The organism is Sediminimonas qiaohouensis DSM 21189 (assembly GCF_000423645.1).
GTDB classification, from domain to species: domain Bacteria; phylum Pseudomonadota; class Alphaproteobacteria; order Rhodobacterales; family Rhodobacteraceae; genus Sediminimonas; species Sediminimonas qiaohouensis.
This window is the reverse complement of sequence record NZ_AUIJ01000018.1, coordinates 1-52,131: the sequence shown is the minus strand read 5'-3', so window position 1 is coordinate 52,131 and position 52,131 is coordinate 1. Positions and strand designations below refer to the sequence as shown.

52 protein-coding genes and 1 riboswitch are annotated in these 52,131 nt (G+C 67.0%); of the genes, 33 read left to right on the top strand and 19 right to left on the bottom strand.

The features are described 5' to 3' along the window. Nucleotides 1-296 (bottom strand): IS5/IS1182 family transposase (locus tag G568_RS0113710; RefSeq protein WP_026758574.1); only part of this gene is annotated, 296 nt, incomplete at its 3' end. A gap of 255 nt (nt 297-551) precedes the next feature. Between G568_RS0113710 and G568_RS0113705 the strand changes: the two genes are divergently transcribed. The 3 genes from G568_RS0113705 (at nt 552) to G568_RS0113695 (ending at nt 4,114) form a co-directional block, all read left to right on the top strand. After that, nucleotides 552-839, top strand: a complete 288-nt coding sequence (locus G568_RS0113705; protein ID WP_026758573.1) for a sll1863 family stress response protein — start codon at nt 552-554, stop codon at nt 837-839. A gap of 578 nt (nt 840-1,417) precedes the next feature. Next, a complete protein-coding gene (locus G568_RS18875; RefSeq protein WP_051203008.1) occupies nt 1,418-3,118 on the top strand; it encodes a hypothetical protein in 1,701 nt (566 codons plus the stop codon). Between the two features lie 15 nt (nt 3,119-3,133). Then, on the top strand, nt 3,134-4,114 hold the full coding sequence (locus G568_RS0113695; RefSeq protein WP_037374176.1) for an SUMF1/EgtB/PvdO family nonheme iron enzyme: 981 nt from the start codon (nt 3,134-3,136) through the stop codon (nt 4,112-4,114). 39 nt (nt 4,115-4,153) lie between these two features. Here G568_RS0113695 and G568_RS19725 read toward each other — a convergent pair whose 3' ends face one another. Together G568_RS19725 and G568_RS0113685 are read right to left on the bottom strand one after the other, a co-directional pair. Beyond that, on the bottom strand, nt 4,154-5,698 hold the full coding sequence (locus G568_RS19725) for a hypothetical protein (RefSeq protein ID WP_051203006.1): 1,545 nt from the start codon (nt 5,696-5,698) through the stop codon (nt 4,154-4,156). A 121-nt stretch (nt 5,699-5,819) separates the two neighbouring features. After that, nucleotides 5,820-7,259 carry a UbiA family prenyltransferase gene (locus G568_RS0113685; RefSeq protein WP_245582949.1) on the bottom strand — a complete coding sequence of 480 codons (1,440 nt, stop codon included), beginning with the start codon at nt 7,257-7,259 and terminating at the stop codon, nt 5,820-5,822. A gap of 235 nt (nt 7,260-7,494) precedes the next feature. Here G568_RS0113685 and G568_RS19720 point away from each other — a divergent pair, with 235 nt between their 5' ends. Continuing rightward, nucleotides 7,495-8,574: a tetratricopeptide repeat protein gene (locus G568_RS19720; protein ID WP_051203005.1), complete on the top strand. Its 1,080-nt coding sequence runs from the start codon at nt 7,495-7,497 to the stop codon at nt 8,572-8,574. A 161-nt stretch (nt 8,575-8,735) separates the two neighbouring features. Here the strand turns inward: G568_RS19720 and metG are convergent, their stop codons facing one another. Both metG and G568_RS0113665 read right to left on the bottom strand, forming a co-directional pair. Then, nucleotides 8,736-10,460, bottom strand: a complete 1,725-nt coding sequence (metG, locus tag G568_RS0113670; RefSeq protein ID WP_026758570.1) for a methionine--tRNA ligase — start codon at nt 10,458-10,460, stop codon at nt 8,736-8,738. Between the two features lie 281 nt (nt 10,461-10,741). Then, nucleotides 10,742-11,965 (bottom strand): MFS transporter, encoded by a 1,224-nt coding sequence (locus G568_RS0113665; RefSeq protein WP_026758569.1) that lies wholly within the window; start codon nt 11,963-11,965, stop codon nt 10,742-10,744. Nucleotides 11,966-12,187: 222 nt separating this feature from the next. On the opposite strand from G568_RS0113665, the gene G568_RS0113660 reads away from it, so the two are divergent. The 3 genes from G568_RS0113660 to bcoG all read left to right on the top strand — a co-directional run bounded on the left by G568_RS0113660 (nt 12,188) and on the right by bcoG (nt 14,680). After that, nucleotides 12,188-12,613: a DsrE family protein gene (locus G568_RS0113660; protein WP_026758568.1), complete on the top strand. Its 426-nt coding sequence runs from the start codon at nt 12,188-12,190 to the stop codon at nt 12,611-12,613. A gap of 92 nt (nt 12,614-12,705) precedes the next feature. Continuing rightward, on the top strand, nt 12,706-13,752 hold the full coding sequence (locus tag G568_RS0113655) for an aldo/keto reductase (protein ID WP_026758567.1): 1,047 nt from the start codon (nt 12,706-12,708) through the stop codon (nt 13,750-13,752). A 19-nt stretch (nt 13,753-13,771) separates the two neighbouring features. Then, entirely contained in the window at nt 13,772-14,680 is a 909-nt protein-coding gene (bcoG, locus tag G568_RS0113650) for a 3-dehydrocarnitine:acetyl-CoA trimethylamine transferase BcoG (protein ID WP_026758566.1), read from the top strand. A gap of 51 nt (nt 14,681-14,731) precedes the next feature. Here bcoG and G568_RS0113645 read toward each other — a convergent pair whose 3' ends face one another. Continuing rightward, nucleotides 14,732-15,199 carry a DUF1203 domain-containing protein gene (locus G568_RS0113645; protein ID WP_026758565.1) on the bottom strand — a complete coding sequence of 156 codons (468 nt, stop codon included), beginning with the start codon at nt 15,197-15,199 and terminating at the stop codon, nt 14,732-14,734. Nucleotides 15,200-15,293: 94 nt separating this feature from the next. Here G568_RS0113645 and G568_RS0113640 point away from each other — a divergent pair, with 94 nt between their 5' ends. Beyond that, complete coding sequence (locus G568_RS0113640) at nt 15,294-16,781, top strand: carnitine 3-dehydrogenase (RefSeq protein WP_026758564.1); 1,488 nt, start codon at nt 15,294-15,296, stop codon at nt 16,779-16,781. Here the strand turns inward: G568_RS0113640 and G568_RS0113635 are convergent, their stop codons facing one another. Continuing rightward, on the bottom strand, nt 16,782-17,642 hold the full coding sequence (locus G568_RS0113635; protein ID WP_026758563.1) for a helix-turn-helix domain-containing protein: 861 nt from the start codon (nt 17,640-17,642) through the stop codon (nt 16,782-16,784). Between the two features lie 108 nt (nt 17,643-17,750). On the opposite strand from G568_RS0113635, the gene G568_RS0113630 reads away from it, so the two are divergent. From G568_RS0113630 to G568_RS0113620, 3 genes are read left to right on the top strand one after another with little or no spacing between them, the layout of a single operon-like run. Further along, entirely contained in the window at nt 17,751-17,957 is a 207-nt protein-coding gene (locus tag G568_RS0113630; RefSeq protein WP_026758562.1) for a DUF2061 domain-containing protein, read from the top strand. Continuing rightward, entirely contained in the window at nt 17,950-18,858 is a 909-nt protein-coding gene (locus G568_RS0113625) for a fatty acid desaturase (RefSeq protein ID WP_026758561.1), read from the top strand. Before G568_RS0113630 ends, G568_RS0113625 begins: the two co-directional genes overlap by 8 nt. Nucleotides 18,859-18,879: 21 nt before the next feature. After that, a complete protein-coding gene (locus G568_RS0113620; protein ID WP_037374172.1) occupies nt 18,880-19,773 on the top strand; it encodes a DMT family transporter in 894 nt (297 codons plus the stop codon). A 10-nt stretch (nt 19,774-19,783) separates the two neighbouring features. Here G568_RS0113620 and G568_RS0113615 read toward each other — a convergent pair whose 3' ends face one another. Then, nucleotides 19,784-20,479 carry an NUDIX hydrolase gene (locus G568_RS0113615; protein ID WP_026758559.1) on the bottom strand — a complete coding sequence of 232 codons (696 nt, stop codon included), beginning with the start codon at nt 20,477-20,479 and terminating at the stop codon, nt 19,784-19,786. A gap of 22 nt (nt 20,480-20,501) precedes the next feature. Beyond that, the gene (locus G568_RS0113610; RefSeq protein ID WP_026758558.1) at nt 20,502-20,891 is read right to left on the bottom strand and encodes a DUF983 domain-containing protein; all 390 of its coding nucleotides are present in this window, start codon (nt 20,889-20,891) and stop codon (nt 20,502-20,504) included. Nucleotides 20,892-21,141: 250 nt separating this feature from the next. On the opposite strand from G568_RS0113610, the gene G568_RS0113605 reads away from it, so the two are divergent. From G568_RS0113605 to G568_RS0113590, 4 genes are all read left to right on the top strand, one after another. Beyond that, nucleotides 21,142-21,666, top strand: coding sequence for an EF-hand domain-containing protein (locus G568_RS0113605; RefSeq protein WP_084627406.1), 525 nt, complete (start codon nt 21,142-21,144; stop codon nt 21,664-21,666). 97 nt (nt 21,667-21,763) lie between these two features. Then, a complete protein-coding gene (locus G568_RS0113600; RefSeq protein WP_026758556.1) occupies nt 21,764-22,351 on the top strand; it encodes an RNA polymerase sigma factor in 588 nt (195 codons plus the stop codon). Beyond that, nucleotides 22,344-22,745: a hypothetical protein gene (locus G568_RS18860; RefSeq protein ID WP_051203003.1), complete on the top strand. Its 402-nt coding sequence runs from the start codon at nt 22,344-22,346 to the stop codon at nt 22,743-22,745. Before G568_RS0113600 ends, G568_RS18860 begins: the two co-directional genes overlap by 8 nt. After that, complete coding sequence (locus G568_RS0113590; RefSeq protein WP_026758555.1) at nt 22,738-23,250, top strand: periplasmic heavy metal sensor; 513 nt, start codon at nt 22,738-22,740, stop codon at nt 23,248-23,250. The genes G568_RS18860 and G568_RS0113590 overlap by 8 nt, the downstream gene beginning before the upstream one ends. A gap of 28 nt (nt 23,251-23,278) precedes the next feature. Here G568_RS0113590 and G568_RS0113585 read toward each other — a convergent pair whose 3' ends face one another. After that, nucleotides 23,279-24,661, bottom strand: a complete 1,383-nt coding sequence (locus tag G568_RS0113585) for a diguanylate cyclase (RefSeq protein ID WP_026758554.1) — start codon at nt 24,659-24,661, stop codon at nt 23,279-23,281. 90 nt (nt 24,662-24,751) lie between these two features. Between G568_RS0113585 and G568_RS0113580 the strand changes: the two genes are divergently transcribed. Next, entirely contained in the window at nt 24,752-25,036 is a 285-nt protein-coding gene (locus tag G568_RS0113580; RefSeq protein ID WP_026758553.1) for a DUF3572 domain-containing protein, read from the top strand. A 15-nt stretch (nt 25,037-25,051) separates the two neighbouring features. Here the strand turns inward: G568_RS0113580 and G568_RS0113575 are convergent, their stop codons facing one another. Continuing rightward, complete coding sequence (locus G568_RS0113575; RefSeq protein WP_026758552.1) at nt 25,052-25,507, bottom strand: MarR family winged helix-turn-helix transcriptional regulator; 456 nt, start codon at nt 25,505-25,507, stop codon at nt 25,052-25,054. A gap of 114 nt (nt 25,508-25,621) precedes the next feature. On the opposite strand from G568_RS0113575, the gene G568_RS0113570 reads away from it, so the two are divergent. Next, nucleotides 25,622-26,311, top strand: a complete 690-nt coding sequence (locus G568_RS0113570) for an HAD family hydrolase (RefSeq protein WP_026758551.1) — start codon at nt 25,622-25,624, stop codon at nt 26,309-26,311. Between the two features lie 365 nt (nt 26,312-26,676). On the opposite strand, the gene G568_RS0113565 is transcribed toward G568_RS0113570, so the two are convergent. From G568_RS0113565 to G568_RS0113555, 3 genes are all read right to left on the bottom strand, one after another. Then, complete coding sequence (locus tag G568_RS0113565) at nt 26,677-26,883, bottom strand: cold-shock protein (RefSeq protein ID WP_026758550.1); 207 nt, start codon at nt 26,881-26,883, stop codon at nt 26,677-26,679. A 522-nt stretch (nt 26,884-27,405) separates the two neighbouring features. Further along, nucleotides 27,406-27,852: a DMT family transporter gene (locus G568_RS0113560; RefSeq protein ID WP_026758549.1), complete on the bottom strand. Its 447-nt coding sequence runs from the start codon at nt 27,850-27,852 to the stop codon at nt 27,406-27,408. Nucleotides 27,853-27,878: 26 nt separating this feature from the next. After that, entirely contained in the window at nt 27,879-28,301 is a 423-nt protein-coding gene (locus G568_RS0113555; protein ID WP_026758548.1) for a PaaI family thioesterase, read from the bottom strand. A 168-nt stretch (nt 28,302-28,469) separates the two neighbouring features. Between G568_RS0113555 and G568_RS0113550 the strand changes: the two genes are divergently transcribed. Both G568_RS0113550 and G568_RS0113545 read left to right on the top strand, forming a co-directional pair. After that, a complete protein-coding gene (locus G568_RS0113550; protein WP_051203001.1) occupies nt 28,470-28,910 on the top strand; it encodes a c-type cytochrome in 441 nt (146 codons plus the stop codon). Nucleotides 28,911-28,944: 34 nt separating this feature from the next. Further along, nucleotides 28,945-29,355, top strand: coding sequence for a c-type cytochrome (locus G568_RS0113545; protein WP_037374167.1), 411 nt, complete (start codon nt 28,945-28,947; stop codon nt 29,353-29,355). Here G568_RS0113545 and G568_RS18855 read toward each other — a convergent pair. Continuing rightward, the gene (locus G568_RS18855; RefSeq protein ID WP_051203000.1) at nt 29,291-30,490 is read right to left on the bottom strand and encodes an alpha-hydroxy acid oxidase; all 1,200 of its coding nucleotides are present in this window, start codon (nt 30,488-30,490) and stop codon (nt 29,291-29,293) included. The genes G568_RS0113545 and G568_RS18855 overlap by 65 nt on opposite strands. 341 nt (nt 30,491-30,831) lie before the next feature. Between G568_RS18855 and G568_RS0113535 the strand changes: the two genes are divergently transcribed. Next, nucleotides 30,832-33,177: an ATP-dependent helicase gene (locus G568_RS0113535; protein ID WP_026758545.1), complete on the top strand. Its 2,346-nt coding sequence runs from the start codon at nt 30,832-30,834 to the stop codon at nt 33,175-33,177. A gap of 66 nt (nt 33,178-33,243) precedes the next feature. Further along, nucleotides 33,244-33,468, top strand: a riboswitch (cobalamin riboswitch). Between the two features lie 121 nt (nt 33,469-33,589). Next, nucleotides 33,590-33,853 (top strand): hypothetical protein, encoded by a 264-nt coding sequence (locus G568_RS0113530; RefSeq protein WP_026758544.1) that lies wholly within the window; start codon nt 33,590-33,592, stop codon nt 33,851-33,853. A gap of 485 nt (nt 33,854-34,338) precedes the next feature. Here G568_RS0113530 and G568_RS0113525 read toward each other — a convergent pair whose 3' ends face one another. Continuing rightward, complete coding sequence (locus tag G568_RS0113525; RefSeq protein WP_026758543.1) at nt 34,339-34,563, bottom strand: DUF1127 domain-containing protein; 225 nt, start codon at nt 34,561-34,563, stop codon at nt 34,339-34,341. A gap of 242 nt (nt 34,564-34,805) precedes the next feature. Here G568_RS0113525 and G568_RS0113520 point away from each other — a divergent pair, with 242 nt between their 5' ends. Then, complete coding sequence (locus G568_RS0113520; protein ID WP_026758542.1) at nt 34,806-35,882, top strand: Mrp/NBP35 family ATP-binding protein; 1,077 nt, start codon at nt 34,806-34,808, stop codon at nt 35,880-35,882. Between the two features lie 4 nt (nt 35,883-35,886). Here the strand turns inward: G568_RS0113520 and G568_RS0113515 are convergent, their stop codons facing one another. Both G568_RS0113515 and G568_RS18850 read right to left on the bottom strand, forming a co-directional pair. Continuing rightward, on the bottom strand, nt 35,887-37,962 hold the full coding sequence (locus G568_RS0113515; RefSeq protein WP_026758541.1) for a DEAD/DEAH box helicase: 2,076 nt from the start codon (nt 37,960-37,962) through the stop codon (nt 35,887-35,889). A 429-nt stretch (nt 37,963-38,391) separates the two neighbouring features. Further along, the gene (locus G568_RS18850) at nt 38,392-39,030 is read right to left on the bottom strand and encodes an exopolysaccharide biosynthesis protein (RefSeq protein WP_169576962.1); all 639 of its coding nucleotides are present in this window, start codon (nt 39,028-39,030) and stop codon (nt 38,392-38,394) included. A 690-nt stretch (nt 39,031-39,720) separates the two neighbouring features. Between G568_RS18850 and mraZ the strand changes: the two genes are divergently transcribed. The 11 genes from mraZ (at nt 39,721) to G568_RS19715 (ending at nt 51,533) form a co-directional block, all read left to right on the top strand. Then, a complete protein-coding gene (gene mraZ / locus G568_RS0113505; protein WP_026758540.1) occupies nt 39,721-40,224 on the top strand; it encodes a division/cell wall cluster transcriptional repressor MraZ in 504 nt (167 codons plus the stop codon). A 12-nt stretch (nt 40,225-40,236) separates the two neighbouring features. Beyond that, on the top strand, nt 40,237-41,217 hold the full coding sequence (rsmH, locus tag G568_RS0113500) for a 16S rRNA (cytosine(1402)-N(4))-methyltransferase RsmH (RefSeq protein WP_026758539.1): 981 nt from the start codon (nt 40,237-40,239) through the stop codon (nt 41,215-41,217). Between the two features lie 3 nt (nt 41,218-41,220). After that, nucleotides 41,221-41,571, top strand: a complete 351-nt coding sequence (gene ftsL, locus G568_RS0113495) for a cell division protein FtsL (protein ID WP_026758538.1) — start codon at nt 41,221-41,223, stop codon at nt 41,569-41,571. Further along, complete coding sequence (locus G568_RS0113490) at nt 41,568-43,343, top strand: peptidoglycan D,D-transpeptidase FtsI family protein (RefSeq protein WP_026758537.1); 1,776 nt, start codon at nt 41,568-41,570, stop codon at nt 43,341-43,343. Before ftsL ends, G568_RS0113490 begins: the two co-directional genes overlap by 4 nt. Nucleotides 43,344-43,377: 34 nt before the next feature. Continuing rightward, complete coding sequence (locus G568_RS0113485) at nt 43,378-44,871, top strand: UDP-N-acetylmuramoyl-L-alanyl-D-glutamate--2,6-diaminopimelate ligase (RefSeq protein ID WP_026758536.1); 1,494 nt, start codon at nt 43,378-43,380, stop codon at nt 44,869-44,871. Continuing rightward, complete coding sequence (locus G568_RS0113480) at nt 44,868-46,313, top strand: UDP-N-acetylmuramoyl-tripeptide--D-alanyl-D-alanine ligase (RefSeq protein WP_026758535.1); 1,446 nt, start codon at nt 44,868-44,870, stop codon at nt 46,311-46,313. Before G568_RS0113485 ends, G568_RS0113480 begins: the two co-directional genes overlap by 4 nt. Then, entirely contained in the window at nt 46,314-47,396 is a 1,083-nt protein-coding gene (mraY, locus tag G568_RS0113475; RefSeq protein ID WP_026758534.1) for a phospho-N-acetylmuramoyl-pentapeptide-transferase, read from the top strand. A 182-nt stretch (nt 47,397-47,578) separates the two neighbouring features. Then, nucleotides 47,579-49,171 carry a histidine--tRNA ligase gene (hisS, locus tag G568_RS0113470; protein ID WP_026758533.1) on the top strand — a complete coding sequence of 531 codons (1,593 nt, stop codon included), beginning with the start codon at nt 47,579-47,581 and terminating at the stop codon, nt 49,169-49,171. After that, nucleotides 49,171-50,256: an ATP phosphoribosyltransferase regulatory subunit gene (locus G568_RS0113465; protein ID WP_026758532.1), complete on the top strand. Its 1,086-nt coding sequence runs from the start codon at nt 49,171-49,173 to the stop codon at nt 50,254-50,256. The genes hisS and G568_RS0113465 overlap by 1 nt, the downstream gene beginning before the upstream one ends. Then, on the top strand, nt 50,253-50,948 hold the full coding sequence (gene hisG, locus G568_RS0113460; RefSeq protein WP_026758531.1) for an ATP phosphoribosyltransferase: 696 nt from the start codon (nt 50,253-50,255) through the stop codon (nt 50,946-50,948). Before G568_RS0113465 ends, hisG begins: the two co-directional genes overlap by 4 nt. Before the next feature lie 27 nt (nt 50,949-50,975). Beyond that, entirely contained in the window at nt 50,976-51,533 is a 558-nt protein-coding gene (locus tag G568_RS19715; RefSeq protein WP_051202994.1) for a phosphatase PAP2 family protein, read from the top strand. A gap of 312 nt (nt 51,534-51,845) precedes the next feature. Here G568_RS19715 and G568_RS18840 read toward each other — a convergent pair. Then, the coding region (locus tag G568_RS18840) for a transposase (RefSeq protein WP_037374165.1) at nt 51,846-52,131 on the bottom strand (286 nt) is incomplete at its 5' end.

Here is a 52,131-nt window from a genome sequence, read left to right as displayed (position 1 = left end):
CGGCGCGACAGCGTGCTGAAGTCGGGCACCTGCCAGTCCAGGTCGACCAAATGCAGCAGGCTCTCGACGAAGCCTGTGGTCTGGCGTAGCGCCATGCCGAACAACACTTTCATCGTCAAGCATGTCTGGATAGCGGTGTCGCTGTAGGTCTGCTGCCGCCCGCGCTTCCCGGTCGGCGCAGCCTCCCAGATCATCTCCGGGTCAAACCAGACTGTCAGCGAGCCACGGCGCTTGAGCGCTTCGTTATAGGCCGGCCAGTTCCTGGTCTTGTAGGTTGGGGGTGTGGGTCTGCTCATGTCGCCCAGCTACCACACTGGATTCGCGACATGAATCCCTCACGCGCTTTGTGCAACAGAGCCACCCCAAATAAAAGACATTCAAAAACAGGTATTTGTGTCCACAGTTGTCAACTGGTTCGGAGAGGTTGTCAACTTTCGCTCCTGCAGTGATCTTCTGCGCGGTGCGCCGCCGACAGCCGTCTCGCCGTCCTTGTCATTCGGATTGCTGCCACCATATCGCACGAGAAGGTAGGAAAAGAGGAGGAGAGGACGATGAACGATCGCAGCGAATACGTAGAGAAGATGAAGGCGAAGCTGGACGAGTGGAACGCTGAAATCGACAAGTTGCAGGCCAAAGTCAAGGCTGCAGAGACCGATGCCAAGGCGGATTACGAAAAGCAGCTTGAGGACATGCGCAAACAGCGTGACCGGGCGCAGGAAAAGCTCAAGGAAGCGCAGGACGCCAGCGATGCTGCGTGGTCGGACATGCGCAAGGGGATGGAAAGCGCCTGGGAGAGTATTTCAAGCTCGTTCCAGAACGCCATCAAACGCTTCAGGTAACTTGATCCGGGCGATTCGATTGTTCGGGCTTGGCGCCTTGGCCACGCGCCGTTCGAGGCGTGCGGCGCCGTCTCGCGTGTCGATGACGCCTGCAAGAGCGACATGAGCCAACCCACCGATCGGGGCTGTGAAGACGGGTCGCCGTCTGCGCTGCCCGCAGGGCGAACGCCCTGTGTATCGAGCGGTCGGCCAGAAAACCCACACAACTTACTTGCTTTCGAAGCGGCGGCTTTCGGTGGGCCGCCCATAGCGCATGGTCCAGCAATCGTTTCGAGCGCGCGGTGCGCAAGAAATCGGCGCGGGAAAAGGGGGGCCGGGTGGACGCGCCCCCAAATCGGCGAAAAGCGATAGAGAATCGCATCGTTTCTGTGCGATACAAATGAGTTGGGGGGACTGCGCGCTGCCGCGTGTTCCTGTTCGGGTGCGTGTATTTCACGCGATGTCTGTTTGGACGGACCTGCGTCACATCCGCTGTGTCGTGCGCCGCGCCGTCCAACGCATGGAGGGGAACGTTGTATTTAGTATTCAGGACTTTTTTAGTTCATCTGCGCCGTCTGACAGGTGCGGGCATCATCGCAATGGCCACCGGGGCAGGGGCGCAGGCCACCGACGCGAGCGCCGATCGCGAGGCGCGGTTGGAGCGCCAGTGGGAGCAATACGAGGTGGACGCCGCCAAGTCGGTGATCGAGTTGCAGCCGTTCCGCAGCCAGCAGCGCGTGAACGGCCCCGATGGCCTGTCGGCCGAGTTGATCACGTTGAACCCGGCGGTGAACGCGTGGTTCGTCCTCAATGTCACCGCGCCGGGTGGGGGATTGCAGGGGCAGAGTTTTCATCTTGAGAACGCGGACCCCGACGCGTGGCAAATCACGCTTGGCGGCGGAGACGATCCCGCGCTGGTGTTCGAGGACGACGGCGCGCGGCACCTGTGCCGCCCATGGGACGGCGCGCAGCCCGAGTTACTGGAGGCGCAGCGCAGCGGATTGCCCTATGCGCCGATCTGTGAGCAGCGCGCCTATCTGCGCAACCGCGTGTCGGGCTCGCGTACCAACCGCGAGGCGGTGGCGGAGTTCCTGCGCGACAACGTGGTTTTCGGCGAAAGCATCGTGGGGATGATCAAGGGGGCATTCTACGAGGATGCCTTCATGCAATCGAGCGAGACCATTGAGGGTGGCGATTCAGGGCGGATCGCCGACAGCCTGGGCCGGGCGCGGGTGGCCAATGATCCGGTCATGCAGATCTATTCGGGGTTTGACCTGAGCGGCACGGCGGGCGGCCGGATGGAGGCCGGTAGCTGGTACGCCGTGGAGGACGCGCCGGGCATCTATGCCAGCGCGATACAGCCGGGCATGATCCATCCCGATATCCTGAACCGGCGGGGGGAGACGAACAACCTCGACTATGTAGAGCGACGCGCCGATGTCTACCTGGTGGGCTTCGACTTGAGCCGGTTCGAGATTGGCTACGAGGTGGGCACCGATCATCCGCGCCTTGGCTGGTCGTCGCGTCCGCATGGGGGCGGGCGCAACTGGAACACGCCGGGCCCCGACGGGATCGACCGGGCCGACCCCTTGGTGCGGGTGGGAATGCTCAGCCCGTCATTGACCGATCGGGTGGCGGCGACGTTCACCGGCGGGTTCAAGCGTGACCACGGCGCGTTCAAATACGATGCCTATGCCACCTACAACCACGGCCACCACTACGGTTTCATCAGCAATGGCGTGGTTCTGAGCAAGTTGCAGCCCAACCTTTCGACGCTTTATGTGCTGGATGACGGCACCATCGGCATGAAAACCTGGACCGAAGAGGACCAGGGGATGCTGCCGCATATCCGCTTTGCCCGGCAAAACGGTGTGGCGTTGGTTCATCCGGACCCGGAAACCGGCGTCGGCGTGCCCGGCCCGCGCGTGCGCAGTTGGGGGGGCGGCAACTGGTCCGGGTCGGCCAACGCCGATCTGCGTACCCTGCGCGCGGGGGCCTGCATGCGAACGGTCGAGGGGCGGAAGTTCCTGATCTACGCCTATTTCTCGACGGCGACGCCCTCGGCGATGGCGCGCACGTTCCAGGCCTATGGCTGTGACTATGCGATGCTCCTCGACATGAACTCGCAAGAGCATACCTACATGGCGCTTTACACCAAGTCCGAGGATGGCTTGGTGCCGCATCACCTGGTCAGCCGCATGTCGAGCATCGATCACCGCCGCCGCGACGGCACGCCGATCCCGCGTTTCGTGGGGTTCTCGGACAATCGCGATTTCTTTTATCTGGTGCGCAAGGACTAACAGGGAGGAATTGGGATGAAGCGGATTGCGACGGGCGCCTTGGCGCTATGGGTGATGGCGGTGGCGGGGCCAAGCGTGGCGCAGACATTGCAGGAAAACAACGAGCGGATGTTCCGCCAGATGCAAAGCGAGCGTGGCCTGAGCAACGCCACGATGAAGCGCGTGCGCCAGATTTTCGCCGGCTCGTCCTATATCGGGCAGGGCAACCCGGCGGTGACGCGCCACCCGATGACGCCGCAGGAGGCGCGCGCGCGTCTGCCCGCGCCGCCAGAACGCCTGTATCGCAATGCGCGGTTCGAGCGCATCTGCGGCGGTAAGTACATGGCGCCGCTTTACGATCCAAAGACCGAAGCGCCTGAAGATGCCGAGGTCTGTGTGGATATGTTCGAGTATCCCAACATCCCGATGGTTTATCCCGTGACTTGGGTGAAGGCCTCGGAGGCGGCAAAGCTATGCGCGGCCGAGGGCAAGCGCATGGGCGACGCGCATGAATGGGAGGGTGCGTCGGCCGGCCGGCTTCTGGAGCCTGACTATTTCTTTAACATGGGGCATGGCGGCGCGCGGGCGGCGCATAACCGCAAATACGCCCCGACCCGGCGCTACAGCATCGGCCAGCAATGGCAACGCGGCGTTTGCGCGACGGGCAGCTTCAAGAGCGGCAGTTGCAATGGCGGCAGTTTCCGCGGCTGCGGCTCGAACACCTATCCGGCGGGCAGTTTCCCCGAATGCAAGAGCCCGCTTGGCGTTTACGACCTGGACGGCAACGCGGCCGAGCACATGAACCTGCCGATGTCGCCCGATCAGATGGCCAGCCGCGGCAGCCGCAAGCTGGGCGTGACCGAGATGAAGGGGAGCTGGTTCATCTGGGACCAGGTGCGCGCGCACAAGCACTGGAGCCGCTGGCGCGCGCCTTATTGGCATGGCTCGCGGGTGATGTCGTCGGGCAGCCACCGCAACTATCACCTCGGGTTCCGCTGCTTCAAGGATGTGAAATAGAGATCGGGCGCCCGCCGTGCGAACCGCGGCGGGCGTGAATCAGTTTCCGGCCAGCGACGCCATCAACAGGCGGGGCCCGGCGATCGGGCCTTCCTTGCTGACAAGGCTGGCATAGCGGGGATCGGCCAGCATATCGCGCAGGTTCACGGCGCGCCCGTTGACATAGGCGGTTTTGCTGACAAGGCGGATGCCGTGGCTGTAATCGGCGTATTCGGCGCCATGCACGGTGCTGAGCGGCTGGATCGGGTTGCCGCTGGGACGGTGCCAGCCGTAGATCGCCACGCGCCCTTGCCGCTTCGTGATGCGGTTGGTCAGCACGAGGTCTTTCTTGTGGCCGGAAATCAGGGTGCCCGCGGGGGCGCCGGCGCTGTTGCGCTGTTTCTCGATCGTGGCGTTGTGGCGCAGCAGGTAGGTCGTCGACGTCATCTGCGGCCCCGGGTCCATCGGGCGGGGGGGCAGGCGCAGTTGCGCGTTGCGATAGATTGCATCGACCATGCGCGACGTCGGCAGCAGCATATCGAACCGCTCAGCAATGCGGGTGGCCGCGCGCAGGCCAAGCGGCACGCGGACGAAATCGCGCTCGCTTCCGAGGGCGAGGTAATCGGGCGTCACGCAGATCATGACCTGCGCGGCGGTGCCATCGGCCATGCGGCCGTTGAACTTGACCGGTGTCAGGTCATGCAAGAAGCCGGGCATGTTCCCCGATAGCACCTCGTTCATGACAACCTGGTCGCGGCGGGTGCCTTCCAGCCCGGTCAGGCGCGCCATAACGGCGCTGCCGTCGTTTGCGCCAAAACCGCGGCGCGGCATGGCGCGGGCCAGCTTGCGGGCGCAACCATCGCCGCGTTTGCCCAGGCGCAGAGACGTAGAGGGCGAGGGCGTGGCCACGGCGGCAACCTTTTGCGGCTTGGGCTGTTGCTGTTGCTGCGGGGCGGTTTCGGCGGGGGAGGCCGAGGCCACGGCGCGGGGGCTGTCGCGGCGGGCAACCGCGCGCGCAGCCAGTTTCACCGGGCGCTTTTGCGGGCGCAGCGACGCGCTCAGGGTATCGGCCGCGCCAGTCGTGTTGGTGCCGTTCTCGCGGTCGGAAAGACGTGCCACAAGCGCCTGCGGACGGGCCTGCGGGCGTGTGGTTGCGGCCGCGGTTGGCTTGGGGCGCGCGACGCTTTCGGCCTCTGCCATTTGCGGCGGTGCCTGCCGCGCAGGCGGATGCGGCGATAGGGTGGCGCTGCGCGTGCCGTGCCACGGGCGGTAGGGGGCCAGAATCAGGCGCCCGAGCCCCGGCAGGGTATCGGGCTGCAGCGCGGCAAAAGCCGCTGGGTGCGCGGCGCGCGCAGGCCCTTGATCGGTGCGCAGGATGGGCGCCACCGACATGGGCATGGTTGCGGTCGGCAGACCCGGCGCGTGCGCCTGCATCGGCTTGGGCGGCATTGGCGGCGGCGTGACACCAACGGCAAGCGCAACAACCGCAATGGCCGTCAACGACGCCACGACGCCCCCCGTGATCGCGTGGCGCGGCCGCGCGATGAGCGTGCGGCCTGCGCCCGTCAGGGCAGCGGCGGTTGGGGTGAAGGATCTGAGTCGCATTGCAACCGGCGTATCGTTGAAATCTGAACGCCGCAACACAGCGACATGCTGCGCTGCGGAAACATGGGCTCAATTGGCAGAAAACCGCCGCTTTACGCCCGCCTAGGTGCTGTTTTGCCGCTCAAAGCAGGGCCGCGCCCGCAATCAGGGCGCCGCTTAGCAACAGGCAGGTGCGGCTGACCGGGTCGGTGATGGCAAAGACCAGCGGATCATCATGCATGCGGCCGCGATGCGTGATCAGGACGATCCGGCTGATCCAGTAGAGCAGGATCAGGCATACGCCCCACAGCATCGCGGGTTGATCGTACTGCGCCTGGACCTGCGGCGTGTTGAGGTAGAGCGCGAGCACCAGCACCGACACGAACCCCGATGCCGTGGCCATTTGCGCCACCAGAGGCATGTCATCGACACGGTAGCCGCGCCCGGTGGTGTTGGTCTCGCCACGTTCGGCGGTATCGACAAGCTCGGCCTGTCGTTTCACCGCGGCAAGCGCGAAGAACAGAAAGATCGAAAACGCCAGAAGCCACACCGACAGCGGTATGCCAGTCGCAACCCCGCCAGCGACGATGCGCAGCGTATAAAGCCCCGCGAGCGTCGCGATATCGGCGACGATCCGGCGTTTGAGCCAAAGCGAGTAACTGGTCGTGGCGGCGAAATAGGCCACGATCACCAGCATGAAATTCATGCCCAACAGGGATGAGACCCCAAGCCCGGCCAGCAACAGCACCGGCACCATCAGCGTGGCCTGCGTGATCGGCAGCGCTCCCGAGGCCAGCGGCCGGTTGCATTTGCGCGGGTGGGCGCGATCCGGGGCCAGATCCAGCAGGTCGTTGAGGACATAGACACCGGACGCCACCAGCCCGAAGGCGACGAAGGCCAGCGCGCTTTGCATCAGGGCCAGCGCGGTGAACTGGTGCGCGGCGATCATCGGCGCGAAAATCAGCACATTCTTGAGCCATTGATGCGGCCGGATTTCGCGCAAGGCCGGCCCGATCCCCGAGGCGGGCGCGTTCAGGTGCTCGGCCGGGGTGCGGGCGTCGTTGGTGGCGCGCTCGGCACGGCGGCGCAGGGGCGCGGGGGCATTGACGGTGATCACCTTGGCCGCGCCTTGCCAGACGGGCATGTCGGCGTGGCTGTCGCCGATATAGGCGTATCCGCGAGGGCCGAACCGTTCGGTGAGAAAACCCGCCTTGGCCGCGCCCTTGAGATTGCGCTTGCCGTCCGAGCCGTGCACCTCGTCGAATAGGCCCGGGTGGTGATCGGCCACCGCCTGCGCGATGGTTTGATCCGACGCGGTGACCAGCGCCGTGCGCCCGCCCGCCGCGCGCCATGCGGCGGCGTGATCCAGCACCTCCTGGGTCCAGGGGAGCGCGTCAATGGCGTGCATCTGTCGGGCGGCAACACGTTCCTTGAGATGCGCGCGGCCCCGTAGCAGCCAACCCGCCGCACGAAAGGGCAGGGTCCAGTCGTAGGCGACGGCGGCCCAAAACCCCTCAAGCAGCATGTCGGAGCGGATCAGCGTGCCGTCCAGATCGACCGCGAGGATGACATCGCGGGCCATGGACATGTCCGGGGTGGGGCCGGGTGAGTCGTCGTGCTGAGGTGTTGCTGCATCCACGCGGCTGGCCCCTGTTTTTCCGTTGCTTTAATCCGTGGTCAGGCCGCAAATTTGGCACAGTCATGCTGTCTTGACCAGCCTTGCGGGCGGCGGGCGATGATGCGCGCGAAGGTATCGACGCCCGGCGGGGCGTTTGCTAGCGTTTTGCGGAATTGATTTTAGAAAAGGCTGCCCAGACATGGTAATTCGTAAGCTTCCCGCATTCAGGATTTGTACGGCTCTGGCGCTGGCGGCCCTGCCCGTGGGGGCATTGGCCGAGGACGAGGCCGAGGCGGCATTGGATCGGTGCACCGAGATCGCCGGCGCGCCCGATGCCGGCGTGCCGGTCAGCCGCGCGGCGATGGCCGACTATTTGAACGCCCTGTCGCGGGCGCGGCCCCACTGCAAAAGCGCGACGCAGGCCGATCCGCCCCCGCAGGCGGCGCTGTTCAACCTGGCCGCCGCGCAGCAGCGATCGGGCGATCATGAGCGCGCCATCGCGAATTTCGAGGCCGCGGCCGAGGCCGGGCTAGCCGCCGCGCGCACCAAGCTGGGTGATTACTACAATTTCGGGATCGGCCCGGTGAAGGAGGATCACGAGCGCGCGGTCGGCTATTACCGGAAAGCGGCCGACGCGGGCGATCTGCCGGCGATGACGACGCTGGCGCTGATGTACCGGCTGGGCCGGGGGGTGACACAGGATCACGCGCAGATGATCGAGTGGATGGAGCGCGCGGCCGACGGTGGCTATCACTTTGCACAGGTGCGGCTGGCGGAGCTGAGCCTTGATCCCAAGGGGATCGGGCGCGATGACGCGGCGGCGCTCGGCCTGCCCGACCCGGCGCGCGCGGCCGATCTTTATGCCCGTGCGGGGGCGCAGGGGAACCTGTCGGCGATGCTAGAGCTGGCGGGGCTTTACGCGGATGATGGCAAGGGGGTTGCAGCCGATCCGCAGCGGCACGCCGAATGGATCAATCGAGCCGCGGGCACCGGCATGCCGCAGGCGCAGGGGGCGCTTGGCCTGCTCTATGAGCAGGGGCGCGGCGTGGAGCGGGACCCGGCGCGGGCGGCGCAGCTCTATGTCAAGGCGTTGGAGAGCGGCGATCTGTCCCTTGCCAAGCTGCGCAGCATTGGCGGCGCGGGGGCGCCGCGGTGGGACCGGGAAACCGCCGTGGAGTTCCAGAAAATCCTGCGCGAGCGGGGGCTCTATCGCGGGGCACTTGACGGGGTGGTCGGACCGGGAACCAGCGCGGCGGCGCGCGCATTGGGTGGCGGCTGAGGCCGGGATTTCCTGTGAAGCGGTATGTCTAAGTTTTTGATATGGCGGTGTAATAGGAAGTCGCGAGGCGCCCACAGGCAGCGGCGTAGGGGGCGCTGCCCCCCTTGGCCTGCGGCCAATTCACCCCGGGATATTTTTGGCCAGAAGAAGCCGGGGCGCGTTTAGTCCTCGCGTTTTCCGGCGAAGCGCTCTTGCCAGCCGGCGCGGGCGTCGTCGGTGATCTTGGCGAACAGAACGTCGGGCACCTCAAAGGCGTGGCCGGCGGGCAGGGCGCGCAGGGCGTCTTCGACGTTGTCGGGCCAGCCGGCATCCGTGGCCTTCATCGAGGATAGCATCCGGGACGAGGCGCCGGGGATGAAGGGGGCGGACAGCACCGCGTAGAGGCGGATGAGGTTGAGAGCCAGGCGGATCTGCATCGCGGCGCGATCGGGGTCTTGCTTGAAGGTGGCCCAGGGTGCCGCCTCTTGCAGGTACTCGTTGCCGGCGACCCAGATGGCGCGCAGCTCGGTCGCGGATTTGCGGATGTCCATCGCCTCCATGTGGCGCTCGTAGCTGCGAATGCGGGTGGCGAGCGTGTCGATGAGCGCCGCCTCTTCTGGGCCTTGCGCGCCGCCTTCGGGGACCGCCTCGCCGAACTTGGAGCGGCAGAACTTGGTGACGCGGGAGATGAAATTGCCCAGCACATCGGCCAGGTCCTTGTTCACGTTCATCTGGAAGTTCTCCCAGGTGAATTCGGCGTCGGACCCTTCGGGGGCGTGGGACAGCAGCCACCAGCGCCAGTAGTCGGCGGGCAGGATATCGAGCGCCTGATCCATGAACACGCCGCGCCCCTGGCTGGTGGAGAACTGACCGCCGTCATAGTTGAGGTAGTTGAACGACTTGATGTAATCGACCAGCTTCCACGGCTCGCCCGAGCCCATCAGCGTGGCGGGAAACGACAGCGTGTGGAAAGGCACGTTGTCCTTGCCCATGAACTGCGTATAGCGGACGTCGTCGGCGCCCTTGTCGGTGTGCCACCATCGCTGCCACGCGGCATCGTCGAGGCCGTTCGCCTCGGCCCATTCGGCGGCGCAGGCGATGTATTCGATCGGCGCGTCGAACCAGACGTAGAACACCTTGCCTTCCATGCCGGGCCAGTCGCTGCCGTCCTCGTGGCGTACGGGAATGCCCCAATCCAGGTCGCGGGTGATGCCGCGATCGCGCAGGCCGTCGCCATCGTTCAGCCATTTCTTGGCGATCGAGGTGGTCAGGATCGGCCAGTCGGTTTTGGAGTCAATCCAGTCCTCAAGCGTTTGGCGCATTTGGCTTTGGCGCAGGTAGAGGTGCTTGGTCTCGCGCACCTCGAGGTCGGTGCTGCCGGAAATGGCGCTGCGCGGGTCGATCAGGTCGGTCGGATCAAGCTGCTTGGTGCAGTTTTCGCACTGATCGCCGCGGGCCTTCTCGTAGCCGCAATTGGGGCAGGTGCCCTCGATATAGCGGTCGGGCAGGAAGCGGCCATCGGCGTTGGAATAGACCTGCCGTTCGGTCACTTCCTCGATCAGGCCGTTGCGATAGAGGGTTTCGGCGAAGTGCTGCGTCAGGCGGTGATTTTGCGGGCTGGAGGAGCGGCCGAAATAATCGAAGCTCAGGCCGAAGCCGCGCGCGATCTCGGCCTGGACGGCGTGCATTTCGGTGCAGTAGTCGGCGACCGGCTTACCGGCCTTGGCTGCGGCCAGCTCGGCAGGCGTGCCGTGTTCGTCGGTGGAGCACAGGAACAGCACCTCGTGCCCGCGCCCGCGCATGTAGCGCGCGAACAGGTCGGCGGGGAGCTGGCTCCCCACCAGGTTGCCCAGATGCTTGATCCCGTTGATGTAGGGAATCGCCGATGTGATCAGATGCCGTGCCATGTGCCCTTGCCCTTCGATCCGGTTTGGCCCCCTTTAGACCATGCCGGGCGGCGGTTCCAGCGTAAGAACGCGTCGTGGGCGGGTTGCTGGTGTTTGCCACGTGGCTCAGGTTTCCCAATGGCGGCCTTGCCTGCCACGCACAGGGAGCGTGAATGGCCTTGAGCTGTCATTGGGCGACCGGTTGAGGAGCCGCGCAGCGCCTTGAAACCGCGCATTGGTGCAAGGCTTCAACGACAGCAACAGGTCACAATTGCTCCCCACAACCGGAAGGTGGGCGGGTGCTATTGGTCGTCGCGGGTTTGTCCGGTCAGCCGCCCGATCAGGAACGAGGTGCGCGGCGACCAGATATAGCGCGTGCGCTTGTCCGCCGGGCCGCGCACGCGCATGCGCAAGATACCGAACACCACGAGGACGGCATGCCCAACTGCGATCATCACGAACATGGCGGGCGGGCCGAACGCGGCGATCAGCCATGACGCCATCAGCGGCGCCGCGATGGCCCCGATCGCGAAGAAGAACATCAGTGCGGCGGACAGTTCGACCCGTTCCGAGGTCTCGGCGTAGTCATGCGCATGCGCCGCCGCGACCGAGTAGATGGGGAATGTCGTGAGCCCGAACAGCCCCGCCGTCAGCAGGATCTGCACGGTGCTCAGATCATGGGTCAGCGCGGTCAGGGTGCAACTGCCGATTGCGGCCACCGACAGCCAGATGAGGACAAGCCGGCGATCATAGCGATCCGCCAGCCACCCCACCGGGATCTGCGCCAGCGCCCCGCCGGCGACGAATGCGGCCAGGAAATAGGCAATCTGGTCGGCGGCAAGGCCCACGCCCTGACCATAGAGCGGGCCAACCATGCGGAACGATGCGCTGGACAACGCCGCCACGATCACCGCCGCCCCCGCCAGCGGCGAGCGCGTGATCGCCAGCATAGGGCGCAGGCGCGGGGTTTGGGGCGTTTCGGGCTGCTCGGTGCGGGTCAGGGTGACGGGCAGAAGCGCCGCGCAACACAGCAGCGCCAGCAGGTTGTAGGACACGTAGGAGGCCGGCTCGAGCACGGAGATCAGCATTTGCGCGACCAGTGACGCGCCCATGTCCACCACGCGGTAGCTGCCCATCGTGCGCCCGCGCGTGGCATTGGTGACGCGTGATTGCAGCCATGCCTCGATCACCGTGTAGCAGCCGGCCACGCACAGCCCCGAGGCGACGCGCATCGCGGTCCAAGCCCACGGGTCGATCACCAGCATGTGCGAAATCAGGCCGATCGCCCCCGCCGAGGTGAAGGCGGCAAAGGCGCGGCTGTGCCCGATCGAGCCCATAAGCCGCGGCGCCCACCAGCAGCCGATGAAGAACCCCACGTAATGGGCCGAGCCCAGAAGGCCGATCTCGGCGGTTGTGAAGTCCAGCACGACGCCGGACAGCGCATCGAGCGGCCCCACGCCCCCGGTGGAAAGCTGTAGCAAGATGACGGACAGGAACAGGGCGGCGAAAGAGATGATCAGGCGCATAGTGCGGCTACCATCGCATGACGGGCACCGATTACCACCCCGGATGCGACAGTTGCGGCGTCGTTTTTTCCGCGCGGCGGGGAAATGCGAAATGGCGCGCACGAAAATGATTTCGTGAATATGAATGGCCGGGAAACTGTGGCAAGCTGTCGCAGGAGCCCTGTCGCGGGAGGCGGCAGGGGGAGGGCGCAAAAGCGCCGAAAAACAGGGAGGAAAAGCACTATGTTCAGATTCGCAGCAATCCTGGCCGTGATCGTGTCGTTGGGGGGGCTGATGGGCCCCGCGCAGGCGGGCGAGAAACACAAGGTGGTCTACCACGTCTCGGAAATCGACAAGGTCGGGTTCGCACTGGGCAATATCGCCAACCACATCAAGGGCGTTGGCGGCCCCGAGAATGTCGAGATCGTGCTGGTCGCGCATGGCCCCGCGCTCAAGTCGTTCCACGAGATGCAGGCCAGCGCGCAGGTGATGTCGCGCGTCGAGGCGTTGCAGGAGGACGGCGTGCGCTTCGAGGCGTGCGGCAACACCATGAATGCGCAGGCGGTGTCGCTGAGCGATCTGCTGTCGGATTTCGTGCGCCGCGACGAGGGCGGCGTCGTGCGCATCGCGCAACTGCAATCCGAAGGGTATCTGTATATCCGGCCCTAAGCGGGGCTGGCGCACCATACCGCGCGGAAGGCCCCTTGCCATTCGGCAGGGGGCCTTTCATCTTGCGCGTGCGAACAACACGGAGATTGGCGATGAAATCCAACCCCCTTGGCCGGACTGGCCTGTCGGTCAGCGAATTGTGCCTGGGCACGATGACATGGGGCACGCAAACCCCCGAGCGCGATGCCCATGCACAGATGGACATGGCGCTGGAGCGCGGGATTGACTTCGTCGATACGGCGGAAATGTACCCAGTGAACCCGGTGGCGGCGGAAACCATTGGCCGCACCGAGGAGGTGATCGGCACCTGGAACGCCGCCAACCCGGGGCGGCGGGGCGATTATGTGCTGGCCACCAAGCATTCGGGCGAGGGGATGATGCACGCCCGGGGCGGAGCGCCGATCACCTCGGCCACGATCCCGCAGGCGATCGAGGGATCGCTCAGGCGCCTGCAAACAGATTGCATAGATCTGTACCAGTTCCACTGGCCCAATCGCGGGTCTTACATGTTTCGGCAGAACTGGAGCTATGACCCGTCGGGGCAGGACCGTGCAGATACGATCGCCCATATGGAGGACACGCTGGAGGCGCTGCAAAGGCAGGTGGACAAGGGCAACATCCGCCACTTTGGCCTGTCGAACGAGACCGCCTGGGGCACGACGATGTGGGCGACATTGGCGCATGCGCGGGGCTGGCCAAGGGTGGCGTCGATCCAGAACGAATATTCGCTGCTGTGCCGCATGTTCGATACCGACCTGGCCGAGGTGGCGGTGAACGAGGACGTTGGCCTGTTGGCGTTTTCGCCGCTGGCGGCGGGGTTGCTCACGGGCAAGTACCAGGATGGCGCGGTGCCTGACGGATCGCGCATGACGTTCAACGAGACACTGGGCGGGCGCAAGACCGCGCGCGCCTTTCATGCGGTTGCGGCCTACCTTGAGCTGGCGCGTGATCACGGGCTGGACCCGGTGCAAATGGCGCTGGCGTGGGCGGCGGGGCGGCCCTTCATGACCTCGGTCATTTTCGGGGCAACGAAGCTGTCGCAGCTTGATCATGCGCTTGGCGCGGCGGACCTGGTGCTATCGCCCGTGGTGCTTGAGGAAATCGACGCGCTGCACCGGGCGCATCCCATGCCTTATTGATCCAGACAGGAGGCGCGCCATGCCACTGACCATGACCCGGGACGTGTTCGTCACCTGCGCCGTGACCGGATCGGGGGGCACGCAGGACCGTAGCCCGCACGTGCCATGCAGCCCCGCGCAGATCGCCGAGAGCGCGATCGAGGCGGCGAAGGCCGGCGCGGCGGTGGTGCATTGCCACGTGCGCGACCCGGACACCGGCGCGCCGGCGCGAGATGTGGCGCTTTACCGCGAGGTGACAGAGCGTATCCGCGCGGCGGAGGTGGACGTGGTTTTGAACCTGACGGCGGGGATGGGCGGGGACATGGTGTTTTCCGGCCCTGATGCGCCGCTGCCACTGGCCCAGGGGACGGACATGATCGGCGCCGAGGCGCGGTTGGCGCATGTTGTTGATTGCCTTCCGGAAATTTGCACGTTGGATTGTGGCACGATGAACTTTGCCGAGGCCGATTACGTGATGACCAACACCCCCGGCATGTTGCAGGAGATGGGCCGCCGCATCACCGCGCTTGGCGTTGTGCCCGAGATCGAGGCCTTCGATACCGGGCAACTGTGGCATGCGCGGCAACTGGTGGCCGACGGGGTGCTGGAGGCGCCTGCGCTGGTGCAGCTTTGCATGGGGGTGCCGTGGGGGGCGCCCAACGATCTGAACACCTTCATGGCGATGGTGAACAACGTGCCAACCGATTGGCATTTCAGCGCTTTTTCACTGGGTCGCGACCAGATGGCCTATGTCGCCGCCAGCGTTCTGGCGGGGGGACATGTGCGCGTCGGGCTTGAGGATAACCTGTACCTGGACAAGGGCGTTCTGGCGACCAACGCGCAACTGGTGGAGCGCGCGGTTGGCATTATTGAGCGGATGGGCGCCCGCGTCATCGGCCCCGAGGACGTGCGCAAGAAGCTGGGCCTGACCAAGCGGGCACCGGTGTGAAAGGCGTGCGGTATCACGTCGGTAACGCGTCGGTATTGCGTCGGTATGAAATCACCCCCGCAGGACGCGGCATTGGAAGCAGTTGTTCGTGGCGCTGCGTATATCCACGAACGCGATTTGCGGGTTCTTCAGAAGGTCGCGCGCATGGGCGGGGATGTCCGGGGTCGGCACGATCTGGCCGGTTCCGTAGAGGATGCGCTCATCCTCGGTATAGCCGCGCAGGATATAGGACGGCGCGCGCAGCATGGCGGGCACCTGCGATGACGGTTTCGCCGCGTGGCACTCATCCGCGCACAGAAAGATCGGGCCGGTTTCAGCATAGGGATTGGTCGAGCGAAACGGGCGCCATGCGAGGATCAGGTAATCGTGCCCTTCCGGCGTGTTGCCGAGGCAATGGCGGCACGGGTATGCGCCACCTTGTGCGCGGTGCACCTCGACCGGGTTGCCATAGGCATCCAGACGGTCCTTGCGGATGCGGGCGACCTGCGCGGTGGGAAGGCCGATGAACTGAATCTCCATCCTTTGTCTCCTGTCATTCGGGATGAATTGGGATGGGCCGAAATTGACACCCGGGGGCGCGGTCCGGCGACCCGAAAGATGCGGAAACGACCACATGACGCAAAAGACAGCAGCGATTATCGGCGGCGGCGTGATCGGCGGCGGGTGGGCCGCGCGGTTCTTGCTTAATGGTTGGGACGTGCGCGTGTTCGATCCGGACCCGGAGGCCGAGCGCAAGCTGTCCGAGGTTTTGGAAAACGCCCGCCTTGCCCTGCCGGGGCTGGGGCGCGTGGCGCTGCCGCCCGAGGGGCGATTGACGTGGCACGCGACGATCCCCGAGGCCGTCGACGGGGCCGAGTGGATACAGGAAAGCGTGCCCGAGCGCCTCGCGCTCAAGCGCAAGGTGTACCAGGCGGTGCAGGCCCATTGCGACGCGGGTGCGGTGATCGGCTCGTCCACGTCGGGGTTCCGCCCGTCACAGTTGCAGGGTTGCGCCACGCGGCCCGAACAGATCGTCGTGACGCACCCGTTCAACCCGGTCTACCTTCTACCGCTGGTCGAGCTGGTGGCCAGCCCGCAAAACCCGGCGGACATGGTCGCGCGGGCGGCGGAGACCCTGCGCGGGCTGGGCATGCATCCGCTGCAACCGCGCGACGAGATCGACGCGCATATCGCTGATCGCCTGCTTGAGGCGGTGTGGCGCGAGGCGCTGTGGCTGGTGCGCGACGGCGTTGCCACCACGGAAGAGATCGACGATGCGATTCGGCTTGGCTTTGGGCTGAGATGGGCGCAGATGGGTTTGTTCGAGACCTACCGCATCGCGGGGGGCGAGGCAGGGATGAAGCATTTCATCGCGCAGTTCGGTCCGGCGCTCAAATGGCCATGGACGCGGCTGATGGATGTGCCCGAGATGACAGAGGAACTGGCCGAGATGATCGCGGCGCAATCGGATGCGCAATCGGGGCACATGTGCTTGCGCGCGCTGGAGCAGCAGCGCGACGTGAACCTGTCGGGCATGATCCGGATGCTGGCCGATCAGGGGTGGGGCGCGGGCGCGGTCCAAAACGCGCACGACGCCGCGCGCGCGGCAGATGCAGGGTTGGTGCGGCGGCTGGAGGATGTGGCGGACCTGTCGCGCCCGATCCTGACGGTGAACCGGGCGGTGCCGCCCGATTGGCTTGATTTCAACGGTCACATGACCGAGGCGCGCTATCTTGAGGCGTTCGGCCATGCGACCGACCGGATGATGGAGCTGATTGGGTGCGACCGGGGCTATGTCGCGGCGGGGCATAGCTTTTTCACCGCTGAAAGCCATCTGTGCCACGTGTCCGAGGCGCGCCTTGGCACGCCGATCACGGTGACAAGCCGGGTGTTGATGGCGGGGCCGCGCAAGATGCATCTGTGGCACGAGATGAAGTCAGACGAGCGCCTTTTGGCGACGGGAGAGCACATGTTGATCCATGTCGCGCTTGATACGCGGCAGGCGTGTGAGGTGCCGCCTGCGATGCAGGGGGCGCTGTCGCGGATCGCGGCGGCGCAGGCCGATCTGCCGGCGCCCGGGCGGGGCGGGCGCGCGGTGGGGCACGCGCCGCAGCCGGGGTGATCAGGCGATCGTGGCGCGCAGGGCCTGCAAGTGATCGCTTAGCCCGCGCGCGGTGATCGATGCCTCGCGCACCAGCCCGTCGAAATGGGCGGTAAAGGCTTGCACCCGTTCGCTATCGCGGAAGGCGACGTAGTTGCGCCCGACATAGAGCACCGCCAAGAGCGGCCCGAAGATCGTCACCGGCGAGGAGAACACCCGCCGCGCATCAAAGAGGTAGACACGCAGGCGTGGATAGAACTGCTCGTGCAGCTCGAGAAAGCGGTCGATCTGCTCAAGCCGCAAGTCGCGCGACAGCCCGGCGTAGTAGCCCGTTGCGCTGACGAAGCCTTCCATCTCGTGCAGGGGCAGGGCGATCTCGTAATCCGAGGACGAGCCGCGCATCCATGTCAGGCGGTCCTGGCTGGCGCCGACGGCCTGGCTGGCGGTGCGGCCAAGGTGGGGCGAGTATTCCCATTCCAGCATGGATTGCGTCTTGAGCATGTCGGGCAGGGCGGCGGGGACGTGCCGGATCTTGTAGCCGGCCGCCTCCTTGTGCCAATCGAAGATCTGCTGATCGACAAGGGCGCGCGGTGCCTCGGTCAGTTTGAGCGTGCTGGCCAGCATGTCCGCCGCGCTTTCGGGTCTGTCCGACAGCGACAGCAGCCAATCGGCCGAGACGCCGAGGGCGGCGGCGCATTCGCCCACCACCTGCGCATTGGGCAGGCGCGCTCCGGTTCCCTTGAGGAGCTGCGATATGGTCGAGCGATCCACGCCGATCACGCGGGCGAGGTGGCTTTGGCTGGTGCCCTTGTCGCGCATCGCGGTGGCGAGGCGTTGGCGGAATTGCGAGGCACGCAAACGTTTGTCGATAATTTCTCTCATATGGTGATAAATATCACGTTTGCAGAGAATTGTTAATCATTTTCAGAATTCACGCGCGGTGCAGGTCGGGGGTATCGTTTCCGTGACCCAAAGCAAATTGGAGGTGTCATGGAAACGCGAGCGCGTACGCTTGTGAAAGCCCTTGTATGGAACGCCATCGGTTTGATCACGATGGGCCTCGTGGGGCTCATTCTGACCGGATCGGCGGCTGTCGGGGGGGCCATGGCGGTGGTCAACACCGGCGTCGGGCTAACCATGTACGTGATCTACGAGCGGGTCTGGACGCGGATTGACTGGGGACGCTGGCATGGCTGATCCCCGGCGCACGCCCAGGGGGATCGAATGGCCCACATTGGGCCTATTGGTGCTGTGCTATGGCTTGTGGGCGCTGGCCACGACGTGGGTGGCGGCGTGGTTCCTGCCGATCGGTATCGCGCTCACGATGGTGGCGGTGGCGCTGCATTCCTCGCTTAGCCACGAGGTGATCCACGGGCACCCGTTCGGGTCACAGCGGTTGAACGCGGCGCTGGTGTTTCCCGCGCTGACGCTGTTCGTGCCGTACCTGCGGTTTCGCGACACGCACCTGGCGCATCATGTCGATGCGATCCTGACGGACCCCTATGATGACCCCGAAAGCAACTACCTTGACCCCGAGGTGTGGGCCGGGCTGCGCCGGCCCATGCAGGCGGTACTGGCGGTCAACAACACGCTGGCGGGTCGGTTGCTGCTGGGGCCGCTGGTGGGGCAGGTCGCGTTCATGGCGTCGGACTGGCGGGCGATCCGCGCGGGCGACCGGCGGGTGCTGGCGGGATGGCTGTGGCATATTCCGGCGCTGCTGCCGGTGCTGTGGTGGCTGTGGGCAGTGGCGCAGATGCCGGTCTGGGCCTATGTCCTGGGCGCTTATGGGGGCTTGTCGATCCTGAAGATCCGCACCTTCCTTGAGCACCAGGCGCATGAGCGCGCGCGCGGCCGCACCGTGATCATCGAGGATCGCGGGCCGCTGGCGCTGATTTTTCTCAACAACAACCTGCACGTGGTCCACCACATGCATCCGCGAGTGCCGTGGTATCGTTTGCCCGCGCTCTATTTCGGGAACCGGGCGCGCTACCTGTCGCGCAACGAGGGGTACGCCTATCGGTCCTACGGCGAGGTGTTCCGGCGCTATTTCTGGCGGTCCAAGGACCCGGTGCCGCATCCGCTCTGGCGCAGGCGCTGATTTGGCGCGATAAGCGCGCCCATGGCTTGGATTTTCCTATCTATCGCGGCTGCCGCGTTCCAGACGCTGCGCTTTGTCCTGCAAAAGCGGTTGAGCATGGGGGCGCTGTCGGCGGGCGGCGCGACGTTTGCGCGGTTCGTCTACTCGGCGCCCTTTGTGGCGGGGCTGGCGGTGCTGGCGCTTGGCGGCGCGGCGATGCCAGCGCTGGGGCCGGGGTTCTGGGCCTATGCGCTGATCGGGGGCGGCGCGCAGATCGGGGCGACGTGGTGCGTCGTGGCTCTTTTTGCGCGGCGCAACTTCGCGGTCGGGATCACCCTCAAGAAAACCGAGGTCGTGCAAACCGCCCTCGTGGGGTTGCTGGTGTTGGGCGACCGGGTGTCGGCGCCGGCGGTCGGCGCGATCGTGCTGGGCCTTATCGGGGTGCTGGCCCTGTCGGAGCTGCCATCGGGCACCGGCGGGCGCCTGCGCAAGCTATTGAACCCAAGCGCGGGTCTTGGCCTGTTGTCGGGGGCGCTGTTTGCGGTGTCGGCGGTGTGCTACCGCGGCGCGACCTTGCAGGTGGACAGCGACGACGCGCTGCTGCGCGCGGTGCTGACGCTGGCGGCGGTGACGCTGTCGCAGACGGTTGCGATGTCGGCCTGGCTGATGTGGCGCGAGCCGGGGCAGTTGGCGCGGGTGGCGAGCGCGTGGCGCGGCGCGGTCTGGATCGGGTTGGCGGGGCTGGCGGGCAGCCTGTGCTGGTTCACCGCGTTCACGCTACAAAACGCCGCGCTGGTCTTTGCCGTGGGGCAGGTCGAAGTGATCTTTTCGCTTATCGCCTCAATGCTGATATTCCGCGAACGGGTGACACCGCGCGAGGCGGTCGGCATCGCCCTTTTGACCGGCAGCATCGTCGCGCTGGTTTGGCTGGGCTAAGGCGCGGGGATCAGTCGGTGGGGCGATAGCCCTTGAGGCGCAAGAACAGGCTTTCTTCGTCGTCGTTGCGAAAGAACGGCACGTTTTCGGGCGGGCGCGGGTCATGGGCGCGCGCGGCGACCTCGGCCAGGACCACTTCGGTGATGAACGGCAGATCGAACTCGCGCACGCGGGGCAGGGCGATCCATTGCAGGTGCGAAAGCTCATCGCAGGCGGCATCGAAATCATCGAGGTCGCTGGCCACTTCATCGGCGTCCACCAGGAAAAACCGCGCGTCGAACCGGCGCGGACGCCCCGGCGGGGTGATCGCGCGGAACACGAACTGCAGGGGATGTGCGGCGGGCAAATGGCCGGTGGCGGCAAAGCTGCGCCAATCCTCGGGCGGGGGCGCGGACCATTCGCCGGGCGTTCCCAGCACCAGGCCCGTTTCCTCCCACAGCTCGCGGATCGCGGCGCAGGCCAGGGCATGCGCCAGGTCGGGCGCCGATGCCTCGGCCAGGCGATCGCGGCACACCTGCGGCAGGGGCGTGGCCAGCGGCACGTCGGTGTCGCCCGCATCCACCGCGCCGCCGGGAAAGACGAACTTGTTGGGCATGAACGCGGCGCCCGCGCCGCGCTGCCCCATCAGGACATGCGGATCGCGCATCCGGTCGCGCAGGACGATCACCGTGGCGGCGTTGCGGATGGCGCTTTTGTCAGGTGTCATCGGGGCCTCTGCGATACCGGGCTCATGCGGAATTTGCGAACCCGTGCATGCGCTTGGCCCATTGCAACCCGATCATCGCCCCTTTCAGTCGCGGCAAAAGGTAAAGCGACAGCGCAACCGTGCCAATAGCGAAGATGGTAAAGAGGACCATCGGCTCGGGGCGCCACGCCTCGAACACGATCAGCAGGAGCGGCGCCATCAGGTGTCCCACGATCAGGATCGTAAGGTACGCGGGGCCATCATCTGCGCGTTGATGGTGCAGTTCCTCGCGGCACACGGGGCAGGTGTCGCGCACGCTCAGGTATCCGCTTAGAAGGGGGCCATTGCCGCAGTTGGGGCATTTACGGCGCCAGCCGTTCCACATCGCGGGTTTGACGGCACGCGTTTGCGCATCGTGCTGTTGATCGGTCATGTCGGGGCCTCTTAACATGTGCAGGGCCACGTTATCGGCCAAATCAGCCCCGAGAGAAACCCCCCTGCGCTGTCTTGCGTCGTGATGTCGCGAGGCGCGGCGGGCGCGGGGCCGATCACGGATGCGTGAGCGTGTGGCACGGCGTGCGACGGAAACCCCGGCCTGCCGCGTTTAACCCTTCACAAGCCACCGATCAGGGGCTTGGGTCCGCGCCGCGGGCCGGACGATGAAATTACAGGAGATAACGCAGATGACACGCGCACTGACACTGACCGCGATTGCCGCACTGGCCCTTGGTGGCACCGCCGTTTGGGCCGCCGGGCAAGGGTATGGCACGATGAAGGGGGCACACGCGCCGATGATGCAGTTCGACGAGATCGACGCGAACGGCGATGGCAGCGTCACCCGCGACGAGATCACCGCCGGCATCAAGGCGCGCTTTGCCAAGGCCGACACCGACGGCGACGGCACCCTGAGCGCCGAGGAAGTGACCGCGCAGATGGCCGAGCGGATGCAGGCCCGCATGCAGGCCCGCGCGGAACGCATGATCACGGCGCGCGACGCCGATGGCGACGGCGTCTTGTCGGCGGACGAGATGGGGCCGCCCACCCCCGAGGGGCGGATGATGGCCCGGTTCGACACTGACGGCGACGGGGCCATTTCCAAGGAAGAGTTCGACAGCGCCCCGATGTCGCGCGGCGGCTATGGTGGCAAGGGTCACCACGGCATGGGCAGCAAGACGGGCGGCGGCATGTGGAGCGGCTGCGACCGGTGACGCCCCTTGCCCCCGGCCGAGCCGCAAACGCGCGCGGGCCGGGGGCGCACGCAGCACGATTGCCAGCCCCGCGGCGAAAGGATACGGCAAAAGGACGATGGATATGCCCTTTGATGCCCTTGGCGAGGTGTCCGATGATGCCCTGCTGATCCTGTTTGCCGGCGGTGATGCCGACGCGGCGCGCGTGCTGACGCAGCGGCTTACGCCGGTGGTGTACGGCCATGCGCTGCGCCTTCTGGGCGGGGACCGGGCCGAGGCGGAGGATGTCGCGCAGGAGGCGATGCTGCGCCTGTGGCGCATCGCACCCGAGTGGCGGCAGGGCGAGGCGCGGGTGACGACGTGGCTATACCGCGTGGTGGCGAACCTATGCATGGACCGGCAGCGCAAGGCGCGGGCGGTGGCCCTGGACGACGTGGCCGAGCCGCCGGATGAGGCGCCCGGTGCGTTGAGCGGGATCGAGGACCGCCAGCGGGTGGCGGCATTGCACGCGGCGCTGGCGGCCTTGCCGGATCGGCAGCGGCAGGCGGTGGTGCTGCGTCATATCGAGGGTCTGGGCAATCCCGAGATTGCCGGGATCATGGACATCAGCACCGAGGCGGTCGAAAGTCTAACCGCCCGGGGCAAGAGAGCGCTAAGCGCGGCCTTGGCCGGCAGGCGCGCGGAATTGGGGTTTGGCGATGACTGAACATGACGACGACAAGACCGGGCTGGAGGCCTATTTCGAGGCGGCCCGCAAGCAATCGCCGGCCCCATCGGACGCGTTGATGGCGCGCGTGCTTGACGATGCCCGCGCCGCGCAGGAGCAGGGCGCAGCGGCCGCTGCCGCGCAGCCGCGCCGGGCGCGGGGCCGGCTCACATGGGCGCGCGCATTGGCGGCGATTGGCGGCTGGCCCGCGGGCGCGAGCCTGGCGGCGGCGACGCTGGCGGGGGTGTGGCTGGGCGCGTACCCGCCTGCCGCGCTCGGCACATTCGGCGCCGAGGTTCTGGGCGGTGGGAAACAGGCCTATGTGGTGGATCTGATGCCGGATTTCGCGCTCGACGAGGGATTGGTGGACGAGGAAGGATTGAACGATGTCTGACGCCGAGAATGGCCCAAAGCGGGGCGCGCCGCGCTGGATGAAAGCCGCGCTGGTGGTGTCGCTTGCCGTGAACCTGGCGGTGGCGGGCATGGTGGCGGGCGCGGTGCTGCGCCACGGTCCATGGGGGGGCGCGCGCCCGCACTCAATGGCTACTGAGCGCCCCGGCAGCGCCTATGTGCGCGCCCTGAGCCGCGAGGACCGGCGCGCGATCTGGCGGGCCATGCACGCCGAGCGAAAGCCCGAGACGCGCGCCCGGCGTGCAGAGCGGATGCGCGCGGATTTCGATGCGATGCTGCGCGCCCTGCGGGCCAAGCCCTATGATCCGCAACAGGTGCAAGAGATCATGACGCGCCAGATGCAGGCCGGGCTTGCGCGGCAAAAGCTGGGCCAGCGGTTCATGCAGGACCGCCTTGCCCGGATGACCCCGCAGGAGCGCGCGGCCTATGCCGACCGCCTGCAAGAGGTGCTGTCGATCGAAAACGGCGGCGCGGCGGCGCGGCGTTGATCGGCGATGCCTGCCCCGCCCGGTAATGTCACGCGGCGGTCTGGCTGAGCGTGACCTGGTTGCGGCCGCAGGCCTTGGCGCCGTAAAGCGCGCGATCGGCCTGTTCCAACAGCGCCTCGACCGGCGTTCCCGGGGCGGTGCGGGGGCCAACGGCCACGCCGACGGACATGGTGACCGGCAATGCCACGCCGGTGCCGGGGGCGGCGAAGGGCCGCGTTCCAACCACGCGGCACAGGCGGCTTGCGGTTGCCTGCGCCTGCTGTTTGTCGGTGTCCGGCATCGCGATCAGGAACTCCTCGCCGCCGATCCGGGCCACCAGGTCATTCGGCCTGACATTGTCGCGCAGGCGCTGCGCCACTTCCATCAAAACCGCATCGCCGGCGGCGTGGCCATGCCTGTCATTGATCGTTTTGAAATGGTCCAGATCGGCCACCATGACGGCGAAGCCGCGCCCGCTGCTGACGGCGATGTCGGCCATCCGGCCTAGGTGCGGCATCGCGTAGCGGCGGTTGTAAAGGCCCGTCAGCGGATCGGTCAGCGCCGCGCGCAGGCCGCTTTCAACGCTTTGGCGCACCCTGTCCGCCATGTTCTTTCGCGCGATCAGCCTGTCCAACCGCAGGATCATCTCCTGCCGGTCGGCGTCTTCATCGATCAGATCGTTCGCCCCCAGGTCCAGCGCGTCGGCGCCGCATTGCGGATTTGACCCTTCCACCGCCGCAAGGATCGCCGCGTGGCGCGTGCCCGGCAGGGACCGCAGCCCGGCCAGCAGGCGCAACCCCTTGGTGGGCGCGCGCGCATCTATCGTCACCACGCAGACATCCGGCGCGGGGCCGTCGTCAACCGAACTCCAGAAGCTTGCGCCCGTGTGACAGCATGCCTTTGCGCGCCAGCGTTTGGGAAGGCCGCTTCGCACCGCCTCTGCCTTGCTGAAGCTCGACGAGATAAAGGCAATTCGCGCAGCCAGCGCATAGGGGCGCGCGGCGTCGGCAAAACACAGGGCCCGGGTGGTTTCGTCGCGCAGATACTGCTCTTCCGTGGTATCGCGACTGCGCATCAGGCCGCGCAACCGCGCCTGCAACATCACATCGTCGATGGGAAGCGCCAGAACATCCACCGCGCCCGCTTGCAGGGCGGCAATACGCAGGGCCGCATCCATCCGCCGCGCGGTCATCAGGATCGGCAAGCGGCGCCCCAGTGTGCGCGCCGCGATCTTGCTGCATAGCTCCAGCCCGGTCATGTCGGGCAGGTGGCTGGCGACGAAGACGAGGTCGGGCTGATGGGTTTTCAGATACGTCAACGCCTGCTGACCGCTTTGCACCTGGGTGACTTGATAGAATGCCGCGGCCAGCTTGACCCGCAGGATGATCCTGTTGGTTGCTATGTCGTCCACGATCAGAACATTCCCGGGCATTTTGCGCGGACTCCGTTTCGGTCACTGCGATCTTGTGCCTCCCAATTTTCATGCGATAGGTTAAGAATTCCTTTCTGAAATAGGTAAAATATGACGCTTTCTGTGGAACAGGCCGAAATCTTTGCGCTTGAAGCGCTTGGCTGGCTGCTGGGGAACGAGGAATTGCTGCCGGTTTTCATGGGCTCGACGGGGGTCGGGGCAGATGAATTGCGCGGCAACGCGGGCGACCCGGCGTTCCTGGCGTCGGTGCTGGATTTCCTGATGCTTGACGATGCCTGGGTGGTGGGGTTTTGCGACAGTGTCGGGGCGCCATATGACCGGCCCATGGCCGCGCGGATGGCGTTGCCGGGCGGGGCGCAGGTGAACTGGACCTGAGTGTGAATTGGCGCTCTAGAGGGTTTTGAGGACGACATCCTCGGCGCGCTGCAATTTGCATAGAAGGCGCATCAATTCGGCCTCTTCGCCCTCGGCCAGGGCGGAGGAGAGCTTGCGGGCGTTTTCGCGGGCGTAGGGCGTGGCCTTGGCGATCCGGTCGCGGCCGAGATCCGTCAGCTCGACCCGGCGGGTGCGCCGGTCGTCGGTGCCCGATTTGCGGGCGAGGAGGCCCTGCGCCTCCATCTGCCGGAGCGCGCGCGAGGTTGCGGTGCGGTCCACGCCGACGAAACTGGCGATATCCGAGGGCTGGCACAGCCCCTCGTTGCCGACGGCCAGCAGGATACACCAACTGGTTCGGGTCAAGCCCAGCGTTCTGAGCTGCTCATCAAGCCGGCGCTCTTGCAGGCGGGCGGCGAGCGAGAGGTGATAGCCGAGTGAGGCGTGTAGCCGATATGGACCCGTGGTTGTCATGACCATACGCCACAGGATTGCGCGGGCAAAGTCAACTGAAAGTCGCTTGCAAAGGGGCTGTCGCCACGTCAGTTTGCTGGCTTCGGGAAATGGGTGCGGATGGAGTGGCAGGCGATGAAAGTGGATGGAGTTCTGTTTGACAAGGATGGCACCTTGTTCGATTTCCGGGCCACCTGGGATGTCTGGGTCGCGGACGTGATCGAGACGCTGTCGGGTGGCGATGCGGCGCTGGCGGGTGCGATCGCGGGGGCGGCGCGGTATGATCTGGAGACGCGGCGGTTCGATCCCGAAAGCCCGATTATCGCCGGCACCAACCGGGAGGCGGCGGAGCTGCTGTGCTCCGTCCTTCCGGGGCGGAATGTGGACGAGGTCGAGCAGTACCTGATGATCACCGCGGCGCGCGCGCCGCTGGCGCCGGCGGTGCCCTTGGCGCCGTTTCTGAGCGGGCTGACGGGGCGGGGCCTGCGGTTGGGCGTGATGACGAACGATACCGAGTTTGGCGCCCATGCCCATTTGGAAAGCGCGGGCGTGGCGGCGCATTTCGAGTTTATCGCCGGCTTCGATAGCGGCCACGGGGCCAAGCCGGAGCCGGGGCCGCTGCTGGCTTTCGCGGCGGCCACGGGGCTGCGGCCGGGGCGGGTGGTGATGGTGGGGGACAGCCCCCACGATTTGATCGCCGGGCGGGCGGCGGGGATGCAGACGGTGGGGGTTCTGACCGGCCCCGCGGGCCATGAGGACCTGACGCCGTGGGCCGATATGGTGCTGCCCGATATCGGGCATCTGAGTGCGTGGGTTGAGGTTTAGGCGGGGAGCCTGCGCCCGAATAGCGCCCGCCGGGCGCCGGGCGAGCGGTCATGCCAGAGGCATGCTTTCAGCATGACCCGTTCCGGCGGGCTGGCGCTTTGGCGGCCGGGCGCTGCCGTGGATAGGGTGGAGGTGTGCGGCCGGTATAAAGTGCCTCGCTCAGTCGTTGCGGCGCCCCCCCCACGGGCAGGCGCGCGCCCGGCTTCGGGCTGTGGTCCGCGCGCGAATAGCGCCGAAGGCGCCGCGCGATCGCCGCCCCAGGGGGCGGGTCGGCGATCGCGCGGCTTGCCACGGCCCACCGCCCGCAAACGAAAAACGCGGCCCCACTTGGGGGCCGCGTTCAAACTCTCGAAGCTTCGAAAAGCTTATGCCAGCGCGAGGTTGACTGCCGACTCGCGGCCGTCACGGCCTGCTTCGACGTCGAACGTCACTTTCTGGTCGTCTGCGAGGCCGGTCAGGCCCGAACGCTCGACTGCCGAGATGTGCACGAACACATCTTTGCCGCCGCTTTCCGGTGCGATGAAGCCGAAGCCTTTGGTCGAGTTGAACCACTTTACGGTGCCATTGGCCATATCCGTAATCTCCTGTTTTGATCGCTGCCCGCGGTAGTGCGGCAGCCCGGCGTTGTTGGTCTAGCTCGAGAGACTGAACGCCGAAGATCGGGAGACAGTGGTCGAAAAAGAATAACGTTAGCCCACGTTACATGGGAGGTTCCGGTGCATCTTGCAAGGGTAAACTTCGATAGGGTTACGTTTTTTTCCGGTTGGGGTGGGGGCGGGCCCGGTGTTCTGGCATTTGAAATGGGCGCTATTGAGGCTGGGCACACCGTCAGGGTCGCGCCCGGCCCCGAGGGTGGGCTCGGCTGTGCGGAGATGTCCCGCCCGGCGGCACCGCCGGGTAGCGCCTGCCTGCCCCCCGGCAGGCGCTTTCAACGTGGTAACCTGTTGAAACGTATCGGTTTACGCGATGGTATCGCCTTTGGCACCGGGGCGCATTAGCGCCTACCCAGGCAGGCGCTGCCCTCTTTTCGCACCACGAGCGGGGCCATGCAGAGGCCTATTGGGCAAGGAGGCCACAGCGCAGCGCCCGCGACATCACACCTTCTGGGTCAGGAACACACCCGCCGCCATCAGCGCGATACCGCCTGCGCGGCTGAGGGTCAGGGCGCTGGGCTGTGCGCCGAAGAGGCCGTAATGGTCGATCAGCGCGGCGCTGAGGAGCTGCCCCAGCAGCACGAAGAACACCGCGTTGCCGACCCCGAAATGCGGCGCGACAAAGGTGATCGACAGCACGTAAAAGGCCACCAACAGCCCGGCCAGGAACAAATGCCGCGGCGCGCCCGCCGCGCGGGCCAGGGCCTGCGGCCCCGAGGTGGCGAACAGCACCACGATGGTGGCGCCAAGGGCCACGACGAACAGGATCGCGGCGGCGGCGGCCGGTGCGGCCATGCGGGTGCCAAGGGCTGCGTTGAGGGCGGCCAGAACGGGAATGCCGATACCGGCGGCCAGCATTGTCAGGGCATAGATCGTGGTGGCGGGCATCGCGGGGGTCCTTTCTATGGGATCGGTCAGGAGGATTGCGGCGGCACAAAGAAGGTGGCGGTTGCCGAGGCGATCAGCTTGTCATCGGGCAGGGCGTGCATGTCGGCTTGCGCGAACAGCATCGCCTTGCCTGCGCGGCGCACGCGCGCGGTGCAGCGCACGCGCGTGCCGCTGCCGGGGCGCAGGAACTGCGTGTCGAGGTTGGTCGTGGCCACCGGGCGGGGCTGCCCGTAATGGCCGGCGCTGGCGATGACCATGGCGGTGTCGGCCATGGTGGCCAGCGATTGACCGCAGACAATCCCGCCGATGCGCGCGATGTCGTCGGTGATCGGCATCGACAGTATCGCCTCGTCCTGGCCGATCTCGTCCACGGTGAGGTTTAGCGCCTGCACCCATGGGGCAAAGGCGTGAGCCAGGAATTCCTGTGCGGCGGCGGTGTCAAAGCTCATTGAGGGGGTCTCCTTGGCTAGTGTCGCAGGCCAACATGGCGCGGCGCGCGCGGCTTGTCACCCGTCTTGATGCGGGGTGCGCGCGCCTGGCGTCTGATCGGGATCAAGGCGCGGGGCGGCGGGCTCTGGCATGGTGGGAGGAGTGCAGCAGCAGCAGGAGGGCCGATCATGACATGGCAAATATCCAAGGCAGGCCGGGCGGCGGCGATCGCGTTGGCGGCGCTTGCGGGCGGCGCAGGCGTGGGCGCGGCCGACAGCGTGGAGCCGCCGGGCGACGCGGGTGAGGGGCGCGAACTTTACCTCGAGTTTTGCGCGACGTGCCACGGGATCGAGGCCAAGGGCGGCGGCCCGATGGCGACGGTTCTGGTGTTGCAGCCCACCGATCTGACGGCGCTGTCGGCGGGCGGGGAGGGGCGGTTTCCCCGTGCCCGTGTGGTGCAGCGCATCGACGGGCGCGATCCGCTGGTCAGCCACGGCAGCCCGATGCCGGTTTACGGCGGGTTTTTCGAGGGCCAGGACATCGCCCTGCGCACCGATAGCGGGCAGCCGATCATGACCAGCAAGCCGATCGCCGATCTTGTATCCTACCTGGAAACGCTGCAGGATTAGGGCAAACGGGGCAAGGCAGCGCGAGGAGCATATCATGCGGATTTGGACGATGAGCGCCGTGGCGGCAGGGGTTATCGCGGCCTGCGCCGCCCCCGAGATGCCGCTGCCGCCCGAGGGGGCGGCGCTTTATGCAAAGAATTGCGCGCTGTGCCACGGGCCGGCGGGGCGCGGGGACGGGCCGATGGCGGCGGGGCTGTCGCCCGCGCCGGCCGACCTGACGCGGATAGCGGCGCGTGCGGGTGGCGAATTCCCGCGGGCCGATGTCCTGTCCACGATCGACGGCTATACGCGGATGGACATGGACCAGGCGCAGGATATGCCCGAGTTTGGCCTGCTGTTGCGCGGGGAAACCGTGCCGGTGGACGTGGGCGACGGGCAGTTCACGCCGGTTCCGCGTCCGCTGGCGGCGCTGCTGGTTTACCTGGAGAGCATCCAGGAGGGGTAAGCGCCGGCGCCAGGCGGCCGGGAAGATCGGCCAGGCTGCGCGCGCCAAGCTGTCCCATGTTGGCGTGCAGATCGCGGGTGAGCAGATCGGCCAGATGCGCCGGCCCCGCCGCGCCCAGCGCGCCCAGCGCGTAGTGCCATGCGCGCCCCAGCATCACGAAATCGGCCCCCAGCGCGAGCGCGCGCAGGATGTCCAAACCGCCCTCGATGCCGCTATCGAAGATCAGCGGCAGGCGCGTCGCAGAGCAGATCGCGGGCAGGGCCTCGATGCTGGCGGGGGCGGCGTCGAACTGCCGGCCTGCGTGGTTGCTGACCCACAGCGCATCGACGCCCGCCGCCTCAAGCGCGGGCACGTCGCGCGGATCGAGCACCCCCTTGACGATCAGCGGCCCATCCCACGCCGCGCGCAGGGCATGCAGGTATTCCATGTCCGGCGAGGTGCGCAGCAGGTAGCCCGCGTGTTCGGTCGAGCCGAGGCCGGTGACGGCACCGGCGTAGTCGTCGATCAGCCGCATCCGCGGCATGCCCAGCCGCGCCGTGCCCAGCGCCCAGGCCGGGCAGCGCGCCACCTGTGCCATCAGGCGCGGCGTCAGGCGCGGCGGGCTGGTCAGGCCCGAGCGGGTCTGGCGTTCGCGGCGGCTGGCCACCGGGACATCGGCGGTCAGTACCAGCGCGGAGAACCCCGCATCGCGCGCCCGCGCCAGCATGTCGGCGCGAATGTCCGCATCGCGCGGCGGATACATCTGGAACCAGCCGTTGCCATCGAGGTCCGGCGCGACATCCTCGGGGCGGCGGCTGGCGACGGTAGACAGGCCGTAGGGCAGCCCCGCGGCGGTGGCGGCGCGGGCCAGCAGCCGTTCGGCATCGGGCCAGAAGAGGCCGGACATGCCCACCGGGCTAATCCCGAAGGGCAGGGCGTAGTCGCGACCCAGAAGGCGCGTGCGCAGATCGGCGGTGAACTCGCCATGCAGGATCGAGGGCATCAGCAACACCTCGTCCAGCATGCGGCGGTTGCGGGTTTGCGTGGCCTCGGTTCCGGTCGCGCTATCGAGGTATTCGAAGGCGAACCACGGGATGCGTCGGCGCGCGCGGGCCTTGAGGTCGGCGATGGCGGGATATCGTTGATGCAGGTCCATGCGGCACAATGGGGCGCGCCGGTGAGAAATGGCAAGAGCGAGGCGCCCGGCTTGGGGCGCGCGCGCGCCCGAATAGCGCCCGCAGGGCGCCGGCGAGTGGTCATGCCAGAGGCATGCTTTCAGCATGACCCGTCCCGGCGGGCTGGCGCTTTGGCGGCCGGGCGCTGCCGTGGATAGGTTGGAGGTATGTGGTGGGATGAAGTGCCCAGCACAGTCGTTGCAGCGCCATCCCACGGGCAGGCGCTTGCCCGGCTTGCACTCCGCCCCGGGCCATATTTTTCGCGCGAACGCATGGGGAACACGCCTTTCGCCCTCCGCCGTTTCGCGCTAGTGTTCCGGGCATGAGTGATTTCGACGAACAGGACGCCTTTGAGGGCGCATCATTGTCGGCACGGGCGATGGCCGCGCGTCCGGCGCCGTACCTGGAGGGCCTCAACCCCGCGCAGCGCGCGGCGGTCGAGGCGTTGGATGGCCCGGTTCTGATGCTGGCGGGGGCGGGCACCGGCAAGACCCGCGCCCTGACGGCGCGAATCGCGCATCTGCTGGCCACCGGGCGGGCGCGCGCCGATGAGGTGCTGGCGGTGACCTTCACCAACAAGGCCGCGCGCGAGATGAAAGAGCGTGTCGGCACGTTGATGGGGCGCAGCATCGAGGGGATGCCGTGGCTGGGCACGTTCCACGCGATCTGTGTCAAGCTGCTGCGCCGGCATGCGGAGTTGGCGGGGCTGAAATCCGGGTTCACGATCCTGGACCGCGACGACCAGATCCGCCTGATGAAGCAGGTGATCTCGGCTGCGGGGGTGGATGAGAAACGATGGCCCGCGCGGGCGCTGGCGGCGTTGATCGACGGGTGGAAGAACCGCGCCTGGACGCCCGAGGCGGTGCCGGCGGCGGAAGCGGGGGCGTTCGATGGCAAAGGGCCCGCGCTTTATGCTGCGTATCAGCAGCGGCTGCGCGATCTGAACGCGGTGGATTTCGGAGATCTGCTGCTGCACGTGGTGGGGATCTTGCAGGCGCATCCCGATGTGCTTGAGCAATACCGCCGGCGGTTCAAATACATCCTCGTGGACGAGTACCAGGATACCAACGTGGCGCAATACCTGTGGCTGCGGCTGCTGGCGGGGGGGCATCACAATATCTGTTGCGTGGGCGACGATGATCAGTCGATCTATGGCTGGCGCGGCGCCGAGGTGGGCAACATCCTCAAGTTCGAGAAGGATTTTCCGGGCGCGCATGTGGTGCGGCTTGAGCAGAATTATCGCTCGACGCCGCATATCCTGGCTGCGGCGGGGGCGGTGATCGCCGGCAACGAGGGGCGGCTGGGCAAGACCCTGTGGACCGACGCGCAAGACGGCGAGAAGGTGCGCCTGATCGGCCATTGGGACGGCGAGGAGGAGGCGCGCTGGATCGGGGAAGAGATCGAGGCGATGCAGCGCGGCACCCGTGGCATGCGCCCATTTTCGCTGGACGATATGGCGATTTTGGTGCGCGCCAGCCACCAGATGCGCGCGTTCGAGGATCGGTTCCTGACCATCGGCCTGCCCTACCGGGTGATCGGCGGGCCGCGCTTCTATGAGCGGATGGAGATTCGCGACGCGATGGCCTATTTCCGGCTGGTGGTCAGCCCCTCGGACGACCTGGCGTTCGAGCGGATCGTGAATACGCCCAAGCGGGGGCTGGGCGACAAGGCGCAGCAGAAGATCCAGGTCAGCGCGCGAACGCATGGCGTGCCGCTACTGGAGGGGGCGCGGCGGCTGTTGGCCGAAGGCGGGTTGAGCGGCAAGGGCGCCAAGGAGCTGTCTAAGCTAGTCGATGGCCTGGACCGTTGGGGCCGGATGGCCGGGGCGGGCGATGTCGCGCATGAGGAACTGGCCGGGATCATCCTGGACGAATCGGGTTATACGGGCATGTGGCAGGCCGACAAGACGCCCGAGGCGCCGGGGCGGCTTGAAAATCTCAAGGAACTGGTCAAGGCGCTGGAGGGGTTCGAGAACCTGTCGGGGTTCCTGGAGCATGTCAGCTTGATCATGGATAACGAGAGTGGCGAAGGCGAGCCGAAGGTCAGCATCATGACCTTGCACGCGGCCAAGGGTCTGGAATTTCCCGCCGTGTTCCTGCCGGGATGGGAGGACGGCCTGTTCCCCTCGCAGCGCTCGATGGACGAGACCGGGCTGAAGGGTCTGGAGGAAGAGCGCCGCCTTGCCTATGTCGGCATCACCCGCGCCGAGGAGGTTTGCACCATCTCGTTCGCGGGCAACCGGCGGGTGTTCGGGCAGTGGCAATCGCAGATGCCCTCGCGGTTCGTGGATGAGTTGCCGCCCGAGCATGTCGATGTCCTGACGCCGCCGGGCCTTTATGGCGGGGGCGGCGCGCCCGAGGAGGACGCGGGCAGCGGTCTGCACGATCGCGCGGCGCGGGCGGATGTCTACAACTCGCCCGGCTGGCGCCGCTTGCAAGAGCGCGGCGGCCGCAGGCCCTTGGCGCAGGCGCGTGAGGCGCGCGCGCCGGTGATCGACGCCGCCGCCAGCAGTGCCCACACCGTCGGAGAGCGGGTGTTTCACCAGAAATTCGGTTATGGCGCGGTGACCGGGATCGAGGGTGACAAGCTGGAGATCGCGTTCGAGAAGGCGGGCACCAAGAAGGTGGTGGCGCGGTTCGTGACCGGCGCGGATGACGTGCCGTTCTAGGCGGGGCGATGCCGCTCAGCGCGCATGGGGCGGCGCGTTTCGCCTTGCGCGGGCAGCGGGTGCGCGGCTAGGGTGATCGGGCAAGGTGCCGCAAAGGGGGCGATCCCCCGGCGCGGAGAATTGGGAAGCCGGTGAGATTCCGGCGCTGCCCCCGCAACGGTAGGGGCGGGATGCATGACGGCAGAAGCCACTGGGGCAAGGCGCGCCCCGGGAAGGCGCCGGATGCACGGGCCATCCGACCACCGGCCCACCCGCCCAAGCCCGGAAACCAGCCTTGCGCAAACGTCGAACCGCGGGGGGCGGTGGGGACGGCTTGCGTTGGGCTGGCGCCAATGGCGCGTGTCTGGCGCCGGCATTTCCCGCATCACACCCTGTGCAGCAAAGGCCACGGGGCGTGGCGGAAAGGATTAGCATGACGATCGACACCATCGCCGCACGGTTGCGCGGCACACCGGGCGCAGGGCCGCAGGCGGCGCGGGCGCAGTTCATGGCTTGGTTGATGGCGGTACCCGAGGGCGAAAGCGCCGCGCACGCGGCCGGGCAGGCCCTGTCGCGGCTTGGCCCGGTGGACGAGGAAAGCGAGGCGCTGCGCACGCTGGCCGAGTGCCTTGAACAGACGCAGCGGCAGGGCGATGTCGCCCCGGCAAGGCGGCGGCGGGCGCGCGCGGTGAACTGACGGGGCGGCACGGGTTTCGCCCGGGATGGGGCTATGGCCCCGCCCGAATAGCGCCAAAGGCGCCGGGCGAGCGCCTGCCCGTCCGGGCGGGCTGGCGCTTTGGTGGCCGGGCGCTGCCGTTGATAGGGTAGATGTGTGTGGCCGGGATAACGTGCGCTGCCAAACCGTTGCTGCGCCACCCCACGGGCAGGCGCTCGCCCGGCTTTGGGTTCGCCCGTAAACGGCGCATCGCGGCTCGCATCGAGGGCTAGGAAATGAAACCGGGGAGGGGAAAATGGAAACGGCGGCGCCCAGGGAGGAGGAGAGGGAGCCGCCGTTTCTTTTCTACGACCCAAGCCCAGGGAGGAGGAGGGGCATGCGCCGTATTCTGTGTGGCCCGAAATACGGGCCGGTATTCAACGCGGCGGCGTCAGGGAGGAGGAAGACGCCGCCGCCTTGATTTCAGGGTTCCCAGGGAGGAGGAGAGGAAACCCTGATCCGGTGCATCAGGCGCGCGGCCCGTATGCGTGTTCGTATGCCACCGAGCGGATCTGCGAGCGGGACATGCCGATGTCGCTCAACTCGCGGTTGGACAGGCTTGCCAGCTCGTTCAGCGTCTCGCGGTAGATGCGGTAGCGTGCATAGCGTTCGCCAAGGCCCTTGAGCACCTGTGCGGCGCGGTCGAAAAGGCCGTGATGGGCAGCGGTATGGATATGAGTTACGTGTGCCATCTTCGTTTCTCTTTCGTCTATATTCGTTGGCGCGGCGTTTTGCTGCGCTGTTGAGATCGAATATACGTCCTTTCTGCGGCTGCACAATGGATAGATCGGCAATGCTGCTATGCGGCAAATGCATACGAAAGGTTGACCTAAAATTTGAGCGATATACGCCGATCCTGCGCATTTTTTCGGCGGGGGTTGCCTGTGCGGGAAAACCTGCCACCAATTGCGGCGGCAACGATGGGAGAAGAGGCATGAGTGTGACGCGCAAGATGGTTGAGCAGGCCCTGCGGCACATAACGCTGCCCGGCGGGGGCGATCCTGTCTCGCGCGATATGGTGCGCGCGCTGAGCATTGAGGGGGGCGCCGAGGGGGACGTCGTGCGATTCGTTCTGGAGGCGCCCAGCGTGGACGCGGCGCGCGGAATGGAGACGCTGCGCGCCGCGGCCGAACAGGCGGTGGCGCAGATCGACGGGGTCGAGGCGGTGAGCGTGGCGTTGACGGCGCATGGCCCCGACAAGGGCACAGAGGCACCGACCATCGGGCAGCACCCGCAGCCGCAGAAGGGCCCGATCAAGCCCGAGGGCGTGGCGCGCATCCTGGCGGTCGCGTCGGGCAAGGGGGGCGTCGGCAAATCCACGGTGTCGGCCAACCTTGCGGTGGCGCTGGCGCGGCAGGGGCGGCGCGTGGGGCTGCTGGATGCCGATATCTACGGGCCGTCGCAGGCGCGCATGATGGGCGCCACGGCCCGCCCCGCCAGCCCCGATGGCCAAAGCATCATCCCACTGCGCCTGCACGGGGTGACGATGATGTCGATCGGGCTGCTGGTGGAAGAGGACAAGGCGATCGTCTGGCGCGGTCCGATGCTGATGGGCGCGTTGCAGCAGCTTATCGGGCAGGTGCAATGGGGGGAGCTGGATGATCTGATCATCGATCTGCCGCCGGGCACGGGGGATGTGCAACTGACGCTGTGCCAGAAGACCGAGCTGAGCGGCGCGCTGATCGTGTCGACGCCGCAGGACGTGGCGCTATTGGATGCGCGCAAGGCGATCGACATGTTCCGCACCCTTGGCACGCCGGTGCTGGGCCTGATCGAGAACATGTCGACCTTTCATTGCCCTCAATGCGGGGCCGAGACGCAGATATTCGGCCATGGCGGCGTCGCCGCCGAGGCGGAGCGGATGGGCGCGCCGCTATTGGCGGCGCTGCCGATTGACCTGGACACGCGCCTTGCCGGGGACGCGGGCACGCCGGTGGCGGCCGGGGATGGCGCGGTGGCCGAGGCCTATGCCGCGCTGGCGGCGCGGCTGGTGGCGGACGGCCTCGCCTGACGCGCTACTTGCGGCGCTTGGGCGCCGCGTTGGGGCCGCGCGCCGCGCGGGTGCCGGGTTTGCCGCCCTTGCCCGGTTTGCCGCGCGACCCCAGGCGGGCCGAGGCATCGGCGGCGCCCTTGCGGTACTTGGGCGCCGGTTTGGCGGCGTCGGCGGGTTTTTTATCGCTTTTCTTGTCAGCGGCCGGCGCGGCGGGCTTTGCAGCGGGTTTGCCCGCTGGCTTCCCGGCGGGGGGCTTGCCCGGTGCGCCCTTGCCCGGGGCGCCCTTGGGGGCGCGGGCCGGGGGCTTTTTGTAGGCCGAATGCACGGCCTCGTCGCGGGGCTCGGGCTTGGCCGGTTTGGGGGGCTTGGGTTTGGCGGGCGCGTCTGTTGGCGGCTTGCCCTTGGCGCGGGGTTTGCGCGGCGGGGTCTGTGCCCCATCGGCGGGGGCCTGTCCGCGATGGGGCTTTTTCGGGCCGCGGGGGGCGCGCGATGGCGCGCGCGGGGGGCGGCCGGTATCGGTGGGGGCGTCCGCGACGGTGGCGGTGACGCCATCCTCCAGCACCCCATCGGGGCCGATCGCGGACAGGAACGCGGGCAGGCGCGGCGCGGCCAACTCCACATGGGTGGCGGTGTCGCTGACGCGGATCGCGCCGATGTCGCCCTTGCTCAACCCGCCAGCGCGGCACAGCATCGGTAGCAGCCACCGCGCCTCGGCCCGGTCATTTGCGCCGATCGACAGCTTGATCCAGGCCGAAGGGCCAAAAGCGGCGCGGGTCTCCTCGCGCTTTTGCGGGCGCTCTTCGGGCATCGACAGGTCCTCGGGCGCGGAATGCTGCGCGGTAAAGAGGCGCAGGCAGGCAGCGGCGATCTGTTCGGGGGAATGCGCGGCGGTGATGCGGGCGACCATGTCTGCCTCGCCTTCAGTAACCGGCGCGGACCAGAGCGGATCGGCAAGCAAGCGGTCCTCGTCGCGGGCGCGGACCTCTTCTGCGGAGGGCGGAAGGCCCCATTCGGCGGTGATGCGGGCGGTGCGCAAGAGGCGCTCGGCCTTGCCGCGGGCGCGGGGCGGCACGATCAGCGCGCTAAGGCCCTTGTTGCCGGCGCGCCCGGTGCGCCCCGAGCGGTGCAGCAGCGTGTCGGCGTTCGAGGGCAGGTCGGCGTGGATCACCAGCTCGAGCCCGGGCAGGTCGATCCCGCGCGCGGCTACATCGGTGGCCACGCACACACGCGCGCGTCCGTCGCGCATGGCTTGCAAGGCATGGCTCCGCTCGGTTTGGGTCAGCTCGCCCGAGAGGGCCACCACGGCAAAGCCGCGATTGTGGAACCGCGCGGTCAGGCGGTTGACGGTGGCGCGGGTGTTGCAAAACACGATGGCGTTGCGGGCGTCACTGTGGCGGAGCAGGTTGATGATCGCGCCCTCGGTGCCGTCATGGGCCACGCGCAGGGCGCGGTAGGCGATATCGGCGTGCTGGCTGGCGCCGCCGGTGGTGGTGACGCGCTGCGCATCAGCACTGAGGTAGTCGCGCGACAGGGCCACGATGCCGGGCGGCACGGTGGCCGAGAACATCAGCGTGCGCCGCGTGTCGGGGGCGGCGGCGAGGATGAACTCGAGATCCTCGCGAAAGCCCAGGTCGAGCATCTCGTCGGCCTCGTCCAGCACCACGGCGCGGATCGCCGACATGTCGAGCGAGCCGCGCTTGATATGATCGACGAGGCGGCCGGGGGTGGCAACGACGACATGCGCGCCGCGATCAAGCGCGCGGCGCTCGTCGCGCATGTCCATGCCGCCGACGCAAGAGGCGATCACCGCGCCGCAATCGGCATAGAGCCACTGGAACTCGCGCCGGACCTGCAGCGCCAGCTCGCGCGTGGGGGCGATGATCAGGGCCAGCGGCGTGCCGGCGGCGGGCAGGGCGCCGCCGTCGTCAAGCAGCGTGGGCGCGATGGCCAGGCCAAAGCCCACGGTCTTGCCCGAGCCGGTTTGCGCCGAGACCAGCAGATCGGTGCCGATCAGGTCGGGGCGGGTCATCTCGGTCTGGACGGGGGTCAGGATGTCATAGCCCTGACGCGCCAGCGCCTCGGCCAGCGGTTTCATCATCGGTGTTGTCAGGGGCATATGTGTCTCGGGGCTGCGGCAGGGGGTGGCGCCGCGCGGCGTGGGGTGGCGGGCCGGGCGGCTGAGGCGAGGGGCATATACCGCGCGGGGGCGGATGTATAGGGGGGGGGATTTGCGGGGGCACCCGTCACGCCCGGCGCCGCCGGGCGGCGCCCGATCCGCCCCCCACGGGGCGGGCGCCGCCCTTGTGTTGGCTTTGTGACACCCTTCGCCCGTACCGCCCGGCCCCGCCGGGCCGCGACCGACCTCCCCCAGGAGGTCGCGTTTGGCGATGGTGTGCATAACCTGTTCGTCATCGGGGCTTTGAAGTGCCGCCGCGCACCACTGTTGCGAACGCGCCCTCCAGGTCGGTCGTGGCCCTATGTTCTGGATATGAAATTTGCCAACCGCGTCGCCCTTGCGCACAATCCATCAACCGAGCGCGAGCGCGGCGGTGCCGCCCAGTGTCAGGCCACCGGCGAGGACGATGCCGTAGCCGGCCAGCATCAGCAGCCCGTCGCGCACGAAGATGCCCAGCCCGAAGAGCGCCATCGCGGTGGCCACGATCGAGGTCAGGAACGGCACGAACTCGATCATCGGCATGAAAAAGGCGATCACGCAGCACAGCAACAGTGCGGCAAGGTTGCCGGGCCGGTCGGTGAGGAAGGTCAGGCGCTCGTTGATATAGGGGTCGAGCCGGCGCAGCAGCGGACGCAGCGCCTCGAGCCCCTGTTGCAGGCGCCCGTTCGCCAGCTGCCGCCGCAGCAGCACGCCGGGCATCCACAGGGCGGGCCGGTCCAGGATGATCTGCGCCGCGACAAGGCCGATCATTGCCGCCAGGATGGTCGGCACGGTGGGAATCGCCGATAGCGGTGAGACGATCGCCAGCGACGGCACCAGCAGCAACGCCCCGAAAGAGCGCGGGCCGAGCGCCGCGACGATGTCGGCGAGGCTGATCATGTCGGTCTTGGAACGTCCCTGGCCGAGCTGCTCGAGCTGGTCGAGCAGGCGTTCAAGGTTGTCTGTGCCGTCTGTTGAGCGGCCGATCCGTGGCTTTGGCAATGTTGGCATGGCTCCGTCCGGGCACATCCGTCCCGTCCTTGGTCGATGTGGTAAGGATATTGCCACTGGCGGGAACTGCAAGCACTCAGGTGCGCCCTCGGGAATTCGTGGGACGCGCGCGGCGCGTCGTGGGTTTGGGCGCGAATCACGCGGGTGACGCGCCGCGCTTTGTGGGAAAAGCAGCTGTTTTCCGGGGCGGCGGGAGGTGATAAGAAAGGTTGTGAGCAAGAATTCCGGGAATTCATGGGAAGAATTTTGGGGTAAGAGAATTCACTATATATTGTGCGGAGAATTCGAGTGACCGCAACCAAAGGTGTTTTCAGGGCGATTTTTGGCCTCAATATGTAGGATTACAGGGGTGTCTCGGGCATGATTTCCTAGATATAGATGCAAAAATCCATTGATTTCCATGAAATCCCATGTCATCCCTATTAACACGATGAGACGGGAATAAGGGGCACCAAACGACCCCGAACAAAAAACTCCCAAGTCAGGTTTCATACAGGCCCCGCTCTCATCGAGACGACAGATCCGGCGCGCGGGCGAGCAGACATCCCCCCAGGTGGCGCGCGCAGTCGGACACCCCCGCGAGTAGCGGGACGAGGGCGGCGGATTGGGCAGTGGCAGCAGCTCAATCCGCCGTTTCGTTTCCAAGGGGTGAAATTTGTCCAGGGGCGGAAATGGAAGGATCACGAGGCAGTGGTTCGCAGGTTCAGAGGCGAGAGCCATCACAAGGTGGACGGCAAGGGGCGGGTCTCGATTCCGGCCTCGTTTCGCCGTGTGCTGGAGGCGGGCGATCCGAACTGGACCGAGGGGCTGAGCCCCGAATTGGTGATCGTCTACGGGGATCACCGCCGCAATTACCTGGAATGCTACACGATCGATGCGATCACCGAGGTCGACGAGAAGATCGACGCCCTGCCGCGCGGGTCGATGGAGCGCAAGATGCTGCAGCGTCTGTTTCACGGCCAATCCTACCCGACCAACGTGGATGAAACCGGGCGGCTGGTGCTGCCGGCGAAGCTTCGGGCGAAGATCGGGCTGGAGGGCGAGGCGTTCTTTATCGCGGCGGGCGACACGTTCCAGATATGGAAGCCCGAGACCTACGAGTCCGAGGAGCTGTCGAAAACCGAGGACTGGCTGGACGAGCTGCCCGACGATTTCGACCCGCTGATATTCCTGGATCGCGCCAAGGGGGAGTGAGCGTTGCCCGACATGGCCCCCGACAACGGAAACCCCCCCCATGTTCCGGTTCTTTTGCGCGCGCTGTTGCGGGCGGTGGCGCCGGTGCGCGGCGTGTGGCTGGACGGCACGTTTGGCGCCGGGGGATACACGCGCGGGCTGCTTGATGCGGGGGCGGACAAGGTGATCGCGGTGGACCGCGACCCGCTGGCCTTCGAGATGGCGCAGGACTGGATCGGCGAGTACGAGGGCCGGATCGAGCCCGTCGAGGGCGTGTTTTCCAAGATGGACGAGTATGCGCAGGATCTGGATGGCGTGGTTCTGGATCTTGGCGTGTCGTCGATGCAACTGGACCGGGCCGAGCGGGGGTTTTCCTTTGGCAAGGACGGACCGTTGGACATGCGGATGAGCCAGAGTGGTCGCAGCGCCGCCGACCTGGTGGCAGAGCTGAGTGAGGCGGAGTTGGCCGAGATCCTGTATTTGTACGGCGAAGAGCGCGCCAGCCGCCGGATCGCGCGGGCCATCGTGCGGGCACGGGCCGAGGCGCCGATCACCACGACGATGCAGTTGTCGGCGATCATCGAGAAGTGCCTGCCCCGGCAGCGCCCCGGCCAATCGCACCCCGCAACCCGCAGTTTCCAGGCGCTGCGGATCGCGGTGAACGACGAATACGCGGAATTGCTGGCCGGGCTGGAAGCGGCGGAGCGCGCCTTGCGCCCCGGCGGGCAGCTGGCGGTGGTCACGTTCCATTCGGTCGAGGACCGGATGGTCAAGCGGTTCTTGCAAGCGCGCAGCGACAGCGGCGGCGGCGGCAGCCGCCACGCGCCCGACCGGCCCGAGCGCGAGCCGCAGTTCACGCAGCCCACGCGCAAGGCGATCGGCCCCGACGCGGACGAGATCGCCGAGAACCCGCGCGCCCGCAGTGCCCGGCTGCGCGTGGCGGTGCGCACCGAAGCCCCGCCGGGGCAAAGCGATGCGCGCGCGATGGGAATGCCGATGCTGAGGGGGAGCTGAGATATGCGCGGTGTGATCTATGTATTGACCACCCTTGCGGTGATCGGGTTGGCCTTTTGGGCCTATCATGAGAATTACAAGACACAGCTTGCGATCAAGCAAAGCGAGACGTTGCAGCGCCAGATCGGGCAGGCACGGGCGCGTTTGGCAGTGCTGCGCGGCGAGTGGGCCTATCTGAACCGGCCCGACCGCCTGCGCGAGTTGGCCGAGCTGAACTATGACCGGCTGGGTTTGTTGCCGCTGGCGCCCGAGCAATTCGGCAAGGTGGATCAGGTGCCATACCCCTCGCAAAAGGCGTTGCGCCTGCCCGTGGGGCAGCCGGTAGACGTGATGGCGACGGAGGACCGGCCATGATCCGCACACCGCTAAGGCCGCTGGCGCGTATCCTGGATGCGCGGCGCAAGGGCGAGAACCCCGACGCGATTGAGCGCGAAAACATGCACAGGCGCCACGAGGAAATGCGCGGGCGGGCCCGTGTGCAGGCCGAGGGGCGGCTGTTGATCCTTGGGGCGACGTTTTTGATGGTGTTCGTGCTGGTGGGCGGGCGCATGGCGCTGATCGCCGGGTCCGAGCCGAGCGAGCCGCGCGCCAGTGCCGCCGGGGCAAGCATTCGGGCGCAGCGGGCCGATATCCTTGACAGGCGAGGGCGTATCCTGGCCACCAACATGGAGACCTATTCGCTATATGCGCAGCCGCCGCAGATGATCGACCCGGGGCACGCGGCGGATAGACTGGCCGCGATATTCCCGGACCTGGAGCGCGAGGCGCTGATCGAAAAGTTCACCGGCAAGCGCAAGTTCCTGTGGATAAAGCGAAAAATAAGTCCCGAGCAGCGGCAGGCGGTGCATGATATCGGCGATCCCGGTTTGCTGTTCGGTCCGCGCGAGATGCGCCTTTATCCCAATGGCGCGCTGGCGTCGCACGTGCTGGGCGGCGCGCGGTTCGGGCGCGAGGGGGTGCATGCCGCCGAGGTGGTCGGTGTGGCCGGTGTCGAGAAGAAGCTGGACAGCATGATGCGCGACCCGGCGCGCGGCGGCGAGCCGGTGCGCCTGTCGCTGGACCTGACGGTGCAGGCGGCGGTGGAGCGGGTCCTGGCGGGGGGCATGACCCTGATGAACGCCAAGGGCGCGTCGGCGGTGGTGATGGATGTGCAGACGGGCGAGCTGGTTTCGATCGCGTCGCTGCCCGATTTCGACCCCAACGACCGACCGGGTGTGTCCGGCGGTGCCGACAGCCCGCTGTTCAACCGCGCGGTTCAGGGGGTTTACGAGCTTGGCTCGACTTTCAAGATCTTCGCGGTGGCGCAGGCGATGGATTTGGGCCTGATCACGCCCGAGAGCATGATCGACACCAAGGGGCCGCTGAAATGGGGCAAGTTCCTGATTCGCGATTTCCACGATTACGGAGCCGAGATGACGACCAGCGAGGTGATCGTCAAATCGTCGAATATCGGCGCGGCGCGCATCGCGCAGCAGATCGGGGTAGAGCGGCAGCAGGCGTTCCTGCGCGATCTGGGGCTGCTTGATCCCGTGCCTTTGGAGATCATCGAGGCGGGCGGCAGCCAGCCGCTGTTGCCGCATCGTTGGTCCGAGCTGTCGGCGATGACGATTTCCTATGGTCACGGCCTGTCGGTGTCGCCGCTGCACCTGGCCACGGCCTATAGCATCATCGCCAATGGTGGGCGCCAGGTGCGTCCGACGCTGCTGCCGCATCAGGGTGGGCCGGGGGGCAAGCGCGTTATGTCGCGCGAAACCTCGGCCGCCGCGCGCCGGATGCTGCGCCGAGTGGTGACCGATGGCACCGCCAGCTTTGGCGAGGTGTCCGGCTATGCGGTGGGGGGTAAGACCGGCACCGCCGACAAGCCCGATCCGCAGGGCGGTTATTACGAGGACAAGACGATCACCACCTTCGCCAGCATGTTCCCCGCCGACAAGCCGCAATACGTGCTGGTGGTGATGCTGGACGAGCCGGTCGAGACTACGGGCCCCGAGCCGCGCCGCACGGCGGGGTGGACGGCGGTGCCGGTCGCGGCCGAGATCATCCGCCGCATTGCGCCGCTTCTGGGGGTGCGTCCCGAGATTGAACCGGCGCCGTTGGCTGATATAACGCTGACATCTTCCAACTAGGTTGGGTCATGAAAGCGCGCGCGGGGGACGACAGGTGGGGCAGGCAACATCACTGAGGGATCTGGGCCTGACAGCCCGCGGGGGCCGCGAGGCCGAAATCGCAGGCCTGTCGGTGGACAGCCGAGAGGTGCGCGCGGGCCATCTGTTTGCCGCGCTGCCGGGCGTTCACGTGCACGGGGGCAAGTTCATCGAGGCGGCGCTTGAGGCGGGCGCGGCGGCGATTCTGACCGATGCCGAGGGCGCGCGCCTCGCGGCGGATGCGCTGGACGCGTCATCGGCGGCGCTGATCGTGGCGGAAGATCCGCGGCAGGTGCTGGCCTATACCTGCGCGCTGTGGTTTGGGCAGCAGCCCGCCTGCATGGTGGCGGTGACCGGCACCAACGGCAAGACCAGCGTCGCCAGCTTTGCCCGCCAGATATGGGAGGAGATGGGCAAACACGCCGTCAACCTGGGCACCACCGGGGTCGAGGGCGCCTACGAGGCGCCGCTGGCGCATACCACGCCCGAGCCGATCACCCTGCACCGGGTGCTGCGCGAGTGCGCGCGCGCCGGTGTCACCCACGCCGCGATGGAGGCGTCGAGCCATGGGCTTGCGCAGCGGCGGTTGGATGGGGTGCACCTGTGCGCGGCGGCGTTCAGCAACTTCACGCAGGACCATCTGGATTATCACAGCAGCTTTGAGGAGTATTTCAAGGCCAAGGCGGGACTGTTCACGCGGGTGTTGCCGCAGGACGGGGTGGCGGTGATCAACACCGACGATCCGCGCGGCGACGAGATGGCCGAGATCGCCGGGATGCGCGCGCGCAGCGTGATCCGGGTGGGGCGCGCAGGCGATGCCGATCTGCGCATCACCGGCCAGCGGTTCGATGCGACGGGGCAGGATCTGCGGCTGGAATGGGCCGGGCGGGCCAGCCAGGTGCGCCTGCCGCTGATCGGGGGGTTCCAGGCGGAAAACGCGGTGCTGGCGGCGGGACTGGTCATTGCGTGTGGCGGCGACCCCGACCGCGTGATCGAGACATTGCCGCATCTTGGCACCGTGCGCGGGCGCATGCAACTGGCCGCGACGCGGGTCAACGGATCGGCGGTGTTCGTGGATTACGCCCACACGCCCGGTGCGGTGGCGACGGCGTTGCAGGCGCTGCGCCCGCACGTGATGGGGCGGCTTATCGCCATCGTGGGGGCCGGGGGCGACCGGGATACCACCAAGCGCCCGCTGATGGGGCGCGCGGCGGCGGAACATGCCGATGCGGTGATCGTGACCGACGACAACCCGCGCAGCGAGGAGCCCGGCACGATCCGCCGCGCGGTTCTGGACGGGGCGCGGGGCACCGGCGCGCATGCGCTGGAGGTGGCCGACCGCGCCGAGGCGATCCTGCGCGGGGTTGATATGCTTGGACCCGGTGACGCGCTACTGGTCGCGGGCAAGGGGCATGAGACCGGGCAGGTCGTCGGCGACACGGTATTTCCCTTCGATGATGTGGAGCAGGCCAGCGTCGCGGTTTCGGCGCTGGATGAGGGGATGGCATGACGCTGTGGACGGCAAGCGATACGGCGCAGGCCACCGGCGGGCAGGCCCGGGGCGCATGGGCGGCGACGGGCGTGTCGATCGACACCCGCAGCATTCAGCCCGGCGATCTGTTCGTGGCGCTGAGCGCGGCGCGCGACGGGCATGATTTCGTGGCGCAGGCCCTGCAAAAGGGCGCCGCTGCCGCCATGGTCAGCCGCCGCCCCGAAGGCGTGGCCGAGGATGCGCCGCTATTGATCGTCGAGGACGTTCAGCGCGCGCTTGAGGATCTGGGCCGCGCCGGGCGGGCGCGCAGCGCGGCGCGGGTGATCGCGGTGACCGGATCGGTCGGCAAGACATCGACCAAGGAAATGCTGCGCACGGTTCTGGCCGGGCAGGGGCGCACCCATGCCGCCGAGGCCAGCTATAACAACCACTGGGGCGTGCCGCTGACGCTGGCGCGATTGCCGAAGGACGCGGATTTTGCCGTGATCGAGATCGGCATGAACCACCCCGGCGAGATCGCGCCGCTGTCGCGCATGACGCGCCCGCATGTGGCGATGATCACGTGCGTCGCCGCCGCGCACCTTGAGGCATTCGGCGGCATCGACGATATCGCGCGCGAGAAGGCGGCGATCCTCAAAGGGCTGGAACCGGGCGGCGTGGCCGTGATCAACGGCGATCAGGACGTGACGCCGATCCTTGAGCAGGCGGCGCAGGCCGCAGGCGCGCGCATCCGGCGCTTTGGCGAGCAGGCCGGCAACGATTTCGCGCTGAGTGGTGTCACGCTGGGCGACAACGTCACCGTGGCGCAGGGGCGCGCGGGCGAGGCGGAGCTGCTGTTCAAGGTGAGGACGCCGGGGCGGCATTTCGCCGTCAACGCCATTGGGGTGCTGGCGGTGGTCGAGGCTTTGGGCTTGGACATCGGGCTGGCGATTACCGATCTGGGGGCATGGCGCGCGCCCGGCGGGCGTGGCGCGCGCGAGCGGATCGCGCTGGACCCCGCGCATGAGGATCTGACGCTGGACCTGATCGATGACGCGTTCAACGCCAATCCCGCTTCGATGGCGGCGGCGCTGGAGGTTCTGGCGGCGGCGGCCCCGCGCGACAACACCGGGCGGGTCTCGCGGGGGCGACGGATTGCCGTTTTGGGTGATATGCTGGAGCTGGGCGAGGACGAGGCGCGCCTGCATGCCGATCTGGCGGCGCTGCCAGAGATGGCGGCGCTGGACCGGGTGCATTGCGTCGGCTCGCGCATGGGGGCGCTGTGGCGCGCCCTTCCGGCCGAGCAGCGCGGCGAGTGGACCGCCGAGGCCGAGACGATGGCGGCGCGGGCGCATCACCTGATCGATGCGGGCGACGTGGTGTTGGTCAAGGGGTCCAAGGGCAGCCGCGTGAGCCTTGTCGTTGACGCGATCAGAAAACTGGGCCATGGCACCCGTCACTCAGACAAGGAAGCGAACTAGATGCTGTTTTGGTTGACCGAGCTTTCGGATGGCGGGGATGTCTTCAACCTGTTCCGCTATATCACGTTCCGTGCCGGCGGCGCGTTCATGACGGCGCTGGTGTTCGGCTTTATCTTTGGCCTGCCCCTGATCGGGGTGCTGCGCAAGCGGCAGGGCAAGGGGCAGCCGATCCGCGGCGACGGGCCCGAGGGGCATTTCACCAAGGCGGGCACGCCGACGATGGGCGGTCTGTTGATCGTGGGGGCGCTGCTGTTTTCGACGCTGTTATGGGCGCGGCTGGACAATGCTTATGTCTGGCTGGTGCTGTTTGTGACCGTGGCCTTTGGCGCGATCGGGTTCGCCGATGATTACGCCAAGGTATCGAGCAACAACGTCGCCGGGGTGCCGGGGCGGGTGCGGTTCGGTCTGGGCCTGATCATTGCGGCGGTGGCGGGATACTGGGCTGCGCAATACCACCCTGTCGAGCTGCAGTCGCAACTGGCGTTGCCGGTGTTCAAGAACACGCTGATCAACCTTGGCATTTTCTTCGTTCCGTTCTCGATGATCGTGATCGTGGGATCAGCCAACGCCGTGAACCTGACCGATGGCCTGGACGGGTTGGCAATCATGCCGGTGATGATCGCCAGTGCCACGCTGGGCGTGATCGCCTACGCGGTCGGGCGCGTCGATTTCACCGAGTATTTGGATGTGCATTACGTGCCCGGCACCGGCGAGTTGCTGATTTTCGTGGCCGGCCTGATCGGCGGGGGGTTGGGGTTCCTGTGGTACAACGCGCCGCCAGCGGCGGTGTTCATGGGCGACACCGGATCGCTGGCGCTGGGCGGTGCATTGGGCGCGATCGCGGTGGCCACCAAGCACGAGATCGTGCTGGCGATCGTTGGCGGGCTGTTCGTGGTCGAGGCGCTGAGCGTGATCATCCAGGTGATCTATTTCAAGCGCACCGGTAAGCGCGTGTTCCTGATGGCGCCGATCCATCACCACTACGAGAAGAAGGGATGGGCGGAATCGACCATCGTGATCCGGTTCTGGATCATCGCGCTGATCCTGGCGATGATCGGGCTGGCGACGCTGAAGGTGCGGTAGGTATGGCGGTTTAGGGGCACCGCGACCGGCGGCACGCCAGGCAGCCCCCATGGGCGGGGGCTGCCCTTGGTAGTGGGCGCAGTTTTGCAAGCCTCGCGCGCGCGGTGGCGATTGGCTGTCTTGCCCCCGCACCCCGCTTCCGGTAGAGGCTGGCGCAAGTTTACCGGCAAGGACCAGCAGCGATGGCCAAGCAGAAAAAAGCCCCCCGTCCCAAGGCGGAAACGCCCAAGGGATTCCGCGACTATTTCGGCACGCAAGTGACCGAGCGCGAGCAGATGCTGCGCAAGATCGCGGGGGTTTACCATCGCTACGGGTTTGACGCGCTGGAAAGCAGCGCCGTCGAGACGGTCGAGGCATTGGGCAAGTACCTTCCCGACGTGGACCGCCCCAACGAGGGGGTGTTCGCGTGGCAGGAAGACGACGAGGACGGCAAGGGCGATTGGCTGGCGCTGCGCTATGACCTGACGGCGCCGCTGGCTCGGGTCTATGCCCAGCACCGCCACGATCTGCCCACGCCCTATCGCCGCTATGCCATGGGCCCCGTTTGGCGCAACGAAAAGCCGGGGCCGGGGCGCTACCGGCAGTTCTACCAGTGCGACGCGGATACGGTGGGCAGCGCCAACATGGCCGCCGACGCCGAGATCTGCGCGATGCTGGCCGACACACTGGAAGAGGTGGGCATCCCGCGCGGCGATTACATCATCCGGGTGAACAACCGGAAGGTGCTGAATGGGGTGTTGGAGGTTGCAGGGCTACTTGATTTGTCTGACGAGGAGCGTTTCGCCCATGAGCGCGGGATTGTTCTTCGTGCGATAGACAAGCTGGACCGGCTGGGACTGGACGGAGTGCGCGCCCTACTTGGAGAAGGACGAAAAGACGACAGCGGCGATTTCACGAAGGGTGCGGGGCTTACTTCGTTTCAAGCGGACAAGGTTATGGCCTTCGTCAAAGCGAACGAGGTGGTCGATAACGCAATTGCGAATGCAAATGCTGGCAAATCGGCTTCGTCGAGCGGCGGCCGTGACAAAGGTGCCATTCTTTGTGAGTTTCTGCGCGAGATCGTTGATTGGTCGAATGTTGGTCGCGAAGGCGTCGCCGAACTAGAACAGATCGCCGGCCTCCTCTCCGCCCAAGGCTACGGCCCCGACCGCATCGTCATCGACCCCTCGGTAGTGCGCGGCCTCGGTTACTACACCGGGCCGGTTTACGAGGCGGAGCTGACCTTTGACATTCTCGACGACAAGGGCCGCAAGCGGCAGTTCGGCTCGGTCGCGGGCGGCGGGCGCTACGACGATCTGGTTAAACGGTTCACCGGGCAGGCGGTGCCGGCGACGGGGATCAGCATCGGGGTGGATCGCCTGCTGGCCGCGCTGCGCGAGAAGGGGCGCATTGGCTCGGTTGCCGACGGGCCGGTCGTCGTCACCGTGATGGACCGGGACCGCATGGCCGATTATCAGCGAATGGTGGCCGAGCTGCGCGGCGCAGGCATCCGCGCCGAGGTGTACCTGGGCAATCCCAAGAACTTTGGCAACCAGCTCAAGTATGCCGACAGGCGCGGCGCGCCGGTTGCGGTGATCGAGGGCGGCGATGAAAAGGCGGCGGGCGTGGTGCAGGTCAAGGACCTGATCCTTGGGTCGCAGATCGCGCAGACCGCGACGCTGGAGGAATGGAAGGACCGGCCCAGCCAGTTCGAGGTGCCGCGCGATGATCTGGTTGCCAAGGTGCGCGAGATCCTGGCCGCGCATGGCCGCGATACCGGTGCGGAGGCGCCCTGATGCCGACGATCGCGGCGACACGCGCCAAGGCGGCGCATCTGCGCGCGCAGTTCGAGGCGGCGGGCGCGGTGCCGGTGGAAACGCCGGTGTTGCAGCCGGCGGCGGCGCTGCTGGACCTCTATGGCGAAGATATCCGCGGGCGGGCCTATGTCACCAGTGACGCGCTGAGGGGGGAGCAGATGCTGCGCCCCGATTTCACGGTGCCGGTGGTGCAGATGCACATGGAGCACGGCGCAACGCCGGCGCGCTATACCTATGCCGGCGCGGTGTTCCGCCGGCAAGAGGACGACCCGGACCGGCCCAATGAATACTGGCAGGCCGGCTACGAGGTGTTCGACGGGCAAGACCCGGCCGCCGCCGATGCCGAGGTGTTCTGCCTGATGCGCGATGCGCTGCAGGGGCTGAACCTGCGGGCGGCGACGGGCGATATCGGGCTGCTGATGGCGGCCGTTGCGGGCCTGCGCACGACCGCGCCGCGCAAGGCGGCGCTGGCGCGTCACATCTGGCGGCCGCGCCGGTTTAGGGCGCTGCTGGACCGGTTCTCGGGGCGCACGCCGATGCCCGCCTCGCGCCGCGCGCTGCTGGCGGCGGACGACCCGATGCACGGCGCGCCGCCGCTGTTGGGCCTGCGCAGCCGGGCCGAGATCGAGGCGCGCATCGCCGCCCTGCGCGAGGATGCCGCCGCCGCTCCGATCAGCGCCGAAGAGGTGGCCCTGATCGACGCGATTCTCGAGGTTCGCGAGACCGCGCCGAACGCGCTGGAGCATCTGCGCGATATCGCGGTGGACCTGCCCGCGATCGAGCGCGCGGTCGAGCGGCTGCGCACGCGGATGGGGGCGCTGGCGGCGCGGGGTGTGGATGTGGATGCGTTGGATTTCGAGGCCAGCTATGGCCGCGCCTCGATGGAGTATTACGACGGGTTCGTATTCGGCTTCTACGCCGAGGGGCGGCCCGATCTGCCGCCGGTCGCATCGGGGGGGCGTTATGACGCGCTGACCCGTGTGCTGGGCCGCGGCGCCGAGATCCCTGCCGTGGGCGGGGTCATCCGGCCGGGCCTGATGCTGGAACTGGAGGGCGCGCGATGACGGTCAAGCTGGGCGTGCCGTCCAAGGGGCGGCTGATGGAAAAGACGTTCCAGTGGTTCGGCGCGCGGGGCATCGGCCTGAGCCGGGCGGGATCGGACCGCGAATATGCCGGGGCGGTTGACGGGATCGACGGCGTCGAGCTGGTGCTGCTGTCGGCGGGGGAGATCCCGCGCGAACTGGAGGCCGGGCGCATCCACCTGGGCGTGACCGGCACCGACCTGGTGCGCGAAAAGCTGGCCCGCTGGGAACAGAGCGTCGCAGAGGTGACCGAGATGGGGTTCGGGCAGGCGGACCTGATCATCGCGGTGCCGGGGGCCTGGGTGGACGTGAACACGCTGGACGATCTGGACGCGGCGGCGGCGGCGTTCCGGGCTAGACACGGCTTTCGTCTGCGAATCGCGACCAAGTATCACCGATTGGTGCGGGATTTCCTGCGCAGTCATGGCGTGGCCGATTATCAACTGGTCGATAGCCAGGGCGCGACCGAGGGCACCATCCGCAACGAGACCGCCGAGGCGGTGGCCGACATCACCTCGACCGGCGAGACGCTGCGCGCCAATCACCTCAAGCTGTTGGAGGATGGGTTGATCCTGCGCTCGCAGGCGACGCTGTTCCGCGCCCGCCGGGCGCCCGCCGAGGACGGCGAGCGCGCCACGCTGGCGGCGCTGTTGAACAAACTGGGCGTGGATTGATCCGCGACGGGAACGGGGAGGACGCAGATGAAACGCATTGCCGGTCTTGTCACCCTGCGCCACAAGGTGATCGCCGTGGTGTTGGTGCTGGCGGGCGTTCTGGCGCTGACCGAGCGCGAGGTTGAGCGCTATGGCGACAACCTGCAGATCGCGCTGCCGCTGCTGGCGCTGTCGTGCGAGGCGGTGAACGGGCGCGGGCTGGAGTATCTCGGGCGCTACGCGATCATGTTCACGGGCCTGCATGGCACCAAGTACGCCATGGGCGAGACAGAGCTGAACACCCGCCCGCGTGGCGGATACAAGGGCTTTCCGTCGGGGCACACCGCGACGGCCAGTTTCGGCGCCGCGACGCTGGTGCAGCGCTGTGTCACCGGCAGCCCCGCGGTGCAGGCGGGCGTGATCCTGGCGGCGGCGCTGACGGGCACGTCGCGGGTGGATGCCGGGGCGCATACGACGTTGCAGGTGGTAGCCGGGGCGATCTGGGGTTTGCTGTGCTCGATGGCGTTCCACGACACGCGCCGCCCGCGCAGGTGGCTAGGCCATATCGCGGCGTTCTGGCGTCGGTTGCGCGGGCAGCGGCGCTAATTTTTCCCTCCTTGAAACGGTGACACGTGTGGCGTGAATGGCGCATGCGCGCGGGGTGTGCGAAAAACAGACATTAAAAATGGAATATTTGCTATGGATCAAAGTGGTGTGTTAACCAATACGGATATTGGTTTCATATGCGATCGACGCGTGGTGCGTGATCTGCTTTGTAGAAAAGGGAATGAGTATGTCTTCGATAATCCTTAAGACTGTGTTGAACACAACGTCGGCGATCGCGATCGGCGCTGCATTGTCCCTCGGCGCGGGGAGCATTTTCTCGGGAGCTATGCCCGAAAGTTGGTGACGGCGTGATCAGGCGGCGGCTTGAAGTTGCTTGATCCCGTCCTTGAAGGCAATCCCCTGGACGATTTCCGGCAGCCGATTGGCACCGTCGAGTTTTCGCCATTTCGCCTGGGCTGACATCATCAGCCTGAAGGCCATGGCGAGGCCGGTTTTCCGGCTCAGGCAGCCCTTGGTCTTGCCGGTCCGGTGGCGGACGGTGGCGAAGGTGCTCTCGATCGGATTTGATGTGCGGATGTGCTTCCAGTGCTCGGCCGGGAAGTCGTAAAAACTGAGCAGCACTTCGCGGTCCTTGACC

What these genes read in the sequence shown, in the direction of transcription:
- G568_RS0113705 (WP_026758573.1), top strand. Translation starts at nt 552, where the DNA reads ATGAACGATCGCAGCGAATACGTAGAGAAGATGAAGGCGAAGCTGGAC.
- G568_RS18875 (WP_051203008.1), top strand. Translation starts at nt 1,418, where the DNA reads ATGGCCACCGGGGCAGGGGCGCAGGCCACCGACGCGAGCGCCGATCGC.
- G568_RS0113695 (WP_037374176.1), top strand. Translation starts at nt 3,134, where the DNA reads ATGAAGCGGATTGCGACGGGCGCCTTGGCGCTATGGGTGATGGCGGTG.
- G568_RS19725 (WP_051203006.1), bottom strand. Translation starts at nt 5,698, where the DNA reads ATGCGACTCAGATCCTTCACCCCAACCGCCGCTGCCCTGACGGGCGCA.
- G568_RS0113685 (WP_245582949.1), bottom strand. Translation starts at nt 7,259, where the DNA reads ATGGCCCGCGATGTCATCCTCGCGGTCGATCTGGACGGCACGCTGATC.
- G568_RS19720 (WP_051203005.1), top strand. Translation starts at nt 7,495, where the DNA reads ATGGTAATTCGTAAGCTTCCCGCATTCAGGATTTGTACGGCTCTGGCG.
- metG (WP_026758570.1), bottom strand. Translation starts at nt 10,460, where the DNA reads ATGGCACGGCATCTGATCACATCGGCGATTCCCTACATCAACGGGATC.
- G568_RS0113665 (WP_026758569.1), bottom strand. Translation starts at nt 11,965, where the DNA reads ATGCGCCTGATCATCTCTTTCGCCGCCCTGTTCCTGTCCGTCATCTTG.
- G568_RS0113660 (WP_026758568.1), top strand. Translation starts at nt 12,188, where the DNA reads ATGTTCAGATTCGCAGCAATCCTGGCCGTGATCGTGTCGTTGGGGGGG.
- G568_RS0113655 (WP_026758567.1), top strand. Translation starts at nt 12,706, where the DNA reads ATGAAATCCAACCCCCTTGGCCGGACTGGCCTGTCGGTCAGCGAATTG.
- bcoG (WP_026758566.1), top strand. Translation starts at nt 13,772, where the DNA reads ATGCCACTGACCATGACCCGGGACGTGTTCGTCACCTGCGCCGTGACC.
- G568_RS0113645 (WP_026758565.1), bottom strand. Translation starts at nt 15,199, where the DNA reads ATGGAGATTCAGTTCATCGGCCTTCCCACCGCGCAGGTCGCCCGCATC.
- G568_RS0113640 (WP_026758564.1), top strand. Translation starts at nt 15,294, where the DNA reads ATGACGCAAAAGACAGCAGCGATTATCGGCGGCGGCGTGATCGGCGGC.
- G568_RS0113635 (WP_026758563.1), bottom strand. Translation starts at nt 17,642, where the DNA reads ATGAGAGAAATTATCGACAAACGTTTGCGTGCCTCGCAATTCCGCCAA.
- G568_RS0113630 (WP_026758562.1), top strand. Translation starts at nt 17,751, where the DNA reads ATGGAAACGCGAGCGCGTACGCTTGTGAAAGCCCTTGTATGGAACGCC.
- G568_RS0113625 (WP_026758561.1), top strand. Translation starts at nt 17,950, where the DNA reads ATGGCTGATCCCCGGCGCACGCCCAGGGGGATCGAATGGCCCACATTG.
- G568_RS0113620 (WP_037374172.1), top strand. Translation starts at nt 18,880, where the DNA reads ATGGCTTGGATTTTCCTATCTATCGCGGCTGCCGCGTTCCAGACGCTG.
- G568_RS0113615 (WP_026758559.1), bottom strand. Translation starts at nt 20,479, where the DNA reads ATGACACCTGACAAAAGCGCCATCCGCAACGCCGCCACGGTGATCGTC.
- G568_RS0113610 (WP_026758558.1), bottom strand. Translation starts at nt 20,891, where the DNA reads ATGACCGATCAACAGCACGATGCGCAAACGCGTGCCGTCAAACCCGCG.
- G568_RS0113605 (WP_084627406.1), top strand. Translation starts at nt 21,142, where the DNA reads ATGACACGCGCACTGACACTGACCGCGATTGCCGCACTGGCCCTTGGT.
- G568_RS0113600 (WP_026758556.1), top strand. Translation starts at nt 21,764, where the DNA reads ATGGATATGCCCTTTGATGCCCTTGGCGAGGTGTCCGATGATGCCCTG.
- G568_RS18860 (WP_051203003.1), top strand. Translation starts at nt 22,344, where the DNA reads ATGACTGAACATGACGACGACAAGACCGGGCTGGAGGCCTATTTCGAG.
- G568_RS0113590 (WP_026758555.1), top strand. Translation starts at nt 22,738, where the DNA reads ATGTCTGACGCCGAGAATGGCCCAAAGCGGGGCGCGCCGCGCTGGATG.
- G568_RS0113585 (WP_026758554.1), bottom strand. Translation starts at nt 24,661, where the DNA reads ATGCCCGGGAATGTTCTGATCGTGGACGACATAGCAACCAACAGGATC.
- G568_RS0113580 (WP_026758553.1), top strand. Translation starts at nt 24,752, where the DNA reads ATGACGCTTTCTGTGGAACAGGCCGAAATCTTTGCGCTTGAAGCGCTT.
- G568_RS0113575 (WP_026758552.1), bottom strand. Translation starts at nt 25,507, where the DNA reads ATGACAACCACGGGTCCATATCGGCTACACGCCTCACTCGGCTATCAC.
- G568_RS0113570 (WP_026758551.1), top strand. Translation starts at nt 25,622, where the DNA reads ATGAAAGTGGATGGAGTTCTGTTTGACAAGGATGGCACCTTGTTCGAT.
- G568_RS0113565 (WP_026758550.1), bottom strand. Translation starts at nt 26,883, where the DNA reads ATGGCCAATGGCACCGTAAAGTGGTTCAACTCGACCAAAGGCTTCGGC.
- G568_RS0113560 (WP_026758549.1), bottom strand. Translation starts at nt 27,852, where the DNA reads ATGCCCGCCACCACGATCTATGCCCTGACAATGCTGGCCGCCGGTATC.
- G568_RS0113555 (WP_026758548.1), bottom strand. Translation starts at nt 28,301, where the DNA reads ATGAGCTTTGACACCGCCGCCGCACAGGAATTCCTGGCTCACGCCTTT.
- G568_RS0113550 (WP_051203001.1), top strand. Translation starts at nt 28,470, where the DNA reads ATGACATGGCAAATATCCAAGGCAGGCCGGGCGGCGGCGATCGCGTTG.
- G568_RS0113545 (WP_037374167.1), top strand. Translation starts at nt 28,945, where the DNA reads ATGCGGATTTGGACGATGAGCGCCGTGGCGGCAGGGGTTATCGCGGCC.
- G568_RS18855 (WP_051203000.1), bottom strand. Translation starts at nt 30,490, where the DNA reads ATGGACCTGCATCAACGATATCCCGCCATCGCCGACCTCAAGGCCCGC.
- G568_RS0113535 (WP_026758545.1), top strand. Translation starts at nt 30,832, where the DNA reads ATGAGTGATTTCGACGAACAGGACGCCTTTGAGGGCGCATCATTGTCG.
- G568_RS0113530 (WP_026758544.1), top strand. Translation starts at nt 33,590, where the DNA reads ATGACGATCGACACCATCGCCGCACGGTTGCGCGGCACACCGGGCGCA.
- G568_RS0113525 (WP_026758543.1), bottom strand. Translation starts at nt 34,563, where the DNA reads ATGGCACACGTAACTCATATCCATACCGCTGCCCATCACGGCCTTTTC.
- G568_RS0113520 (WP_026758542.1), top strand. Translation starts at nt 34,806, where the DNA reads ATGAGTGTGACGCGCAAGATGGTTGAGCAGGCCCTGCGGCACATAACG.
- G568_RS0113515 (WP_026758541.1), bottom strand. Translation starts at nt 37,962, where the DNA reads ATGATGAAACCGCTGGCCGAGGCGCTGGCGCGTCAGGGCTATGACATC.
- G568_RS18850 (WP_169576962.1), bottom strand. Translation starts at nt 39,030, where the DNA reads ATGCCAACATTGCCAAAGCCACGGATCGGCCGCTCAACAGACGGCACA.
- rsmH (WP_026758539.1), top strand. Translation starts at nt 40,237, where the DNA reads ATGGCCCCCGACAACGGAAACCCCCCCCATGTTCCGGTTCTTTTGCGC.
- ftsL (WP_026758538.1), top strand. Translation starts at nt 41,221, where the DNA reads ATGCGCGGTGTGATCTATGTATTGACCACCCTTGCGGTGATCGGGTTG.
- G568_RS0113490 (WP_026758537.1), top strand. Translation starts at nt 41,568, where the DNA reads ATGATCCGCACACCGCTAAGGCCGCTGGCGCGTATCCTGGATGCGCGG.
- G568_RS0113480 (WP_026758535.1), top strand. Translation starts at nt 44,868, where the DNA reads ATGACGCTGTGGACGGCAAGCGATACGGCGCAGGCCACCGGCGGGCAG.
- mraY (WP_026758534.1), top strand. Translation starts at nt 46,314, where the DNA reads ATGCTGTTTTGGTTGACCGAGCTTTCGGATGGCGGGGATGTCTTCAAC.
- hisS (WP_026758533.1), top strand. Translation starts at nt 47,579, where the DNA reads ATGGCCAAGCAGAAAAAAGCCCCCCGTCCCAAGGCGGAAACGCCCAAG.
- G568_RS0113465 (WP_026758532.1), top strand. Translation starts at nt 49,171, where the DNA reads ATGCCGACGATCGCGGCGACACGCGCCAAGGCGGCGCATCTGCGCGCG.
- hisG (WP_026758531.1), top strand. Translation starts at nt 50,253, where the DNA reads ATGACGGTCAAGCTGGGCGTGCCGTCCAAGGGGCGGCTGATGGAAAAG.
- G568_RS19715 (WP_051202994.1), top strand. Translation starts at nt 50,976, where the DNA reads ATGAAACGCATTGCCGGTCTTGTCACCCTGCGCCACAAGGTGATCGCC.